Source organism: Paraburkholderia nodosa (genome assembly GCF_001718195.1).
Classification (GTDB): Bacteria; Pseudomonadota; Gammaproteobacteria; order Burkholderiales; family Burkholderiaceae; genus Paraburkholderia; species Paraburkholderia nodosa_A.
In genome coordinates this window covers 115,344-162,149 of sequence record NZ_MCNV01000018.1, presented here as the reverse complement: position 1 = coordinate 162,149, position 46,806 = coordinate 115,344, and the positions used below count along the sequence as shown (strand labels likewise).

36 protein-coding genes, 1 rRNA gene and 2 pseudogenes (1 of these 39 cut by a window edge) are annotated in these 46,806 nt (G+C 61.6%); 20 read left to right on the top strand and 19 right to left on the bottom strand.

All coding sequences use genetic code 11. From position 1 onward, the window contains the following. Positions 1 to 116: 116 nt before the first annotated feature. Positions 117 to 230, top strand: a 5S ribosomal RNA gene (gene rrf / locus BFD71_RS26630). Positions 231 to 320: 90 nt separating this feature from the next. Here rrf and BFD71_RS26625 read toward each other — a convergent pair. Beyond that, positions 321 to 899 (bottom strand): pyridoxamine 5'-phosphate oxidase family protein, encoded by a 579-nt coding sequence (locus BFD71_RS26625; protein ID WP_069267305.1) that lies wholly within the window; start codon positions 897 to 899, stop codon positions 321 to 323. A gap of 10 nt (positions 900 to 909) precedes the next feature. After that, complete coding sequence (locus BFD71_RS26620; RefSeq protein WP_069267304.1) at positions 910 to 1,614, bottom strand: SDR family oxidoreductase; 705 nt, start codon at positions 1,612 to 1,614, stop codon at positions 910 to 912. A 17-nt stretch (positions 1,615 to 1,631) separates the two neighbouring features. Between BFD71_RS26620 and BFD71_RS42880 the strand changes: the two genes are divergently transcribed. Both BFD71_RS42880 and BFD71_RS26610 read left to right on the top strand, forming a co-directional pair. Then, positions 1,632 to 2,207: a LysR substrate-binding domain-containing protein gene (locus BFD71_RS42880; protein ID WP_370684315.1), complete on the top strand. Its 576-nt coding sequence runs from the start codon at positions 1,632 to 1,634 to the stop codon at positions 2,205 to 2,207. 48 nt (positions 2,208 to 2,255) lie between these two features. Further along, positions 2,256 to 7,097 carry an NAD-glutamate dehydrogenase gene (locus BFD71_RS26610; RefSeq protein WP_069267302.1) on the top strand — a complete coding sequence of 1,614 codons (4,842 nt, stop codon included), beginning with the start codon at positions 2,256 to 2,258 and terminating at the stop codon, positions 7,095 to 7,097. A 31-nt stretch (positions 7,098 to 7,128) separates the two neighbouring features. Here the strand turns inward: BFD71_RS26610 and BFD71_RS26605 are convergent, their stop codons facing one another. From BFD71_RS26605 to BFD71_RS26595, 3 genes are all read right to left on the bottom strand, one after another. After that, positions 7,129 to 9,045 carry an AAA family ATPase gene (locus BFD71_RS26605; RefSeq protein ID WP_069267301.1) on the bottom strand — a complete coding sequence of 639 codons (1,917 nt, stop codon included), beginning with the start codon at positions 9,043 to 9,045 and terminating at the stop codon, positions 7,129 to 7,131. Positions 9,046 to 9,368: 323 nt separating this feature from the next. Further along, the gene (locus BFD71_RS26600; protein ID WP_069267300.1) at positions 9,369 to 10,667 is read right to left on the bottom strand and encodes a TAXI family TRAP transporter solute-binding subunit; all 1,299 of its coding nucleotides are present in this window, start codon (positions 10,665 to 10,667) and stop codon (positions 9,369 to 9,371) included. 439 nt (positions 10,668 to 11,106) lie between these two features. Next, positions 11,107 to 11,616, bottom strand: a complete 510-nt coding sequence (locus BFD71_RS26595; protein ID WP_069267299.1) for a MarR family winged helix-turn-helix transcriptional regulator — start codon at positions 11,614 to 11,616, stop codon at positions 11,107 to 11,109. A 61-nt stretch (positions 11,617 to 11,677) separates the two neighbouring features. Here BFD71_RS26595 and BFD71_RS26590 point away from each other — a divergent pair, with 61 nt between their 5' ends. The 7 genes and pseudogenes from BFD71_RS26590 to BFD71_RS26560 all read left to right on the top strand — a co-directional run bounded on the left by BFD71_RS26590 (position 11,678) and on the right by BFD71_RS26560 (position 18,353). Continuing rightward, the gene (locus tag BFD71_RS26590) at positions 11,678 to 12,637 is read left to right on the top strand and encodes an AMP-binding protein (RefSeq protein WP_083245488.1); all 960 of its coding nucleotides are present in this window, start codon (positions 11,678 to 11,680) and stop codon (positions 12,635 to 12,637) included. Between the two features lie 41 nt (positions 12,638 to 12,678). Further along, the gene (locus BFD71_RS42305) at positions 12,679 to 13,281 is read left to right on the top strand and encodes a V4R domain-containing protein (protein ID WP_069267297.1); all 603 of its coding nucleotides are present in this window, start codon (positions 12,679 to 12,681) and stop codon (positions 13,279 to 13,281) included. Then, on the top strand, positions 13,278 to 14,603 hold the full coding sequence (locus BFD71_RS26580) for an aromatic ring-hydroxylating oxygenase subunit alpha (RefSeq protein WP_069267296.1): 1,326 nt from the start codon (positions 13,278 to 13,280) through the stop codon (positions 14,601 to 14,603). The genes BFD71_RS42305 and BFD71_RS26580 overlap by 4 nt, the downstream gene beginning before the upstream one ends. After that, a complete protein-coding gene (locus BFD71_RS26575; RefSeq protein WP_069267295.1) occupies positions 14,600 to 15,583 on the top strand; it encodes a PDR/VanB family oxidoreductase in 984 nt (327 codons plus the stop codon). The genes BFD71_RS26580 and BFD71_RS26575 overlap by 4 nt, the downstream gene beginning before the upstream one ends. Positions 15,584 to 15,600: 17 nt before the next feature. Beyond that, on the top strand, positions 15,601 to 16,938 hold the full coding sequence (locus BFD71_RS26570; protein WP_069267294.1) for an aromatic ring-hydroxylating dioxygenase subunit alpha: 1,338 nt from the start codon (positions 15,601 to 15,603) through the stop codon (positions 16,936 to 16,938). Beyond that, positions 16,935 to 17,395, top strand: a pseudogene (locus BFD71_RS26565) (aromatic-ring-hydroxylating dioxygenase subunit beta). Before BFD71_RS26570 ends, BFD71_RS26565 begins: the two are co-directional and overlap by 4 nt. A gap of 190 nt (positions 17,396 to 17,585) precedes the next feature. Beyond that, the gene (locus tag BFD71_RS26560; protein ID WP_069267293.1) at positions 17,586 to 18,353 is read left to right on the top strand and encodes an MBL fold metallo-hydrolase; all 768 of its coding nucleotides are present in this window, start codon (positions 17,586 to 17,588) and stop codon (positions 18,351 to 18,353) included. Positions 18,354 to 18,392: 39 nt separating this feature from the next. Here BFD71_RS26560 and BFD71_RS26555 read toward each other — a convergent pair whose 3' ends face one another. From BFD71_RS26555 to speB, 3 genes are all read right to left on the bottom strand, one after another. After that, a complete protein-coding gene (locus BFD71_RS26555; RefSeq protein ID WP_069267292.1) occupies positions 18,393 to 19,940 on the bottom strand; it encodes a DUF3138 family protein in 1,548 nt (515 codons plus the stop codon). 205 nt (positions 19,941 to 20,145) lie between these two features. Continuing rightward, positions 20,146 to 21,246, bottom strand: a complete 1,101-nt coding sequence (locus BFD71_RS26550; RefSeq protein WP_069267291.1) for a polyamine ABC transporter substrate-binding protein — start codon at positions 21,244 to 21,246, stop codon at positions 20,146 to 20,148. Between the two features lie 45 nt (positions 21,247 to 21,291). After that, the gene (gene speB / locus BFD71_RS26545; RefSeq protein ID WP_368606089.1) at positions 21,292 to 22,305 is read right to left on the bottom strand and encodes an agmatinase; all 1,014 of its coding nucleotides are present in this window, start codon (positions 22,303 to 22,305) and stop codon (positions 21,292 to 21,294) included. A gap of 5 nt (positions 22,306 to 22,310) precedes the next feature. Between speB and BFD71_RS26540 the strand changes: the two genes are divergently transcribed. The 5 genes from BFD71_RS26540 to BFD71_RS26520 all read left to right on the top strand — a co-directional run bounded on the left by BFD71_RS26540 (position 22,311) and on the right by BFD71_RS26520 (position 28,385). Continuing rightward, positions 22,311 to 23,327: a LysR family transcriptional regulator gene (locus BFD71_RS26540; RefSeq protein WP_141710806.1), complete on the top strand. Its 1,017-nt coding sequence runs from the start codon at positions 22,311 to 22,313 to the stop codon at positions 23,325 to 23,327. 133 nt (positions 23,328 to 23,460) lie between these two features. Then, entirely contained in the window at positions 23,461 to 24,519 is a 1,059-nt protein-coding gene (locus BFD71_RS26535) for a LacI family DNA-binding transcriptional regulator (RefSeq protein WP_069267288.1), read from the top strand. A gap of 90 nt (positions 24,520 to 24,609) precedes the next feature. Then, entirely contained in the window at positions 24,610 to 25,968 is a 1,359-nt protein-coding gene (locus tag BFD71_RS26530; protein ID WP_069267287.1) for a sugar MFS transporter, read from the top strand. Beyond that, positions 25,965 to 27,167: an ADP-ribosylglycohydrolase family protein gene (locus tag BFD71_RS26525; RefSeq protein ID WP_069267286.1), complete on the top strand. Its 1,203-nt coding sequence runs from the start codon at positions 25,965 to 25,967 to the stop codon at positions 27,165 to 27,167. The genes BFD71_RS26530 and BFD71_RS26525 overlap by 4 nt, the downstream gene beginning before the upstream one ends. 75 nt (positions 27,168 to 27,242) lie before the next feature. Further along, positions 27,243 to 28,385 carry a porin gene (locus BFD71_RS26520; RefSeq protein WP_069267321.1) on the top strand — a complete coding sequence of 381 codons (1,143 nt, stop codon included), beginning with the start codon at positions 27,243 to 27,245 and terminating at the stop codon, positions 28,383 to 28,385. A gap of 110 nt (positions 28,386 to 28,495) precedes the next feature. Here the strand turns inward: BFD71_RS26520 and xylB are convergent, their stop codons facing one another. The 7 genes and pseudogenes from xylB to BFD71_RS26485 all read right to left on the bottom strand — a co-directional run bounded on the left by xylB (position 28,496) and on the right by BFD71_RS26485 (position 36,220). Next, complete coding sequence (xylB, locus tag BFD71_RS26515; RefSeq protein ID WP_069267285.1) at positions 28,496 to 29,956, bottom strand: xylulokinase; 1,461 nt, start codon at positions 29,954 to 29,956, stop codon at positions 28,496 to 28,498. A gap of 48 nt (positions 29,957 to 30,004) precedes the next feature. After that, positions 30,005 to 30,900, bottom strand: a pseudogene (locus BFD71_RS26510) (AraC family transcriptional regulator). A 54-nt stretch (positions 30,901 to 30,954) separates the two neighbouring features. Next, on the bottom strand, positions 30,955 to 32,127 hold the full coding sequence (locus BFD71_RS26505; RefSeq protein WP_069267284.1) for an ABC transporter ATP-binding protein: 1,173 nt from the start codon (positions 32,125 to 32,127) through the stop codon (positions 30,955 to 30,957). Between the two features lie 3 nt (positions 32,128 to 32,130). Then, complete coding sequence (locus tag BFD71_RS26500) at positions 32,131 to 33,165, bottom strand: NAD(P)-dependent alcohol dehydrogenase (RefSeq protein WP_069267283.1); 1,035 nt, start codon at positions 33,163 to 33,165, stop codon at positions 32,131 to 32,133. A 10-nt stretch (positions 33,166 to 33,175) separates the two neighbouring features. Continuing rightward, on the bottom strand, positions 33,176 to 33,988 hold the full coding sequence (locus BFD71_RS26495; RefSeq protein WP_069267282.1) for a carbohydrate ABC transporter permease: 813 nt from the start codon (positions 33,986 to 33,988) through the stop codon (positions 33,176 to 33,178). Beyond that, a complete protein-coding gene (locus BFD71_RS26490) occupies positions 33,976 to 34,854 on the bottom strand; it encodes a carbohydrate ABC transporter permease (RefSeq protein ID WP_069267281.1) in 879 nt (292 codons plus the stop codon). The genes BFD71_RS26495 and BFD71_RS26490 overlap by 13 nt, the downstream gene beginning before the upstream one ends. Positions 34,855 to 34,948: 94 nt before the next feature. Beyond that, positions 34,949 to 36,220 carry an ABC transporter substrate-binding protein gene (locus tag BFD71_RS26485; protein ID WP_069267280.1) on the bottom strand — a complete coding sequence of 424 codons (1,272 nt, stop codon included), beginning with the start codon at positions 36,218 to 36,220 and terminating at the stop codon, positions 34,949 to 34,951. Positions 36,221 to 36,895: 675 nt separating this feature from the next. Here BFD71_RS26485 and BFD71_RS26480 point away from each other — a divergent pair. From BFD71_RS26480 to BFD71_RS26455, 5 genes are all read left to right on the top strand, one after another. Next, a complete protein-coding gene (locus BFD71_RS26480; protein WP_069267279.1) occupies positions 36,896 to 37,864 on the top strand; it encodes an ABC transporter substrate-binding protein in 969 nt (322 codons plus the stop codon). A 111-nt stretch (positions 37,865 to 37,975) separates the two neighbouring features. Then, entirely contained in the window at positions 37,976 to 39,490 is a 1,515-nt protein-coding gene (locus tag BFD71_RS26475) for a sugar ABC transporter ATP-binding protein (RefSeq protein WP_069267278.1), read from the top strand. Continuing rightward, a complete protein-coding gene (locus tag BFD71_RS26470) occupies positions 39,487 to 40,527 on the top strand; it encodes an ABC transporter permease (protein WP_069267277.1) in 1,041 nt (346 codons plus the stop codon). Before BFD71_RS26475 ends, BFD71_RS26470 begins: the two co-directional genes overlap by 4 nt. Then, positions 40,524 to 41,603 carry a galactofuranose ABC transporter, permease protein YjfF gene (yjfF, locus tag BFD71_RS26465; protein WP_069267276.1) on the top strand — a complete coding sequence of 360 codons (1,080 nt, stop codon included), beginning with the start codon at positions 40,524 to 40,526 and terminating at the stop codon, positions 41,601 to 41,603. The genes BFD71_RS26470 and yjfF overlap by 4 nt, the downstream gene beginning before the upstream one ends. 1,124 nt (positions 41,604 to 42,727) lie before the next feature. Further along, on the top strand, positions 42,728 to 44,284 hold the full coding sequence (locus BFD71_RS26455; protein ID WP_069267274.1) for a methyl-accepting chemotaxis protein: 1,557 nt from the start codon (positions 42,728 to 42,730) through the stop codon (positions 44,282 to 44,284). 23 nt (positions 44,285 to 44,307) lie between these two features. Here the strand turns inward: BFD71_RS26455 and BFD71_RS26450 are convergent, their stop codons facing one another. The 4 genes from BFD71_RS26450 to BFD71_RS26435 all read right to left on the bottom strand — a co-directional run. Then, complete coding sequence (locus tag BFD71_RS26450) at positions 44,308 to 44,712, bottom strand: RidA family protein (RefSeq protein ID WP_069267273.1); 405 nt, start codon at positions 44,710 to 44,712, stop codon at positions 44,308 to 44,310. Continuing rightward, positions 44,702 to 45,838: a DSD1 family PLP-dependent enzyme gene (locus tag BFD71_RS26445; protein ID WP_069267272.1), complete on the bottom strand. Its 1,137-nt coding sequence runs from the start codon at positions 45,836 to 45,838 to the stop codon at positions 44,702 to 44,704. Before BFD71_RS26445 ends, BFD71_RS26450 begins: the two co-directional genes overlap by 11 nt. Then, positions 45,835 to 46,521, bottom strand: a complete 687-nt coding sequence (locus tag BFD71_RS26440; RefSeq protein ID WP_141710805.1) for an HAD-IA family hydrolase — start codon at positions 46,519 to 46,521, stop codon at positions 45,835 to 45,837. Before BFD71_RS26440 ends, BFD71_RS26445 begins: the two co-directional genes overlap by 4 nt. Before the next feature lie 118 nt (positions 46,522 to 46,639). Further along, positions 46,640 to 46,806, bottom strand: the 3' end of a protein-coding gene (locus BFD71_RS26435; RefSeq protein WP_069267270.1) for a LysR family transcriptional regulator. Its footprint extends 739 nt past the window's final position; only the last 167 of its 906 coding nucleotides appear in the window; its start codon lies off the right edge, out of view; the stop codon is at positions 46,640 to 46,642.

Genomic DNA, 46,806 nt, shown 5'->3' with positions numbered 1-46,806 from the left:
CACACTATGTGTGTTGTGCCTGAAACAACACAACCCCAATTCAGCATCACCCTCTTTACGCTTCTTCCCGATTGGCTGTGGCGCGAACACAAAGCGCGACGCAGCAACCCGTCAAGCCTGATGACCATAGCGAGCTGGTCCCACCCCTTCCCATCCCGAACAGGACCGTGAAACAGCTCCACGCCGATGATAGTGCGGATTGCCCGTGTGAAAGTAGGTAATCGTCAGGCTCCTTATGCTGTAACGTCCAGAACCCCGGTGTCTCCGAAAGAGAACCGGGGTTCTGGCGTTTGGGCGCATTAAAATCGCAGCTCGTCAATTCAAGGCGCCAGCCAGGTTCCGCGCCATTCCCCTTCTTCAAACACCAGACTGGCGCGCCTATGCCCTGCGGGATTCAGATCGAGGTAGTCAATGCTCGATACGGTCACATCAATCAGACAGAAGTTTTCGAATCCCGCCGATGAGTTGGGATCCTCGGCGAGCGTCGTTGCATGCGCTTCGGCGGGAGACGCAACCGGTGTCGCGGGCGCAAGCGGCGTGCGATAGACGATCAACGTCCGAGGTCTGCTCGAGTCCCAGACAGCTCTCGTATCCGAGGGCGTCTCGACGATTCTCGCAACGCCGTGCAGCCTTATCTGGATGCCGCCGTCGAGATCGCAGCCGACGAGCGATACGCGCCGGTCGCGCCGCAATTCAGACACCTTTGTAGACCGCACGTCGGTATGAAACATGACTGAGCGCCGCTCGCGAGAGACACGGCGCAACACGACCGTCCGCACGGCAGGCGCACCGTCCAGCGCAATCGTCGCGACCTGCAGCATCGTGAAGGGCGAGCGCTCATTGCCCGCGTTTGCGCCCGCGTTCAGGCGTGCCCAGACCTCGTCGACGATCTGATCCATATCTGCCGCGCTACAGAGCACGCACGATGCCGCCGTCGACACGGATGTTTTGCCCCGTGATGTACCCCGCGGCATCCGACAACAGGAACGCGACCGTTTGTGCGATCTCCTGTGTCTTCCCGAATCGGCCAACCGGAATGCGGGCAACAATCTCGGGCGTTTCGGGCCAGCTGTCGATAAACCCCGGCAGCACGGAGTTGATTCGAATATTGTCCTTCGCGTAGCGGTCGGCATAAAGGCGCGTGAACGAACTCAACGCGGCGCGCAGCGCGGAAGAAACGGGCATGGCCTGCTCGGGCGCATCGGCGGCGAAGCTCGAGATATTCACCACCGCGCCGCCGCGTTGCTCGAGAAACGCAGGGGTCACGCGACGCAACACGCGAACGACGTTGAGCAGGATGAGATCGAGCCCGAGGTGCCACTGTTCGTCTGCAACAGAAAGCAGATCCCCCTTCGGCGGATGCCCCGTGTTGTTCACCACAGCGTCGATGCGGCCATATTTTTCGAGCGTTTCGCGGACGAACCGGTCGATACAGTCCGGCTCGGTCACCGAGCCGGTAAAGCCGAATCCGCCAAGCTCTCTCGCCAGTTCGGCCGCACTGCCGGAGGGTGACATCAAGGCCAGACGGTAGCCGCTGGCTGCCAGTTCGCGCGCGATCGCCGCGCCCATACCCTTGCCGGCCGCCGTGACGAGTGCGACTTTTTCTACTGCCATCGTGCTCTCTCCTTGAATTGGATTCAGCGCGTCAGAACTGCGCCGTATGGGAAATCGTCCAGAAACTGTATGGCGTTATGATTGGATTGTCGAATGATGTTTCTTATAGTCTGACAATAAAATTCTTCAGGTCCGATGGCGTGGATATCGCGGTGCGGCTCGGCAAGCCGCCGTTCGCGAAAGGCCTCGTCAGCGACCCGCTATTTCCGCTGCAGGTATTCGGCGTAGCCAGCCCGCAACTGCTCAAGCCCGATCACCCGGTGCACACGATCTCGGACCTGCAAAACTATGTGCTGCTCCACGACTGTCATGATCTGTGGCCGGAATATTTCAACGCCCTCGGTTGCACAAATGATGTGGGCGAGCTGAAAGGGCCGCACTTCAGTCAATCGTCGCTCGCCATCGATGTCACCATTGCGGGGCAGGGCATTGCACTCACGAGCGAACATCTCGTCGAGCGCGATATAAGCGCGTTGAACCGGGCATTCGCAGTCAGCAAGTTCTGCGCCACCGTCCGCATTGCAGTGCAGCGCCTCGCCGTGAGACAGCGCGTGCGCACGCATTCATCGTTCGATCACCTTGCCGGTGCATAATGACTGAACCGCCGATGCAGTCGATGACTATCCGCCAAGGAGTTCGTCATGCTAGCGAGGAACGAAGAATTCGTCGCCCATCTGCTCTCCGACGTCATGGAATTTGCGCGGGCGCGCTTGCCCGAGCCGACGTTCCAGACCGTCGAGCCTTTCCTGCGGCACTACTACGATTTCGCCGACGCGGAGGATCTGCGCAGCCGCAGCATCGCCGACCTCTACGGCGCCGCCATGGCGCACTGGCGAACCGCGCAGCGCTTTGTACCGGGCAGCGAGCGCATGCAGGTCTACAACCCGATCCTCGAACAGCACGGTTGGCATTCGGACCATACGGTCATCGAAATCGTGAACGACGACATGCCATTTCTCGTCGATTCGGTTTCCATGGCCGTCAACCGTCTGGGGCTCGCGCTGCATTCCGCGCTGCACCCCGTATTCCGGATCTGGCGCGGCAAGGACGGGACGATCGAGCGAGTAGACGAAGGCGGTGCTAGCGCCGGCGACGGGCAATCACAACTCGCCTCGTTCATCCATTTCGAAGTAGACCGCTGCGGCGATGCAGCAAAGCTCGACGAACTGCGCAGCGACATCGCCAAGGTGCTTGGCGACGTGCGGGCGTCGGTAGAAGATTGGCCGAACCTGCTCGAGGCCGCGCGCACCACCATCAAGACGATGAAAGCGCGCGAAACGAGCGCAGAGGACATCGAAGCGCGCGCGTTTCTCGATTGGATGGTGGCCGACCATTTCACTTTCCTCGGCCAGCGCGATTACGCGCTGGTCGCGCATGACGGCGGCTACGCCCTGCGTGGCGTGGAAGGCTCGGGCCTCGGCATTCTGCGCGAATCGCTGCGCGCGCCGGGCACGCCGGACATCACGCCGTTGCCGCCCGCGGCCGTCGACATCATCAGCGGCGCATGGCCCATTTTCCTGACGAAAGCGAACTCGCGCGCCACCGTACACCGGCCAGGCTATCTGGACTACGTTGGGGTGAAGCTAGTCGGCGCGGATGGCAAGGTGTGCGGCGAGCGCCGCTTCGTCGGCCTCTACACCTCGACCGCCTATATGGTCTCCACCGCCGAAATCCCGATCGTGCGGCGCAAATGCGCGAATATCGTGCAGCGCGCGGGCTTTCTGCCGAAAGGCCATCTGGGCAAATCGCTGGTGACGGTGCTGGAAACCTATCCGCGGGATGAACTGCTGCAGGCGAGCGAAGACGAGCTTTTCGACATCGCGCTCGGTGTGCTGCGCTTGCAGGAACACCAGCGCACGCGGCTATTCGTGCGGCGCGACCGCTTCAACCGCTTCGTTTCCTGCCTCGTATACGTCTCGCGCGACAAGTACAACACCGATCTGCGGCGGCGGATTGCAAACCTGCTCGTGGACGCCTTCAACGGCGTTTCCGTGGAGTTCACGCCGCTGCTTTCGGAGTCGGCAATCGCACGGATTCATTTCGTCGTGCACGCCGAACCCGGCTCGATGCCCGAAGTCGACACGCACGAACTCGAAGCGCGGCTCGTGCAGGTCACGCGCCGCTGGCAGGACGATCTGGCCGATGCGTTGCTCGACGCATTCGGCGAAGAGCAGGGCACGAGTCTCTTGCATCGCTACGCCGATTCGTTCCCGCCGGGCTATCGCGACGATTATCCGGCGCGCACGGCGGTACGCGATATCGAGCTGATCGAGCGCGTGCAGGGAACGCAGCGCATCGCGATGAATCTGTACCGGCCTATCGAGGCGGGCCCACGTACGTTCCGCTTCAAGGTTTATTGCACGGGCGAAGCGATCGCGCTCTCGCGCAGCCTGCCGATGCTGGAACACCTCGGCGTGCGTGTGGATGAAGAGCGGCCCTATGTGATCGAGGCGCCTTCTTGCGCGCCTGCTTGGGTCCACGATTTCGGCCTCGAACTCGCGGACGACGCCGAATTTGACATCGAGCGCGTGAAGGGCCTGTTCGAAGACGCATTCGAAAGCGTCTGGAACGCACGCATCGAAAATGACGATTTCAACCGGCTCGTGCTGCGCGCCTATCTGAGCGCGCGCGAAGTGACGATCCTGCGTGCCTATGCGAAGTACCTTCGCCAGGTGGGTTCGACATTCAGCGACGCCTATATCGAGCGTGCGCTAACCGGCAATCCGGCGATCGCCCGGCAGTTCGTCGAACTGTTCGTACTCCGGTTCGATCCGCGCGATTCACAGGCACGGGAAGAGCGCACGGCACTCATGCTCAAGGCCATTGATAGCGCGCTCGACCAGGTGCCCAATCTCGACGAAGACCGCATCCTGCGGCAGTTCCTCGGCGTGATCAATGCGACGGTGCGCACCAACTATTTCCGCCGCGAAGCCAATGGCGCAGAGCGGCCCTCGCTCTCGTTCAAATTCGACCCTTCGAAAGTGCCTGGCCTGCCCGAACCCAAGCCCATGTTCGAGATCTGGGTTTATTCGCCGCGCGTGGAGGGTGTGCACTTGCGCGGCGGGCGTGTCGCTCGTGGCGGCCTGCGCTGGTCGGATCGCCGCGAAGACTTCCGCACCGAAGTGCTGGGCCTCATGAAAGCCCAGATGGTGAAGAACGTCGTGATCGTGCCGGTGGGATCGAAGGGCGGCTTTGTCGTGAAGAACCCGCCGCCGGCGAGCGACCGCGAAGCATGGATGCGCGAGGGCGTGGCGTGCTATCAGACCTTCCTGCGCGGCCTGCTCGATCTTACCGACAATCTCGTGAACAACGCGATCGTGCCGCCGCCCGATGTCGTGCGCCACGATCCCGACGACCCCTACCTCGTCGTGGCCGCCGACAAGGGCACCGCCACGTTCTCCGACTACGCGAACGCGATATCCGCCGAATACGGATTCTGGCTCGACGATGCATTTGCCTCGGGCGGGTCCGTGGGCTACGACCACAAAAAGATGGCGATCACGGCGCGCGGCGCGTGGGAGTCGGTCAAGCGGCATTTCCGCGAAATGGGCGTGGATACGCAGGCCACCGATTTCACCGTGGTCGGCGTTGGCGACATGTCGGGCGACGTGTTCGGCAACGGAATGCTGCTCTCGCCGCATATCAAGCTCGTCGCAGCTTTCGATCACCGCCATATTTTCCTCGACCCGAATCCCGATCCGGCCGTGAGCCTTGCCGAGCGCGCGCGGCTCTTCGCGCTCGAACGCTCGAGCTGGGCCGACTACGACCCGGCTACGATATCGGCGGGCGGCGGCGTGTTCGCGCGCACCATGAAGACGATCCCGCTTTCGGCGGCGGTGCGCACGGCACTCGGCATCGAGGCGGCGGCGCTTTCGCCAACCGAGTTGATTCGCGCGATCCTGCTGGCGAAGGTCGACCTGCTCTATAACGGCGGCATTGGCACTTATGTGAAATCCGCGCGCGAGACCAACGCACAAGTCGGCGACAAAGCCAACGACGCGGTGCGCGTGAACGGCTCGGAACTGCGCTGCAAGGTCGTGGGCGAGGGCGGCAATCTCGGCGTCACGCAGCTCGGGCGCATCGAATTCGCGCAGCATGGCGGCCACATCAACACGGATGCGATCGATAACTCGGCAGGTGTAGATTGTTCGGACCACGAAGTCAACATCAAGATTCTGCTCGGACTCGTGGTAGCCGACGGCGAGATGACGACGAAACAGCGCAACGCGTTGCTCGCGGAGATGACCGACGAAGTCGGACTGCTGGTGCTGAGCGACAACTACTACCAGACTCAGGCGCTTTCGATCGCGGGCCGCTACGCCGTGGAGCTGCTCGATGCCGAATCGCGCCTCATGCGCTGGCTCGAACGCGCAGGACGTCTAAATCGCCATATCGAATTCCTGCCGACCGACGATGAAATCGCCGAACGCCAGGCCGCGAAACTCGGGCTCACGTCGCCGGAGCGCGCCGTGCTGCTCGCCTACAGCAAGATGTGGCTCTACGACGCGCTGCTCGATTCATCGGTGCCGGAAGACCCGCTCGTCGCGGACTTGCTGATCGACTACTTCCCGCAGCCACTGCAGCAGCGCTTTAGCGAACCCATGCATCGGCATCCGCTGCGGCGTGAAATTCTGGCGACGCATTTGACGAACGCGCTCGTGAACCGCGTGGGCTGCGCATTCGTGCACCGTTTGATGGAGGAAACCGACGCGCAGCCCGGCGAAATCGTGCGCGCGTGCATCATGGCGCGCGACGTATTTGGTCTGAACGATATCTGGCGCGCCATCGACGCGCTCGACAACCGCGTGCCCGACGACGTGCAGGCGCGCATGTTCGTCGACATCGCACGGCTGCTCGAACGCGCGGCGCTATGGTTCCTGCGGCATCTGCAGGCAGGCTCGGTGGACAACGATGGTGTGAGCACGCTGCTGGCACGCTGCCGCGACGCCGCTCAGCGCCTCGCGCCGCAATTGCCGACGCTGCTGCCCGACCCGGATCTCGAAGCGCTTTCGGCACGCCAGGGAGAACTCGTGAAGGCGGGCGTCGAAAATGCGCTCGCGCTGCGCGTGGCGAGTGGAGATATTTCGGTAGCACTGCTGGACATCGCGGATGTAGCGGCGGCGTGCGACCGTCCTCTTGAGCGCGTTGCGGCGGCGTACTTCGCTTTGGGTACGCGGCTCAATTACAGCTGGATTGGCGAGCGTGCGGCGACGCTGCCTACGCCGACGCATTGGGACACCATGGCGCGCGCGGCTGCGCTCGCCGAGGTGGCGCACCTCAAGCGCGCGCTCACCACGAGCGTGCTTGCACAAGGCTCCGAAACCGCGGACGCACAAACGCTCGTCGACGCATGGTGCGCTCAGCACGAGGCGGCGCTCGAGCGTTATGGGCAGTTGCTTACGGAACTGCGTGCTTCGAGCGGCGTGAGTCTTTCTGTGCTGCTCGTGATCGTGAGGGCGATGGCGGCGCTCGAAAGGACTTGAAGACTCGAACGATGACGGCGGTGCAAGCGGCTTACGCGGCGGCCGCTTCGGTCACCGCCTGCGTGCTCGCCACGGCCGCCGCATGCTCGCGAATCAGACGATAGACCGTCTCGCCGGGCACCGTCTCCGCCTCGAGCAACTGGTCGGCGATCGCGCGCAGCACCGGCTCGTTCGCACGCAGCAACGCGAAGCACGCGTCGTTGAGTTCGTGCAGCAGTGCGTTCGCGTGCTCGATCGCGCTCTTCAACTGCAAGCCCGCGACCTGCTGCGGCAGCGCCGCGAGGCTGAACAGATTGCCATCCGCATTGAAGCCGTGCTTCGACACCATGTCGAGGCTGATGCGCGAGGCCTCCTGCAAATCCTGCGCCGCGCCGCTCGACGCTTCGCCGAACATGAGCAGTTCCGCGTTGCGCCCGCCCAGCAGCACCTGGATTTCGTTACGCATTTCCGTTTCGCGATACAGGTACTTGTCCTGCATTTTCGTGATCAGCGCCACGCCCAACGCGCCGCCACGCGGCAAAATCGTCACTTCTTCGAGCACGCCGGTGCCGAGGAGGGCGGCGACGAGTCCATGTCCTGCTTCATGGATCGCAATGCGTGTGCGTTCGTCGTCCGAAAGCGCGCGCTCCGCGCCGTTGACGTCGCCAATGCGTGCAATCTTGATGGCCTCGAGAAAATGCACCGCGGCCACTTGCCGCTTGCCGGCCTTGCGCGCGACGAGACCCGCTTGATTCACGATCATCGAGAGCGTGGCCGGGGAAAGGCCCGTGGTCAGCCGTGCGAGCTGGTTGAAATCGAGGTCGTTGGCTTTCGACTTCAGATTGGCGGCGTAGAAGCGCAGAATTTCTGCGCGATCCTCCAGGTCGGGCAAACGCACCTGCACCGTGCGGTCGAAGCGGCCAGGGCGGCGCAGCGCTTCGTCGAGATTGTCCGGGTGATTGGTCGCGGCGACGATGATCACGCCTTCGTTCGACTCGAACCCGTCCATCTCCGCGAGCAGCTGGTTGATGATGCGGTTGCTTTCCGCTTCGACCGGGCCGCCGCCCGTATCGGTGCGCTTGCCCAGGCCGTCCGCCTCGTCGATGAAGATGACCGTCGGCGCGTTCTTGCGCGCGAGCTCAAACAGGCGCTTGACCTTCTGAATGCCCACACCGTAATACTTCGCGCTGAAATAGCTGCCCGTGATGGCGATGAAATTCGCGCCGCATTCGCCTGCAAGCGCCTGCGCGAGACGCGTCTTGCCGACGCCCGGGCCGCCTGTCATGAGCACGCCGCATGGCGCGCGCACGCCCATGCCCGTGAACTGCGCGGGCTCGGTGAGCCACGCGCGCACGTCGGCGAGCGCGGCTTTCGCCTCGCCTGCGCCGATCACGTCGTCGAAGCGCAAAGTCGGCGATTCGCCGAGCAATTGCGCGCCGCCGCCCATTTCGCGGCGCATGAACCACAGCAGGCCGCCTAGCATCAGCACGGGGAGTAGCAGACTGAACGCGTCGCGCACACGGTCGAGGGCTTCTGTCCAGCGCTCGGCGCCGATGCGCACATCGGCGTGCGGCAGCCAGACGAGTTGCCAGGGCGGCGTCGCGCCCGGTTTCAGATCGCCGAGCAGCAGGGCGTTCGCGAACGCGCCATTGTGATCGGCCACATAATACTTTTCGCCCTTGATCGTCGAGACGAGAATTGCTTCGCGGCTCACGCCAATTGCGGCGACATCGCGGTCGCGAATATCGCGCAGCAATTCCGAGGCATCCTTCTCGCGCTTCGTCCATGGCGATGCGTCATGCCGCATCGCGCTGGCGACACCCGTAAGCGCAGCCGGCTGGGACTGCGCAAGATTCGCTTGATGGCGCCAGTAGAAAAAGCCAGACGCCGCCGCGAGCGCCGCCGCGCATACACCCAACGCCGCGTATCGGCCAAAGCGTGACCACCGCGAATTCCTTGCCGGTTTCATGAATCCTTTCCTGCCTGGCGCCGCCGTGACGACGCCAGATAATCTATCGTGGGACTGGAGGCGCTCGAACGTCTCGCCTTGCGTAGTCCATGGATAGTCAGGAATACGAAAACGACCCTTTTAATCGCGCTGCTCCAATAGGATTATGCCTGCGTTAGGCGGCCCGCGAAAAAGGGGATTGACGGATAAATACCTTTTAATCCGGTGATTTAGCCTGGCTGCGTGGTTTCTTAGGGGGCGCGAACGGCGATGTACGCCTGTGTGGCGTGCTTCGCCATGCGGTCGGACCGCGGGCAGAATAAAGATAAATGGGGCGAGCGTCGCTATTCGTTCGCTCGCTGCGCAACGTGGGCTATCCGGTCCCGCACAACACCGATCGCCTGCTTGAGCGCGTAGACGTCCTGAAAATAGCGGTACGGAATGCGTATCCGGCTCGCGTTTGCGTCGATGTTTTCGATTTCTTCGCTCCATTGCGCGATCTGCGAGGGGCTCGGCTCGCTGTTGCTCCACACTTCGTCTTCGAGTGCCTTGATTTCGCGGTACCAGACGACGAGCCGTTTTTTCATCCGTGCTTCGAGCAACCGCGGCAATGCCTGAAGCAAGCCAATCAGGAGCGCCGCGAACGGCACGAGGATCAACAGCCGTCGTTCGATCACGCTCGCGAGCCAGAACGGCAGATAGCGGTACAGGAACGGCTGGCCGGATTTGAAGTAGCGGACGCTTTCGTCGGAGAGCGGGAATTCTTCCGTCTTCAGGTTAGGGAAGGTGCCGAGCGGCGTGAAGTAATCTTCGCCACCGTGAACGGAGTGAGCCGCGTCGAGCAGCAGATAGACGAGCGCCGGATGCAGCGTGTCTTTCGAGACCAGCAGCGCCGTTGCCGCGAGCAGCGTGACGTCGGTGCGCGGCAGATCATCGGCGACACTCGTCGACGCGCGGGGCAAGACGATCTTCGAAAGCGATGGGAACTTCTGAACCAGCGCGTCTGCCTGGGCGAAACTCATCAGTTTGAGATCGCTGTTCAGCAGGATCTTCTGCATCTCGGCGTCGGGCCGGCCGATGAAGAAAGCCGCGTCGATCTGACCGCTTTCGAGCCCTTGATACGCTGCCGGCGCATCCATTTGCAGCAGGGTGGAGTTCTGGCTCGTGATGCCGCTGTAGCCGAGCAATACCTGCGCGACATTGAGCAGGCCACTGCCGGGCACGCCCGTCGAAATCTTCTTGCCACGAAGCTGCGACAGCCGGTCGACCGTCGTGTCGCCGCGATAGAACACCCAGATCGGTTCGTACGACACGGCAGCGATCGTCTGCAGACCGTCGGTCTCCTTCGGGTTGGTGGTACCCGACTGGATGAAACCGACTTCATAGGCGCTGTTCGGGTCTCTCAACCGCTCATAATTCTCCACCGCGCCGGAGGAACTGCGGATATCGAGCTTGATGCCCGCACGCTTCAGGATGGGCGCATAGCGATCCGCAAAGCCACGATAGATGCCGTTGTCAGCGCCGCTGGTCATGACGATGGTGCGTTGGAACGCGGGTGCGGCCACGATCGCCACCACCCAGCCAAACGCAGCCAACAAAATGATTACGCCGACGATCAGGAAGCGCCGCCTCGCCCTGGTCATGGGTGCTGTCTGGCTGCGATGCAGTGCCGGATTGTGTCGGGGCATCGTTATGTACGCCTCCAGGATGCAACGCAGCAAGGATCGCGGTGCGTCGTGGCTCGCTCTGATCGTTATGCTGAGCTTATTGCCGTTGCCGCTCGGGGTGAGTATGCCACGGCGAGGGAATCTACCTTCGCATCGAGGACGCAGCGTTTGCGGGCAGGCTTGCCGGTGTACCCTTCCTGTCTGGTGATCGGTAATCGCGGATCAAAGATATAGGTCGTAGTGCAAATTAATATTGGAAGCGATGGATTCGCCTTTTTACTTGACATACCTTCATGGCGTTTACTTGGCTCCGTCACATCGACCCACCGAGCCAAAGCGCGACGCCAAAGGCTGACCGGATCGATTCGCACTGAAATTTCCCGGGCGGCGCCTGAGCTGGCATCCCCTTCGCCGATCAGTCGCCGCTGTCGCTCGAAGCGTCGATCGCGTTCAGCAAATGACGCAGTGCATGGCCTGCAGCGACGGACTCTTCCGGATCGAGCATCGCCGTCAGCGCGTTCAGCCGGCCGACCCGCTCGTCCAGTGCACGATCGATGCACGCCAGGCCTTCTTCCGTCAGTTCCACTTCGAGCCGCCGGCGGTCATTCGGATCGGGCAGACGGCGCACCAGGCCCTTGTCTTCCAGCCGGTCCAGCAGCACGGTCATCGTGCCGGTCGTAAGGATGGCGATGCGGCTCAGGTCCGACGGGGATGCCGTTTTGGGGTAGCGCCGACGCAGCGCCGCCAGCACCTGGAACTGGCCCGAGGTGATGCCGTGCGCCTGGGAAAGCTTGATCAGCTCTCGCTCCAGCACGCCGCCCAGACGGATCACTCTGATCAGCATGTCGGCGTGTTGCAGATCCAGGTCAGGGCGCGCCGTACGCCATTCGGCGAGAAATTGGTCCACATAGTCAAGGGTAGTCATACGCGAATTTTACTTGGCTCCAAATAACTTCGCAATTGATTGCTTGACATCAAGATACTCGATGACTAGTATTCGCTCATGGTCTGACCGGGGACAACAACCGGCCGACATCAGAAAGACAATGAAATGGGCGAGACACGACATGGCTTTTGATTCCTCGTGCGGGTTTCCTGCGCAACCGGGCGATAGCGCCGCAATCTCTGGCGGCTCGGTTCGAGCGGCCTTTGACGCAACGTCGGACCGCTATCCGGCGCATCCTTTTCTCCACATTCCCGCGCAAGCAACGGCGGGGTACGGGGGGCAAGCGGTGGACTGGGAATACGGCGAAGCAGCCGTTCGCGTGCAGGCGCTGGAGGCCGATTTCCGCGAAGCTGGCCTGACGCGCGGCCATCGCGTCGCCGTGATGCTCGACAACCGCGCCGAGTTCTTCCTGTGCTGGCTGGCGCTCAACGGCATCGGCGTGTCGATCGTGCCGCTCAACGCAGAGCACAGCGCTGCGGAGATGGCGCATGTGCTGCGCGACAGCGCGGCCGTGATGGTGGTCACGCTGGAAAGACGAAGGGCGGCACTGGAACCCGCACTGCACCTCGCACTGGCCGGCACCGACAGGGCATTGCCGCCGGTTTGCTGCCTCGGCGACGACGCGCCCCGGGTGCCGGTGCTGCCCGGCACGTTCGCAGCCAGCACGGACGAGTGTGCGTTGGTCTATACCTCGGGCAGCACCGGTTTGCCGAAGGGCTGCATGCTCTCGAATGCCTACATGCTGTCGTTCGGCCGCTGGTACCTGTCGCTCGGCGGCCTGTGCACGATCGAGCCCGGTGCCGAACGCCTGATCACACCGTTGCCGCTGGTGCATATGAACGCGCTGGCCTGCTCATCGATGGCGATGATCCTGAGCGGCGGTTGCATCATTCAGCTTGACCGTTTCCACCCCGGCACCTGGGCGCAGACCGTCGCTCAGAGCGGCGCCAGGCACTCGAATGGTACGACTTCTTTCTATATGGCACGGCCGCGGCGCTGATCTTCGGCAAGCTGTTCTTCCCGATCGGCACGGACCCGCTGGTGGGCACGCTGGCGGCCTTCGGCGGCTTCGCGGTGGGGTTCGTCGCGCGCCCGCTCGGCGGCGTGATCTGCGGTCACGTGGGCGACCGCTACGGCCGCAAGCTGGTTCTGGTGCTGACGCTGGTCGTGATGGGGCTTGCCACCGCCCTGATGGGCCTCATGGGCATGCTGCAGTTGCTGGATGACACCGCGCGGGCGCAAGCGCTGTGCGCCTTCGCCGACTCTACGGCCCGGCACGGCAAGCGCAGCATTCTCGCCTATCTCGACGGCCTGCCCGGCCGCGGGGCGGGCGACGGCAATGCGCTGCTCGATCTGATCTGCGAAACGTCGCCCGCGCTTGGCTGGGGGCGGTGGGACTTCGAGCGCAGCGGCGATGGTCTGGTTCTCAATGTTTTCAACAGCCCCTTTGCCGCGGGCTACGGGTCGGCGGCCCAGCCGGTCTGCGCGCCGATCGCAGGCATGTTCCGCACCGTCGCCGCGATTGTGTTGGGGCAACCGGTGCGGGTGCAGGAAACCGTGTGCGCCGCCGTGCACCCACATGCCACTTGCCGTTTTGTCGCGCGCCCGGCACTGGCGAGCAACGAGGAAGGAGACTTGACATGACCCGCTACCGGGACGATGCCGGCGCCATCCGCGCGCTGGTGCAGGAAGACCGCGTGCACCGCGACGTCTACCTCAGCGAGGAATTGTTCCGCCTCGAGCAGGAACGCTTGTTCCAGCGCAGCTGGAATTACGTCGGCCACGAAAGCCAGGTGCCCGAACCGGGCGACTACTACACCACGGAGATCGCCGGCCAGCCTCTGATCCTGGTGCGCCAGCCGGACCGCAGCCTGCGGGTGCTGATGAACCGCTGTGCCCACAAAGGTGCGCGACTCGTTTGCCAGGTGCAAGGCAACACCGGCAAATTCTTTCGTTGTCCATACCACGCGTGGGCCTACAAGACCGATGGCGCCTTGCTGGCCGTGCCGCTGAAGACTGGCTATGAACACACCCGCATGCACGCCTGCGAGTCCGGAGCTGGCCTGGTGGCGCCACGCATGGCGGTGCATCGCGGTTTCGTCTTCACTTGTTTGTCGGCGGACGGCCCGGAGTTTTTGGATTACCTCGGTCCCGTGCTGACGGTGCTCGACAGCCTCGCCGACCGCTCCCCCATGGGCGAACTGCAAATTGCCGGCGGCTGCCTGCGCAGCGTGATGCGGTGCAACTGGAAGATGTACCTCGAGAACGTCAATGATTCGGTGCACCCGGTTTCCACGCACGAGTCGGTCTCGGCGACGGCCAGGTCCGTGCAGGACACTCAGCCGGCCGATGCGCCGGAGTCGATAGCCCTGCAGCAACTGCTGCCATTCGGCTCGGGCTATGACTTCTTCACGAGAACTGGCGCGCGTATCTATCCGAACGGGCACAGCGTGCTGGGGATCCACGCCAGCATCCATTCGGGATATGACATGCCGGAGGATTACCGGCAGGCGCTGGAGGCGGCCCATGGCGCGCAGCGAACAGCTGAAATTCTCGGCTTCGCGCCGCAGAACGTGGTCCTGTTTCCGTCACTCGCGCTCAAGGGATCGCCGCAGACGCTGCGTGTGATCAAGCCGCTGGGCGTGGACCGTACGCTGGTCGAGGTCTGGGCGCTGGCACCCAAAGGAGCGCCGCAGGTGCTACTGGAGCGCACGCTGACCTACAACCGGCTGACGTTCTCGCCGATGTCGGTGGTGGCACATGACGACATCCATATTTTCGAGGGCGTCCAGAGATCGCTAGCCGCCCAGGGCAATCCATGGATCAGCCTGCACCGTGAGTACCGCGACGGCGAACAGCTGGAGCCGGAGCAGGAGGTGAGCGGCACTAACGAACTGCTGATGCGCAACCAGTTCCGCGCGTGGGCGACGCTGATGACGGCGGATGCGAAAGGAGCATCGGCATGACTGGCTCCGACGCAACGATCGAACTGGTGGTCGACGAAGTGATTCCGCTGACCGGCACCATCACCGAGTTCCGTCTGCGGGATCCGGCGGGCAGGGCGCTGCCGGGGTACACCGCGGGCGCCCATCTGCGCGTGCGGGTCGCGCCTGGCGGCACCGCGGACTGGCGGCATTACTCGTTGATCAACGGCACGGTGGGCGCCACGCTGGCGCCTGAGGTCTACCGCATCGCCGTGCGGCGCGAAGACAATGGTCTGGGCGGCTCTCGCTGGATGCACACCATGCTGAAGCCTGGCAGCCGGTTGCTGACCAGCCAGCCGCGCAACGCCTTTGTGCTCGACGTGGATGCCGAAGACGCCGTGCTGATTGCCGGTGGCATCGGGGTCACGCCCATTGTGTCGATGGCGGCCGCGTTGGCGGGCGCCGGGCGGCGCTACCGCGTGCACTACAGCGCCCGCGACACCCGCCAGCTGGCATTTGCGCAGGAACTGCGCGGCATCGCCGGCGCGCACCTATCGCTTTACGCCGACGAGGGCGTACTGCCGGTGCTGGATATCGCGGCACTGTTGCAAGGCTTGCGTCCCGGCCAGCCCCTCTACGTCTGTGGCCCGGCGGGGATGATCGACGCGGTGCTGGCCCAGGCGTACGCGCGCGGGTGGGCTCGTGAGGACATTCACTTCGAGCGGTTTGCCGCGCCGCCTGCCGCGGCGTCCGACACCGGCTTTGAAGTCGAGCTGCGCCAGTCGGGTCGCACGCTCACGGTGGCGGCCGGGGAATCGATTCTTGACGCCATGCTGGAGGCGGGCCTCGACCCGCTTTACGACTGCAAGCGCGGTGAATGCGGGCTGTGCCGGACGACGGTGCTGGAAGGGGCACTCGATCACCGCGACTATTGCCTCAGTGAGTCGGAACGGCAGGCAGGCAATGTGATGCAAATCTGCGTGTCGCGCGCCGGCTGCGGGCGGCTGGTGCTCGATGCATGAAGGGGAGCGGGAACATCATGGGTCAATACCGGGACAATCCGGAAGCCCTGCGCCGGCTGGTGCAGGACGAGCAGGTCCATCGGGACGTCTATCTCGATGAGGAGGTCTTCGCGCTGGAAATGGAGCGGCTCTGGTCACGGGCGTGGGTGTACGTCGGTCACGACAGCCAGGTGCCGCAAGCCGGCGACTTCATCACGGCGGACATCGCGGGGCAGCCCGTCATCATGGTGCGGCAGCCCGATGGCACGGTGAAAGTCCTGCGCAACCGGTGCGCACACAAGGGCGCCCGGCTAGTTTCGCAGGCCAGCGGGAATGTCGGTCGCTTCTTCCGTTGCCCGTATCACGCGTGGACGTACAAGACGGATGGCGCGCTGCTGTCGATACCGCTGCGGCAAGGCTACGAGGGCACCAGCCTGGATGCCTGCCCCGCGAGCCAGGGCATGGGGGCGTTGCGGCACGTGGCGAGCTATCGCGGTTTTGTGTTTGCCCGCCTGGCTGACGACGGTCCGGCGTTCCACGCGTACTTTGGCGAGGCGCTGACGTCCATCGACAACATGGCCGATCGCGCGCCGGAGGGCGAGCTTGAAGTCGCGGGGGGCGTACTGCGCTACACCCACGACTGCAACTGGAAGATGTTCATCGAGAACCTGAACGACACCATGCACCCCATGGTGGCGCACGAGTCGTCTGCGGGCACGGCAAGACAGCTGTGGGCCGGCAAGCCGCACGACGAGCCCCTGCCGATGGCGATCGAACAGCTGGTGCCCTTCACATCGGGCTATGCGTTCTCCGACGAGATGGGCGTGAGGGTGTTCGCCAACGGGCACAGTTACACGGGAGTCGGCACGGTGTCATTGCATGCCAATTATGTCCGCATGCCCGAATACGAGGAGCGCATGGCCGAGGTCTATGGTGTGACACGTGCCGCGGAGATCCTCGCAACGGTGCGGCACAACACCGTCTTCTATCCGAGCCTGACCATCAAGGGCGCCATTCAGGCGATCCGCGTAGTGCGGCCGGTGGCGCCCGGCAAGACGATCGTGGAATCGTGGACTTTCCGCCCCAAGGGTGCGCCGGAGGACCTGTTGCGCCGTACGCTGATGTACACGCGACTGATCAACTCGCCGATGTCCGTAGTCGGCCACGACGACCTGCACGCCTACCGCGCGATGCAGGAAGGGTTGCGTGCGGGCGGCAATGAGTGGGTGAGCCTGCACCGCAACTTCGATGCCTCCGAAGTCGGGCAGGAGGACACCACCGCCAACGGCACGAGCGAAATCTCCATGCGCAATCAGTTCCGCGCATGGGCCCGATACATGTCACCGGAAATCCAGTCAGGAGATAAAACAAAATGAGCCAGCCCCAACTCACGACGCTGCCCGCACGGGATGACCTGATCGCCTTCGTCTATGAAGAAGCACGGCTGATCGACGACAAACGCTTCGACGATTGGCTCGCGCTCTTCGCGGACGACGGCCGCTACTGGATTCCGCTCGTGCCGGGCCAGCAGGATGGCATTAACCACGCGTCGCTGATGTACGAAGACCGCCTGCTGCTTCAACTGCGCATCGAGCGCATGCGCAGCCCGCGTGCTTTCTCCCTGCAGCCGGAAAGCCGTTGCCTGCACGTGCTGCAGAGTCCGGAAGTGGTGGTGCAGGACCACGAGAGCGGTACGTACCTCACGCGCACCCGCTACATCTACGTGCCGAGCACACCCTTGTGCTGCGCGACGGCATGCTGAAGGTGCGGCAGAAACGGGTCAACCTGCTGAACTGCGACGCCGCATTGCCCTCGGTCCAGCTTTTTATGTAGAGCTACCGGCGGCGCGCGGCGCGCCGCTGAATACCCAGTCTGCTTCTGTCGCGGTAAGCGCAAGAGTCGGTTAGTTCAAATACGATACGTATTCCTTCTTCAGCCAGTTAAATCATGGCGGAATCGATATTGTGTCACCCGTTGCCTCGTGCGAGAATTATGTAATCCAGATTAATTTCGATCGACCGTGATGCTAAAAATCGCTGCCAAATGGTTCGAGTGCAAGCAGTTAGACGACGACGTCTATCTGTTCTGGGAGCCACATGTGATTCCCTTGTTCCGGTGCAACATCTGGTACGTGCGTGGCCGTGATCGCGATCTGATTATCGATTCTGGAATGGGCTTTTCGAGCCTCAAGGAGGCCGGCAAGCACCTGTTTGGCAAACGCACGGCAGCGATCGCGACGCACGCGCATCTCGATCACGTGGGCAATCTTCACGAGTTCGACGAATGCATGGTCCATCGGCTCGAGGCGCCGGGGCTGCGTAATCCGCAATGGTCATATACGCTCGCGGACGACCGCTTCAATCCCGAGTACTTCAAGAGTGCATTTGCCGATTTCCCTTACGAGGGCTCCGTGGTGGATGCGTTGCCGCACGCGGGATATGAACTCGCGAGCTGGCACATCAAGCCAGCTCATGTGACACGCGAACTCGTCGACGGCGACATCATCGATACGGGCGACCGGCATTTCGAGGTGCTGCATCTGCCGGGGCATTCACCGGGCAGCATCGGCCTTTGGGAAGCGCGTACACAAACGCTATTTTCGGGGGATGCGATCTATGATGGCCCGTTGATCGACGACCTTCATCACTCGTCGGTGCCCGATTACGTGAAGACCATGCAGCGTCTCGCGCGTTTGCCAGTCAAGGTCGTCCACGGCGGCCATGACGCGAGCTTCAGCAGGGAGCGGCTCCTCGAACTCGTTGGTACGTATCTCAAGCGCGTCGGTGCGTGAGTGGGGGGCGCCGCATGCCGGCGCTCGCTTCGATGCCGCTCAGAAGGCGTAAATGAACTGCATGGCGAACAAGTCATTCGCCTTGGCATACGATCCATCATTGCGGAGGAAGACCCGGTTGTTTGCCCAATCGTGCCGATACTCGACCTTCACCGTAATCTGCTGCGTCGGATAGAAGAGCAGATTCAGCGCAACGTCCTGACGAACCGCCCCCTTGCATTCGAATCCGAGGCCGCCGTTTGCCTTCGAGTTTGCCAGGCAGTCCGCGCCAATGCCAAAGCCGTTGTAAGGGTCCATGCCGTTGCCGTTCAGGAATATGCCCCCACCCCCACCACCGTTCTGGCTATTGACGAGGAAGTCGTAGCGCGCGGTGGCGCCCATGCGGCCAACGACCGGCATCGAGAACTTGCGGTGTGCCAGCAATGACAAGCCATACCACTGTGCATTGCCGCCATTGAACGCGGCGCGTTGCTGCGTGCCATAGTCGGCCTCGGCATTGAACTGCGCATCGGCAAGCGTGTAAGTGGCGTCGAGCTCGCCGAATATGAAGTATCCGCCCGAACTCGATGCCTGGCCGCCCGCTCCATAAACGGTGCGGCCTGTCACCGGATCGTGGGCGCTCGGCAACGTCTGCCGGCCGATGGTGAACGAGCCACCGGTGTCGAGCGCCGTGGACCACGTATAGTCCGCTCGCGCGGCGAAGCTCGGCACGCGGTTGCTTGTCGTGACAGGGTCGCCAAGCGCATTCTGTCCTGTCTGCGTGACGGCGCCGTAGGTCCGGGCCTGTTCATTGCCGAGCATGAACTTCCAGGACCAGTTACTGGCTTGGGGCGTGTAATTGAGGCCGACGCCGACGTAGGCTGCCGGGTCCGAGAAGTCATAGAGCAGGTTATGGGTCAGAGTCAGCGTTTGCGTGGACAGCTGATATTCATATCCGCCGAACGCGCTCATCAGTCCGGCAAGGAAGGTCGTCGTGCCCGACAACGGCACGGTGACGAATGCCGTGTTGAGAATGTTGTTGCCAATGTTGCCATGCTCGTTTGCCAGCAGCGAAATGCCATTGCCCCGATTGGGCATCAGCGAGAATTCGGCCGATGGCGCCATGGGGCCGACACCGAACGTCTTCTTGATGTTGAGGTAGACGTCGCCGATCGTGCCGTTGAAGTACGTATAGGATGACTCGTGATTCGCGAAGAGAAACGACGAGGTCCTGGCGGCCCGGTTATAGACGTACGCGGGATCGATATATCCGGTCACCGAAAGTCCGGCGAGCGGTCCCGAGGTGGCGGCATCGGAGAGCGAGTCGACTTTCAGCTGCTGGCTCGCGAGCTGCTGCTTCATGTCGGCGACGTCGTCGTTGGTCAGCCTTGCAGGCGCGTTTCCGTAGCCGGATGCCGACGCATCGACGATTTGTGGCGCGTTTGCAGCGGGCGGTTTTGCGGCGAGTTCGGCCTTCAGCGACTCCACCTCCTTCTGCAGCGCCTTGAGTTCTTGCTGCAGTCCTTCGATCCGCGCGGAGATCGGATCGGCTGTCGCGAGACACGGGACGGTGCCGCTCACGAACAGGCAGATCAGTTTCCATCGCATGGGAAGTCTCCTTACTGTGTGGCCTTTTAAAGGGCAAAGCGAGTCCCTATCCGGGCCCAAATCGGTTGGCGTCGGGGGGGAGTGGTGCAGCCGCCCGCCAAGGCTTGCCGGCGAAGCGGCAAGCCATTAGTCAGTTCGCGACGGTGTCGTCGGGGGCTGAAGTGCTGTTATGGCGGCGTGCCGCCGCCGTGTGACAGGCGCGACCTTAGCGGCCGTCCTTCAGTTGCGACCAAAGACGCGTTTCCAGACGCTTGATTGCCGCGGGCAGCGGCTGTTGCATGAACAGCGTTGCAAGGACCTCGGGCTTTGGATAAACCATTGGGTCGTCGAGCAGCTCGGGTTTGACGAACTTCGAAGCGGCGCTGTCGGCGTTGGGGTAGTAAATCGTGTTGGTTATCGCTGCGTGAACTTCAGGCCGCTCGATGTAGTTGATCCACTTGAGCGCCGCGTCCGGATGAGGCGCGTCCTTCGGGATCGCCATCATCTGGAACGAGACCGGTGCACCGCTCTTCGGTATGACGTACGCCAGCACGATATCTTTGTGTGCCTCGCGCACGCGGCTCGCAGCCATCTTGACGTCGCCCGACCAACTCACCCCGAAGCAGATGTCCCCGCCGGCGAGGTCATTGATCCATGAATAAAGGGCGAATTGCGTCACATAAGGGCGAATGCTCTTCAGCAATTCATAGGCGGCCTGATAATCAGCCGGATTGTGACTGTTCGGATCCTTGCCGAGATAGTGCAGGGCGATGGAAAACATGTCGGTCGGCGAGTCGAGCAGCGAGACGCCGCAGCTCTTCAACTTGCTCAGGTATTCCGGCTTGAACAGGACGTCCCAGTTGTCGAGCGCGACGGAGGGTCCGAGTGCCTTGCGCGCCTGGCTGACGTTGTACGCGAGACCGGTCGTGCCCCATGCCCAGGGCACGCCGTATTGATGTCCCGGGTCGGCCGCGTCGGTCAGCTTCAACAGTTGCGGATCCAGGTTGGCAAGGTTCGGCAGCCTGGACTTGTCCAGCTTCAGGTAGATCCCCGCGGCCGCTTGCGCACCGAGGTAGCTCGACGAAGGCACGACGATGTCGTAGCCAGACGAACCGGTAAGCAGCTTCGCCTGCAACGTATCGTCGCTATCGAACACGTCGTAGCGGACGTGGATGCCTGTCTCCTTCTCGAAGTTTGGTACGGTATCCTGAGCGATAAAATCGTCCCAGTTATAGACGTTGAGTGTGTTCTCGTCTGCGAGCGCTGTCGTCGCGAATGCACAACAGGTGAGCAAGGCGAGCGCTATCCGTAAATTCGGTGCTGGCATGATGTCTCCGATAGGGTCTATGGTCGTTATAGTGAGTTGGCGCGTTCAGGGGTGGGGTTGCTTGCGCATGAGGAACAGAATGTCGGCCGCGAGATGCGCGGCCGCGAGCGCGGTGACATCGCTCTGATCGTAGGACGGCGCCACTTCCACGACGTCGGCGCCGACAAGCTGAATCCCGTCCAGCTCGCGCACGATCTCCAGTGCCTGCGCCGAGGAGAGTCCGCCCGCGACGGGCGTGCCGGTGCCCGGGGCGAAGGCAGGATCGAGACAGTCGATATCGAAGGTCAGATACACGGGGGCATCGCCTACCACCTCGAAAATCCGGTCGACCACAGCTGCTGTGCCGTGACGATGCACCCAGGGGGCATCGAGTACGCGTACACCCATGAAGTCGCTGTTCCAGGTCCGGATGCCGACCTGAACCGACCGCGCCGGATCGATCAGGCCTTCGCGGATCGCCTTGTAGAACATCGTGCCGTGATTGAGCGAATCCGCGTGCTCGTCGGGCCATGTATCGCAATGCGCGTCGAAATGAATCAGCCCGAGGGGGCGGCCGAAACGTTCGACGTGTGCGATCAACAGAGGGTATGTGATGTAGTGGTCGCCGCCCAGCGTCAGCATCTTGGCCCCTGAGGCAAGGATAGTGCGGGCGTGGGCCGCAATGGCATCGCGGATCGTCCACGGCCGATGCGCATCGAACCAGCAGTCGCCATAGTCGATCACGTTCAGTGCGTCGAGCGGCGCAAGGCCCCATGGATAAATGCCCAACTCCGCCAGTTGTACCGAGGCCGCACGCACGGCAGCGGGGCCGAGGCGCGCGCCGGGGCGGTAGGTGGTTGCAAGGTCGAGCGGCACACCGGAAATGGCAACGTCGACGCCGATGAGATCACGGCTATAGGGGCGACGCAAGAATGACAGCGGTCCGGCGTAGGTCGGCGAAGCGGGGTCTTGCTGCTGCGGGGAACGATTGGTTGCTTGCGCGGAGTCGGTGGCGAATGGGTCTTTTTGCAAGGCGGAGGTCATGATCTCGGTATGTAAGGTGCCAGTAAATCGATTCATATGACTTGTCGTCTTTTCAGACGGAATTCCATAAACGCTATGATTCGCCGGACACAATTGATATAAAAGCGAAGGATTTTTCTGGAACGATCGATTTCGTTCATACCTCGATGCGAAGACTTCCACCTCTCCAGGCATTGCTGGCCTTCGATTCGGCGGCCCGACTGGGCTCGTTCACACGTGCGGCTCAGGAGCTGTCGCTGACCCAGTCCGCGATTAGCCATCAGATCCTTCAACTCGAGGAATGGACCGGGCAATCTCTCTTTTTGCGTGTGGGCCGGGGCGTCGTGTTGACCGCGGCCGGCAAGCTGTTTGCGCAGACAGTGGCCGGCGCGCTCGCGCTGCTGAGCGACGGCCGCGAGAGGATCGAGCCGTATGGCAACCCCGATTCGGTGCTGCTCTATTGCCCGCCGGAATTTGCCTCGGGCTGGCTGATTCCGCGCATGGACGAACTGACGGCCGCGATGCCGAACGTCGAGATCTGGCTGGTGACCGATATGGAGGTCACCGAGATCGACCGCGTCGACATCGATCTCGTGATATCGGCCAAGCCGATCAAGTCGCCGGATGTCGAATGCCTGCTGCTGATGGAGCAAGAAAAAGTGGCGATCTGCGGACCCGAGACTGCGAGCCGGCTGTATCACGCGCCGTTTCCCGAGGTGCTGGCGCGTGCACCGCTGCTCGTGCACGAACAATCACAGGAATGGGCACCCTGGTTGCCCGAACTGCGGCGCAGCGGTCTGCAAACCCGGCGCGTCATGACGAGTGCCGATCCGCATTTGCTCGTGGCGGCTGCGCAGCGGGAGGCCGGCATTGCCATGGTCTCGCAGCTGTTCGCGAGCGAAGCGCTGGCGCAACAGCGCGTATGCCGACTGCCACAGGTGCCTGGGGTTGCAATGCCGCCTCTGTGGCTCATGAAATCGAAGCTGCCCGCGCGCTCGACGGCGGTCGAGCCCGCCTTCCGATGGATTGCATCGGCATGCGGTGCCTGCGTCGATGATGCGTCCACGCCGATGCAGTGATTTCACAACACATCAAGCACCGCGGCGCGCGAGATCAACAGATCGATGCACGTTTTCCGCGTTCATCTTGACCATCGGAAAATCTGTGGTATCGTTCCCAAATCAAAATCGATAAGCGAACAGGAGACCAGCCATGGAGTCCCTCAACGGACGCAGGCCGACCGTCATCGACGTAGCGAAGCGTGCAGGGGTCTCCAAAAGTACTGCGGCACGGGTGCTGTCGGACGCGCCTAACATTTCCGATTCGGCGAGAGAGCAGGTGCTGCTGGCTGCGAAAGCGCTGGGCTACACACGTAATGAACTGGCGGTCAGCATGCGTTCGGGCCGCAGCGGCATGCTGGGGCTTGTCTTGCCGGACATCGCGAATCCGTTTTGGGGCGAGGTTGCGCGGGGTGCACAGGATCGGGCCGCGGATGCAGGGGTTTCCATCCTGATCTTTTCGTCCAACTGGAGCGCGGAAAAGGAAAGGATGCATTTGAGCACCATGATGCAGGCGCGTGTCGATGGCGCGATCATTAATCCGGTCGCCGACCAACTCGGCGATCTCGAGCGTTTTGGATTGCCTTGCATCATGATTGGATCGAGCGCGGAGCGGTTTCCCGACAGTGCTTCGATTGGCTCGGACATTGCACAAGGCGTGGCTCTGGGCATGGATTACCTGCGTTCCAAAGGCCATCTTCGGCCCGCCCTCATCGTCGGACAGTGCACGCGCCTTGCCCGTGCGCGGTTTTTGCGCGCGGTACACGAACATTGCATCAAGCATGACATCGATCCCGTCACCCTGCCCGTGGAAGACGCCGACTACACGACGGAAGGCGGCGCACTCGCTATGCGACGTTTGCTGGAGCGGCATGAGGGCGGACATCTATGTGTGTTCGCCGCGAACGACCTCATGGCGCTCGGGGCGATGGGCGCCGTTCGAGAAACGGGTTTGCATTGTCCACAAGATGTGTCGATTCTTGGCTTCGACGGCATTCAAGCGGGCGCATTCGCGTGGCCAGGACTCACAACGATAGAAAAGCCCGCTCGTCAGATCGGCGCCGAGGCCGTCGCGCAACTCCTCAAACGCGATGTCGAGGCAGCCCAAGGCTCGCGGATTTATCTGCCATGCACGTTAACTGAACGTGGATCGATCGCCGATCTGCGTCGCAAATCGATGCGCGACTCCGTGGCATCAGGGGAGAGGCGCTGAGTCGCGACGACATCGATATATTTTTTCTGCAGGGTGGGAACGTTCCCATATTCATGACAAAGCCAAAACTTATTGGAGGAGACAGGAACCATGTTGACCGTTCAACCAATCGTCCAACCGCCCGGCAGAACATATCTCCGGCCGATGCTGACCATCGGCATGCTGTACTTCGTGACCGGGGCCTTCAGTTGGCTAAACGGGCCGTTAACCGTCTTCGTCAAATTGGCCTTCAGGCTTGATGACGTTCAGGCGCTCCTGATTACCGTCGTCTTCTATCTACCGTACTTCCTGTTCGCATTGCCGTATGCCGCTGCGCTGAAGCGAATCGGGATGAAAAGAGGGATGGCGGCGGGCCTGGGCGTCATGTCGATCGGTGCGCTGTCCTTCAGCTGGTTCGTTGGTGCGCACAGCTACCCCGGCGTACTTGCAAGCCTTTTGGTGATCGGAACCGGCCTGTCCCTGATGCAGACCGCCTACAACCCGTACGTCAGCATTCTGGGGCCGATCGACAGCGCGGCGCGGCGTGTGGCTACCATGGGAATCTGCAACAAGACCGCGGGTATCCTTGCCCCCTACGTATTCGGCGCATTGGTTATGGGTAGCGTGGGCGAATTCGTCAGCCGGGTCAAAGCGGCGCCGACAGCAGCACATGCCGACGCTCTGCTCAACGCATTTGCCGCCAGACTGCACGGACCGTATCTCACGCTCGCGGCCATTCTCGCGGCGCTCGCCATTTTCATCGCATTTTCGTCTCTCCCCGACATCAAGCCATCGGAAGTCAATGTCGCTGAGCGCAGTAGTCATTCCGCGCGCAGCATCTTTTCATTTCCTCATCTTTGGTTTGGAGTGCTTTGCATCTTCACGTACATAGGCGCTGAAGTGCTGGCCGGTGACGCCATCGGCCTATACGGGCAAAGCCTGAATCTGCCGCTCGACGCAACCAAACACTTCACCTCTTACACGATGTCCGCGATGCTCGTTGGCTACCTGGTCGGGCTCGTTCTCGTGCCGCGCTTTATCTCGCAGCAGCGCTATCTGGTCGTCTCCGCACTCATTGGCGTGCTGCTCAGCGTTTGCGCATATCTCTCTGACGGCTATACGTCGATTGCGTTCATCGCTGCACTGGGTTTCGCGCACGCGATGATGTGGCCGGCGATTTTTCCGCTCGCGATCAAAGGACTGGGACGGTTTACCGAAACCGGATCGGCATTGCTGATTATGGGAATTGTGGGGGGAGCCGTGATGCCCCAACTCTTTGCACACCTGAAGCGAGTGTATGACTTTCAGTTTGTGTACATGGTGCTAACCGTGTCGTGCTACCTGTACATCATGTACTACGGCTTCCATGGCCATATGGTGGGCAGGCGGGAATCGAGCGTAACGAGCAGGTCCCAAACGCAACGGACCCGACACGGCAGCGGCGAAAACAAGGACAAGGAAAACGTATGAGCATTGCCCACCAGTCACTGCAGGACCGTATCCGTGGACTTCTGTACGGGATCGCGTACGGCGACGCGCTCGGCGCCACGGTCGAGAAGCTTTCGGCGTCGCAAATCCGTGAGCGCTTCGGGCGAGTCACTTCGATCAATACCGAATGGCACCGCGCGAAAGATGACGAAGCCGGCCGTAAGGGACGCATACGTGGAGGCGGCATTGTCACCGACGACACCTTCATGGTGCTAGCGCTGATGAGTGTGTACAACGAGGTCGGTCGGCACCTCGACGCGTGGGATATGGCCGATGCAATGGTGCGCCAGATCGCCTGGGTTCCGCGATGGATACCCGAACTGCAGCGCGAGACGGTGCTGATCGAGCGATTGTTTTATCCGGAGAAATGGATCTATTTGCGGCATCAGCTTGCTTCCTGCGATCCGCGTCAAGGAGGAATCGGGAACATGGTCAACTGCGGTGCGGCCATGTACATCGCGCCGATCGGCGCGATCAACGCCGGCGATCCCAAGGGCGCCTATGACGAAGCGATCGCATTTGCCAGCGGGCATCAGGAGAGCTATGGGCTCGAAGCAGCCGGTGTGCTCGCCAGTGCGGTAGCCGCGGCGTTCGTGCCTGGCGTCGCGATCGAAGCGGTTGTCGAGGCAGCGCTCGGCGTCGCAAAGGACGGCACGCGTGCAGCGATTGACGCGATCGCCGATGCCGCAGTGCGACTGCGCGGCAAAGACTACGAGACGGTGGTCACGGAATTTCACCGGATCATCGGACGCTTCTCGCCGATTGGTGACGATGTCGAGCATACCGCGAGAAAAGCCGGTATTGCGTCCGACGCCTATCGGCCCTCGCGGCGTCTTTCGATCGAAGAATTGCCGCTGGCGCTCGGCTTCATCATGACGAACTACGGCGACTTCCATCAGGCGATCGAGGACGGCATCAATTCGGGACGCGACACCGATTCGATTGGCGTGATGATCGGAGCGGTGCTCGGGGCAATGCATGGCAACACCGTGATCGAGGAGCGCATTTGCCGGCAACTTGACGAGGTGAACCGGCTGGATCTGCTGTTCGCGGCCGATTGCTTCGGTCAAACGGTGAAGGCTGTTCACGAGGCGGACCGTGCGTTCGCCGAGAAGAAGTTCAAGGTGCGCGCGGACCTCGCACGGAGGACAGGGAGTCCTGAAGCGTTCGGCACGGAATAGTCAGAACTTATGCCCGGGTGGTCGGTATTCGTATCGATCTCCGTTTTCAAATTGATTAGTACAGCGAGTGATTTAATGAGAGACACTATCCCATTTTCTGCGATTGCAATCGCAATGTTTGCATTGACTGGCATCGCGCATGCACAGTCAAGCGTTACGCTCTATGGGATCGTCGACGATGGCCCCAGTTACACGAGCAATGCGGGTGGCCATGCTGGCTGGCAAATGGTCAGTGGAAGCGCGCAGGGAAGTCGTTGGGGGCTAAAGGGAATTGAAGACCTGGGAGGTGGCCTAACGACGATATTCAGGCTCGAAAACGGCTTCAACATCAATAACGGCACGCTATCGCAGGGCGGACGGGAGTTCGGCCGTCAAGCGTATTTTGGATTGGCCTCGAGCACGCACGGGACGCTGACGCTGGGTCGCCAACTCGACATGATCAATGATTATGTGGCGCCAATGACGGCAAACTCGTCGTGGGGCGGTTATGCCTTCTCGCATCCGTTCGATAACGACAATACGGACGGCTCGTTTCGCATCAACAACGCGATCAAGTACACCAGCGCGAACTATCTGGGCCTAAGTGTCGGGGCGACATACGCGTTCAGCAACACAACGGGTTTCGCGCAAGACCGTGAATACAGCGTGGGGGTTCAGTACACGCACGGTCCTCTGGTAATTGCCGGCGCGTACTCGAACGTCAACGGCCTCGGCACCAGCACGAACGGTGCCGTCACGCCCGACACCGCGCCGTTCGTCGCAGATTCCCAGAAGATAGCTGGCGCGGGAATCAAGTACGCTTTCGGACCTGCGGCAGTCGCCTTCGTTTATACATTTACGGACATCGGCCAGCCCGTAAGGAACAACCTCGTTCGCGCAACACTGAACGGCACCCGCTTGAGATTCAGCAATTATGAAATCAACGGGTCATACCAGGTGACTCCGCAGTTCTCCATGATGGCGATGTACACCTTTACACATGGCGACTACGCCGCGAGCAACGGAACCGTCCGCCCGAACTGGAACGAGATTGGGGTGATGGGCGACTACCTGCTATCAAAGCGCACCGACGTGTATGTCCAGGGCGTGTGGCAGCACGTGAGCGGCGTGGCTGATGACATGGGCGGAATGGGCGGGGCGTTGATACTCGGCAGTGCGGGGCAGTCGAGTACGGCTAGCCAGATGCTCGTGCACGTGGGACTGCGGCACAAATTCTGAGTGCGCTAGCCGGTGGTTTGCCGCAGATCAGTTGGGTGTGGGCGTGGGGCGATGCCGTGCGCCCAGACCGATTCGGGCTCCTGCTGCAACGCCCTTCGGTCCAGAGCCGTTCAGGTACGAAACTCGGATTTCAACGCCTGATAGAGCCGGCTATACCGTTCGAACCGGTCTCTCAGCACGCTCCGAAGTGCTGTCTCAGGCTCGTATCGTTCAAGGACAGCGGGCGCTTTGACCACTGCCGCGAGTTCTTCCCGTGTGCACGCGAGACGAGCGAGGCGACTCGCTCCAAGTGCCGCTCCGAGTTCGCCCCCTTCGTTTCGATTGAGTTCGAAGCCAAGCGCAGAAGCACAGAGTTTTCCCCAGTATGCGCTGCGAGAACCGCCGCCGATCAATGCGGCCGCGGTGAGCGTCGTTCCCGCTTCCCGCAGCGCCGCATATCCATCCGCCATCGCGAACGCGACGCCTTCCATCACGCTGTATGCGAGATGCTGGGGGCCATGCGCCGAACTCATCCCGTAGAAGACACCTTTTGCTGCGGCATCGTTGTGCGGCGTCCGCTCCCCGTTCAAATAGGGAAGGAAAATCGGCGCGATGGCGCTTTGTCCCGAGGGGGCGATTTCGATCAGCTCGGCAACGCTGCTCTTGAGCAAGCCGGACAGCCAGTGCAGGCTTGCCGCTGCGCTGAGGATGACACTCATCTGATGCCAATGCCGCGGCACGCAATGGCAGAAAGCATGGACTGCCTGCGCCGGGTTCGGTGCATAGCTCGGGGTCGCGGCGAAGAGCACGCCCGACGTCCCCAGAGACAGAAACGCATCGCCCGGCCGGGCAACGCCGATGCCAACTGCGCTCGCGGCGTTGTCACCGGCGCCGCCACAAACCGTCACGCTGCCATCGAGGCCCCACTCGCGCTGAAGGTCTCCCCGTAACGGGGCCGCAGGCTCGCTGCCCTCAACCAGCCGGGGCATGTGCTCCCTCGACAACCCGGTCGCGTTGAGCATGCGGTCGGACCAGTCGCGTTTTGCAACGTCGAGCCATAGCGTCCCCGAGGCGTCGGACATGTCGGATGTAAACTCACCCGTCAGACGCCACGCAATGTAATCCTTCGGAAGCAGTACTTTCTGCACTGCACGAAAAACGGCTGGCTCGTACTTCGAAAGCCAGAGCAGCTTGGGCGCCGTGAAGCCCGGCATGGCCTGATTCCCGGTGATGTTGCGCGAGTCGGGCACGAGCGCCTCGAGTTCGACGCACTCCGCGTAGGCGCGCGTGTCATTCCACAGAATCGCCGGACGCAGGACGTTGCCACTGCGATCGAGTAGCGTCGCGCCGTGCATCTGGCCGGAAAGGCCGATCCCGCGCAGCGCCCTGAACGCGCGAGGCTGCTCACTGCGTAGCGCCGCGACGGCGTCGAGCGTAGCGTTCCACCAGTCCTGGGGGCTTTGCTCCGACCACAGGGGGTGAGGGTTATCGACGCGCAGTCGGGCCCGGCTGCTGGCGATGACGTTCGATTCGGCATCGGTGAGCACAACCTTTACCTCGGACGTGCCGAGGTCGATTCCCAGATAACTCAAAGTGTATTCCCGACGGTGAGCGGGCGGCTGCGCCGCCTTGGCGTGGTCTCAGGCCGCTGCCTTGTGAGCGTGTGAGGGGGCGTCGTTGAGCCGGTGCAACGCGCGAAATTTCGAAGGCGGAATCCCTTTTTGCGCGAGAAACTGCCGGTTGAAGTTCGATACGTTATTGAATCCGACGCGGTAACAGATATCGGTCACGCCGAGATCCGAGCACATGAGCAGTTCGCAGGCTTCGTTGAGGCGCAGCCGGTTCTGATACTGCACAAACGTGCAGCCCGTATGCCGCTTGAAGAAGCGCGTAAAGGTGCTGACGCTCATGCTCGACATTTCCGCAACGTCGACTTCACGCAGATTGCCGGCGAGATTCTGCTGGATGTACGACAGCACCTGGTTGATGGTCGACGACATATAGCGCTGCGCACTGACGTTGTATGCCGGACCGGCGAGCAGTTTCCTGCTGGTGCAGGCGATCACAACTGGTCGAGGATCGACATCAGCAGCATCACGCGGCGCGCACCGTGCGCACCTGAAACCTCCTGCATCACAGGGGCAATCGCGAGGCCGAGTGCGTCCGGAAACTGGATACCTCGCGACGCCTGATCGATTAGCGCGATCGCGGGGCTGAGTTCAGCGAATGCCGCGACCATCTTTTCGACTGCATCACGCGAGAACTGCAGCACGAGGTCGCGGGACGGCACGCTCGCGCCGCCGCCGCTGTCTGTCACCCAGTTATGAGGCAGATTCGGGCCCGTCAGCACGATGTTGCCAGGATGGAAGTCCCCGATGTGGTCGCCCACGAAGAACTTGCCCGATGAAGCACGAATGACATGCACTTCGTACTCCGGGTGGAAGTGCCATTTCGCAACCATATGCGGATAGTCGTGCACCCAGGCCCGAAAGGACTCGTCCTGACGGGTATGGACCAATTCGAGATCCGGATTCATTGCTCTCGTCTCCACGGGAATCCTGGCTTCGCGGCCAACACGCGCGCTCGCACGCTAATGTACTCCCACGCCGGGCGCCGCGTGCAGGAGCGGGTCGGGTAGGGGCGCCGCAGCTGCCTCTTCTGCCAGCCCAAGCGACACGTTAGCCCCCGTCGCGACGTCGAAAACATGCAGATCGTGTTCGCGCAACGCGAGTCTGACGTGATCCCCGGTGTGAGGCACGGCATTCGCCGGTACAAGCGCGGTGATACGCTCGCCTGAGCAGTCAACGGTAATGAGCGCTTCTGCGCCCAACACTTCAACCAGCTCCACCGCACCGCTGGGCATGAGTGCATCATCCGCTCTCGCATCATCGGGAATCCATACGAAATTTGGGCGAACCGCCAGCTTGATCGCCTGTCCGTCCTGCAAGCGCTGAAAGCGGTTTGCGCGTAGTTCCCAGTGACCGACGGCAGACGACGCGATGACTCTTTCGCCAGTGCGTTGCACCGAGGCATCGAGAAAATTCATCGCAGGCGTGCCGATAAAGCCCGCACCAAAAATCGTGCGCGGATAGCGGTATAGCTCGGTCGGCGTGCCTTCCTGCTCGATGCGTCCGCCGCGCATCAGAATGACGCGGTCGGCTAGCGTCATCGCCTCGAGCTGGTCGTGCGTCACGTAGACCGTGGTCGTTTTCAGGCGCTGATGCAAGCGTTTGATGTCGGTGCGCAACTGGGCGCGCAACCTGGCGTCGAGGTTCGACAATGGCTCGTCGAACAGGAAGACCGCGGGCGTCTTGATCATCGCCCGGGCGATGGCAGCGCGCTGCTGCTGCCCGCCCGACATGGCGCGCGGCTTGCGCTCGAGCAGCGCATCGAGATTGAGCATGGCGGCCACCTCGCGCACGCGGCGGTCGATCTCGGCCTTGGGCGTTTTGAGGCGCCGCAGGCCAAACGCGATGTTCTCGTACACGCTCATGTGCGGATAGAGCGCGTAGTTCTGAAAGACCATCGCGACATTGCGCTCGCGTGCGGGTACGTCGTTCACGACAGTGCCGCCGATCGAGAGATTGCCTCCCGATATCTCCTCCAGCCCGGCGATCATGCGCAGCATCGTCGACTTGCCGCATCCCGACGGCCCCAGTAGAACGACGAACTCGCCTTCGTCGATGTGCAGGTCGAGTGGATGCAGTACCGGTTGCCCGGCGTCGTACTGCTTCATGAGCCCTTCGCAGACGATAGTCGCCATGATTCAATCCATCTCGATCTGGATCTTCACGTCCTCGGGCCGGCCAGCAGCGGCTTCCTCGAACGCCTTGATGCCGTCTGAAAATGCGAACTTGCGGGAGATGAACGGGTTCACGTCGATCATTCCCGAACTGATGAGGGCCAGCGCCCGCGGAAAAATGTTCGCGTAGCGGAACACGGATTCGAGCCGGATCTCCTTTGCCTGCATCGCTACCACGTCGAGCGCGACCGGGCCTGGCGGCATGCCAACCAGCACCGCGCAGCCGCCCGGACACACGAGGTCCAGCAGCGTCTCGAAGACCTTCGCATTGCCCGAGGCTTCGAACACGACATCGGCGCCCCAGTCTTCGGTCACCTGGCGCACCACGTCCTGGAGCGATTCCACTGCGGCATTCACAGTAGTCACCGCCGGATTGCCCGCGAAATGGCGCAATTTCTCTTTCACGACGTCGGCGAGGATCACGCGCGACGCGCCGCCCGCGAGCGCCGCGAGCGCCGTCATCGCGCCGATGGTGCCTGCACCAATTACGACGGCCACGTCGCCGGGCTTCATCGCGGCCTTCGTGGCTGCTTGCAGGCCGATCGACAAGGGCTCGACGATGGCGCCTTGCGCGAACGAGACGTTGTCCGGAAGTCGGAAAGTGAACGCGGCTGGGTGCACCACGTAGGGAGTCAGGCAGCCATGCACCGGGGGGGTGGCCCAGAACCTCACGGCGGGGTCCAGGTTGTACAGTCCGCGCATGGTGGCACGTGAATCGAACTGCGGCACGCCGGGTTCCATGCAAACGCGGTCGCCAACTTTCAGGTGACCGACTTCGGCCCCCACCTCGACGATCGTGCCCGACGCCTCATGACCGAGCACCATCGGCTGTTCGACCTTGAACGGCCCAATGCGGCCGTGCGTGAAGTAGTGCACGTCACTTCCGCACACGCCAACGGTATGAATGCGAACCTTGACATCCCGTGGCCCGATCGCAAGCGGCAAATCGATGTCCCGCAGGCTCAGGCGTCTAGCTTCTTCCAGTACAAGTGCCTTCACAACATTCTCCTTATTTTCCTTTGACCATTGAGTTCAGGAGGCGAATCAGCACGCCCACGAAGATGATTGGCGGCAGTGCGAGTAGAACTGTCGACGCGTTGATCACGCCCCACGGCACCTCCTGACCGAGCGACGTAAACGCGGATGCGACGACCGGCAGGGTGGCGCTGCGCGAGGACGTCAGCGCAAGTCCCATCATCAGTTCGTTCCAGACCAGCACGAAGCTGAAGATGATGCCGCCCAGCAGTGTGTTGCCACAGGTCGGCAAGGCAATGCGCCAGAACACGGCGTAAGGTCCATAACCGTCGAGCGTGGCGGCTTCCTCGATCTCGCGCGGCATGCGCTGGAACACGGGTATCGAGAGCCATGTGATGGTGGACAAGGTCGTTAGCAGATAGGTGACGATCATCGAGAACCGCGTGTCATACAGCCCGAGGTCCACCCAGATCGCGATGAGCGGAATCGCTACCGCGACCGGCGGCAGGAAACGCAGCGACAGCAGGAAGAACTGGATGTCGCGTTTTGCCGGAACGTGAAAACGCGCGATCACATAGGCTGCTGGCACGCCAAGCACCGTGCCCAGGATGACCGCGGTGCCCACGATGACCGAACTGTTCTCCAGTGCGATCAGCACCTCCGGGCTCGAAATCACCTGCCGGTAATTGTCCAGAGTGGGCGTGAAGATGAAACGCGGCGTGGGTGTGACGATATCGAGCAGGTTCTTCAGTGAATTGAGCACTGCCCAGAGGACGGGGAACACCGCCGCGACGGCGAGCGCTACACCGAGCAGCAGAATCGTACTGCGGGAGATCAGTCTTCCCATTTGTTCACCCGCTTCCAGATAAGCGTGAAAATCAAGGTCGTGGCGACCATCATCAGGACCGCCATGCTCGACGCGTACGACACCTTTCCTGCGAGGCCGATTCCCTGGGAGTACGCGTACATGTCCAGCGTTTCGGTGGATACGCCCGGGCCGCCTTTGGTCATCACGTAGATCAGGTCGAACGAGCGCAGCGATTCCACCATCTTGATGAACACGAGACTCATGATCGGCGCCTTCAGCATTGGCAGCGCGATGTATGCATAAACCTGCCATGTGCTCGCATAGTCGAGCCGTGCGGCTTCGAGCGGCTCGGGCGGCAGCGTCTCGAGCAGCTTCAGCACCACCACGGAAAAGAACAGTCCCCATTGCCAGATATCGACCAGCGCGACCGCATAGAGCGCAAGCGCCGGGTCAGAGAGAAAGGCCGTGTTCGTGATGCCAAAGAGGCCGATCAGCCAGCTGAGAATGCCATTGAGCGGCGAGTACATGAACTTCCAGATAAACGCCGCAGAAACACGTGGCAACAGCACAGGGATGATCAACAGCACACTGATGGCATTGCGCAACCGGCCGTGCACATGCTCGAACAGATAAATGGCAACGACGATTCCGAGCGCGACCGCGCCTAGCACCGTCACGACCTCCCAGATGGCCGAGACCTCGATGGAGTTGATGAAGCGCCGATCGGCAGCAAGGCGCACGAAATTGCGCATCCAGACGAACTCGCTGTCCGGGTAGCGCAACACGCGATTGCGGAGCGCGAGGTTGATCGCCGCGATGGTAGGCACGAATCCCAGGACCGCCATCGCAACGAGAGGCGGCACCAGAAATACGAACGGAAGGCTAGTCTTACCGCGATTGAACATTCAGCTCTCCAGCTTCGAATACGCGGGAGCGCATGCCGCCGCTCCGTTGCACAGAAGGGATTCGCGCGCCTCGCGCGCGTCCCCGCGGTGCCCCTCACTTGCGCGCATGCTCCATGGCATCTTCCGCGTACTGGGTCGAATCGTTGAGCGCGCCCTGAATGTCCTTTTGGGTGCCCGTAAAGATTTCCTCGAGCGCCACGCCAAGGTTGTCACCGATATCCGGCCATTGGGGGCTTGGCCAGAACGTAACCTTCGACACCGGCGTCGTATCCTTCAACCCGGCGAGAATCTGCGGTTTGACATGCTTCTGGAAATAGTCGCTTTCGACTGTGCTCGTGCGGTTGTAGTCGCTGAACACGTTGTCGCGCAGGCGCGCCTGTTCCTGCTCCTTGCTCGTTGCCCACGCAATGAACTTGCCGGCTGCCTGGCGGGCGCATTCGTCCTTTGCGCCGACTGCAGAAATGGCCAGACCATGCCCGTAAGCGGCGGATGGCAGCGGTGAGGGCGGTCTCGCGTAGCCGACCTTGTCGGCGACACTCGACTTGGTGGAGTCTTCCATCCAGTCGGCGAACGGCGTCGACTCGATCATGAACGCCACCTTGCCAGAGCGGAATGCTTCGAGTGCGTTGCTCCAGTCATAGGTGGTGGAGCCCGGCGGCGCATACTTGAAGAGGTCCGTGTAAAGCTGCGTGGCCTTGACGGCAGAGGGTGAATTGAATGCGGGTTGCTGCTGCTTGTCGGTCCATGTGCCGCCTTCGGCGAGCATGAACGGCGCCCAGCGCCAGACGTTCATGCCGGAGCCGCGCTGGCCTCGCGCAACCCAGCCGTACAGGTTCGGCGGCGCGTTGAGTTTCTTGATGTCGGCAACCAGTTCGTCGAGCGTGCGCGGCACCGGCATATGCGCTTTTTCGAGAATATCCCGGCGATAAAACAGGAAGTCGGAACCGCCGATGAGCGGCGCGAAATACGCGACGCCCTTATAGCTCGCGACAGCGCGACGTCCGGGCAGGAAGTCGTTGTAGTCGGCTTCCTTGGGGTAGTACTTCAGCAGGGGCACGATCCAGCCCGCCGTCGCGAACTCGGAGACATTCGCCTCATCCACGTAGTAGACCTGGTATGAGCCGGCGCCGGTCGACGCGTCGAGCCGCGATTTTGCACGGCGGTCGTTCTCTCCAAAATAGCTGATCTCGATCTTCGTTCCGGTCTTTTTCTCGTAGTCCGGCAAGGATTTTTCCATCACGGTAAGGCCGAGACTTTTCTGCGCGAGCACCTTGATGACAGGAACATTGCACGACTGCGCGACCGACACGACAGGCAGGGTCGCGCCCAGCAACGCACACAGTGCGGAATAGTGGAACCTTTTCACTGCCGTCTCCTGGAAGGTTTTAGTTCGAGTGGTTTGTTATCGGCCGGTGGAGTTTGCGTGCCGGTAGATAGCGAGCGTAAGTTAGCACCGGCCTGGCGCGCCAGCCACGCCAAAACGGGGCAGCGGTTCTGTACTTTTTGCTCAGTTTTTGTGTGCAGCGCAAAATTTTGTGTCGAACCGAGAGCGTGGTTATGTGCTCTGGCAGGGCGCGATTTCGGCTCGATGGGTGGTTCGGGGATCGTCGCGCGCACAGCCTTTCGCTTTCTCACGCGACAGATCACCCCGATTCTGATCATAAGTATCCCTATGTAATTATTGTAGTCGCGAGGACAAAATCCACTGGAGATCAGGTTGGCAAGACAATTCGCGAAGGCACAGATAGGTATTTACACCAATGCCAAAACGTGTATCGGAGAAGGCGAATTTTTCATTGGAAGGTTATCGGGCTTCTCCATAGACTGTGCCGAACCCATTGATCGAGCGCTGTCTCGAGGCAAGGGGCCGAGTCGACGACGTTCTTGCCTTAGCCGGCATTGCCCGGAAATTCAAGTCTAACGAGACAGGGGAGCGGAATACTTGCGTTTTGGCTAAAGCATCCATTCGATCGGTGATTCGAACAGCATCAGGCTGTGGCGAAAAATAGTAATTAGAAACTCGTACATCGGAGACAGAATAATGAAGCTGGTCAGAAAGATCGCACTACGTACGATGGTGGGGGCGGCGTTCACGATTGCTGCCGGGACAAGCGCATTCGCACAGGGCAAGCCGATTACGCTTGGGTTCTCCCAGGTTGGCGCCGAAAGTGCATGGCGCACGGCAAACACCGTGTCGGTGAAAGCGGCAGCCAAGGATGCCGGCGTCAACCTGAAGTTCTCGGACGCCCAGCAGAAGCAGGAAAACCAGATCAGGGCGATCCGCTCGTTCATCGCGCAGAAGGTCGACGTTATCGCGTTTTCGCCTGTCGTCGAATCCGGCTGGGAGCCGGTGCTCGAAGAGGCGAAGCGTGCAAAGATTCCGGTCGTCCTCACCGATCGCGCGATCGACGTAAAGGATCCCTCGCTGTACGTGACGATGATCGGCTCCGACTTCATGGAAGAGGGGCGGCGCGCAGGCCACTGGCTCGAGGAGCGTTACAAGAACGAGCCGGGTCCCATCAACATCGCAGAACTGCAAGGGACGGTCGGTTCCGCGCCAGCCAACGATCGTCATGCGGGCCTGATGGAAGTGATCAAGAGCGATCCGAAGTTCAAGGTGATCGCGTCGCAAAGCGGTGACTTCACGCTTGCGGGCGGCAAGCAGGTAATGGAAGCGTTTGCGAAGACGTACGGCAAAAAGATCAACGTGGTCTATGCCCATAACGACGATATGGCGCTCGGAGCAATCCAGGCCATGGAAGAAGCAGGCATCAAACCGGGCAAGGATGTCACGGTCGTTTCCTTCGACGCGACGAAGGGTGGCTTCCAGGCCATGGTGGACGGGAAGATCAACGTGGACGTCGAATGCAGCCCGTTGCTCGGTCCTCAGTTGATGGCCGCGGTGAAGGACATCGTGGCCGGCAAGCAGGTTGCGCGGCGCATCGTCACCGACGAAGGCATCTTCCCGATGAATGTCGCTGCGCAAGTCATGCCGAGCCGAAAGTACTGATCTGCACGTCATATCTAGCCGCTGACGGGCGCGCTCGGGAGCGTCACTCCTGAGCGCGCCGGCTCGTCCCCGACACCACTGCCGAGGCCGTCCGCGGATCTCGCGAACATCATGAAGCCTTTACCCATACTCGAAATGACCGGCATCGACAAGACGTTCCCGGGCGTCAAGGCGTTGCAGCAGGTCGATTTTCGGCTGTTTCCCGGTGAGATTCACACGTTGATGGGCCAGAACGGCGCGGGCAAATCAACGCTCATCAACGTGCTCACGGGCGTATTCGCACACGATCGCGGCGAAATCTGCCTCGCTGGGAAGCCGGTTCGCTTCACCGCGCCGCTGGACGCCGAAGCCGCCGGCATCCAGACGCTCTATCAGGAAGTGAACCTCTGCCCGAACCTTTCAGTGGCGGAGAACATCTTCGCCGGCCGGCACCCCAAGAAGCGCGGAGCAATCGACTGGAAAGCGATCAACGTGCAGGCGCGGGACGCGCTGGCCGCTCTGGATCTTTACATTGATGTCACGCGCTCACTGGATTCCTACCCGATCGCGGTCCAGCAGATGGTGGCAATCGCGCGCGCCGTCTCCGTCGACGCGAGCGTGCTCATTCTCGACGAGCCCACGTCAAGTCTCGATGACGGCGAAGTCGCGCGGCTTTTCGCTGTGCTGCGCCGCTTGAAGGAATCGGGAATGGCGATTCTGTTCGTGACGCATTTTCTTGAGCAGACCTATGCCGTGTCGGATCGCATCACCGTCATGCGTAATGGCGCACGAGAAGGCGAGTACCTGGCAAAGGACTTGCCCGTCGACGTGCTGGTCGCAAAGATGACTGGCCGCGAAGGCATGAATGAGGCAATGAAGGCTGGCGCATCGGACGGACCACACCCGGATGCAGCGGCAACCCCCTTTCTTTCCATGCAGGGTGTGGGTCGGCGTGGATTGATGAGTCCCGTCGATCTCGACGTGTGTCCAGGCCAGATCGTCGGCCTTGCTGGACTGCTCGGTTCTGGCCGCACCGAAACAGCGCGGCTGGTGTTCGGCGCGGAACGCCCGGACACTGGGACGATGTTGATCGACGGACATCGCGCGAAGCTCACTTCGCCGCGTGACGCTGTGCGACATGGCATTGCCTATTGCCCCGAGGATCGAAAAAAAGAAGGAATCGTAGCGGCATTGTCGATCCGGGAAAACATTGTTCTGGCGTTGCAGGCACGACGTGGATGGTGGCGCATGCTGAGTTACGCCCGCCAAAGAAAAATGGCCGATGAATACATCGCGCAACTCGGGATCAAGGCACGCGACGCAGAGCAGCCCATCGGCCTGCTCTCGGGGGGAAACCAGCAAAAGGTGCTGCTCGCCCGCTGGCTCGCGACCGAGCCGAAACTGTTGATTATGGATGAGCCAACGCGCGGTATCGACGTCGCCGCGAAGTTCGAGATCATGGACCGTGTGCGTTCGCTTTGCGCGAAAGGCCTCGCAATTCTCTTTATCTCTTCTGAAATGAGCGAGGTGGTTCGCGTCAGTCACAGGATTGCTGTCCTGCGCGACCGTCGCAAGGTCGCCGAGATCGCGGGCGATCGCCTCTCGGAGGATCAGGTGTATCAACTCATCGCAGGAGGCGAGTCATGAAACCGGTTCGCGCGCTGGTGCGGCATCAACTGGTCTGGCCCGCCATCACACTCGTCTTGCTGATTCTTCTGGACGTGGCGCATCGCGCAAGCTTTCTCTCTGTGACAGTCCTCGACGGTCATCTTTTCGGTGCGCCGATCGACATCCTCAATCGTGCTGCGCCGCTCGTGATGGTCTCCCTCGGCATGACGCTCGTCATCGCGACGCGAGGCATCGACATCTCGGTCGGAGCAACGGTAGCCATTGCGGGCGCGGCCGCCGCGATCATCCTCGAGGCGGATCCGTCGCGCGTTGGCATGGCGCTTGGGGCGGCGATTACCGTCGGACTGTTGGCCGGGATGTGGAACGGTCTGCTTGTCGCGCTCGTCGGGATGCAGCCGATCATCGCCACACTCATATTGATGGTCGCAGGGCGGGGCGTCGCACAGTTGCTGACCGGCGGCCAGATTATTCCCATCGGTGCACCTGGCTACCTCAGGCTGGGAGATGGATATCTGGCGATGGTTCCCTGCTCGGTCTGGATCGCGGTCGTCGTGACGCTCGCGCTCGCGCTTCTGGTGAACCGCACCGCGCTCGGACTCTTTGTCCGCTCCATTGGCGTCAATCCTGTCGCAACGCGGCTGGTCGGGCTGCGTTCCGGCGCGATCGTCTTCGGCGTGTATGTCATCTGTGGGTTGATGGCGGCGCTCGCCGGGATCATCGCCAGCTCGAACGTACGGAGTGCCGATGGAAACAATGCGGGTCTGTTGCTCGAACTCGACGCGATTCTGGCCGTGACGCTCGGCGGGACGTCGTTGCTTGGCGGCCGCTTCAGTCTTGGCGGCACGGTGCTCGGCGCATTGATCATCCAGACGTTGACCTACACGACCTATTCGATCGGTGTGCCGCCGGAAGCAACGCTCGTTGTCAAGGCGATTGTCGTGGTCGCGGTGAGTGTCATTCAGTCGGAGGTTGCGCGTGCGCTGGTTGTCAGGCAGGTGAAACATCTTCTTTCCCCGGCGCGCGAACGCGCATCCACCGGAACGAGTCCATCATGAGAAAGCTGACTGGTCGTCTGGCCGATCCGAGAACCCTGCCCATCGTCGCAACGATCGTGCTGTTCGCCGCGCTGTTCGGGTTTGGTTCTGTCATGTACACCGGCTTCTTTTCGATGCAGGTTTTGACGGGCCTGTTCGTTGACAACGCGTTTCTGCTCGTCGTGGCGATTGGCATGACGTTCGTGATCCTGTCGGGGGGCATCGACCTGTCGGTCGGCGCTGTGGTTGCCCTGACCACGATACTGTGCGCTGTGGGCGCGCAGTGGCTGCATTGGCCCATCTGGGTCGTCGTGCCGATCGTGCTGGTTTTCGGCGCGCTCTACGGTGCCGCGATGGGAGCGCTGATTCACTTCTTCCGCCTGCAGCCGTTCATCATCACGCTCGCGGGCATGTTCCTGGCTCGCGGCGCATGCTTCCTGATTACGACGGAATCGATCACAATCGACGAGCCGACGTTCCATGCTGTCGCGTCTCTGAATATTCCGGTCGGCGGCGGCTCCCTCAATGCCGGATCGCTGGTTGGCATTGCGACGCTCGTGATCGCCATTTTCATCGCGCACTTTACGCGCTTCGGGCGCAACGTTTATGCAATTGGCGGCAATGAGCGCTCTGCGCTCCTTATGGGCTTGCCAGTCGCAAGAACGAAGATCGCAGTGTATGCGTTGAGCGGCTTCTGCTCGGCGCTGGGCGGGGTGATCTTCACGCTGTATGTGCTTTCCGGGTACGGACTGCAGGCACAGGGGATGGAACTCGATGCGATCGCTGCAACGGTGATCGGCGGAACGTTGTTGACCGGCGGGGTCGGCTACGTAATTGGCTCGCTATTCGGCGTCGGCATCCTCGGCACCATCCAGACGCTGATCACCTTCGACGGCACGTTGAGTTCGTGGTGGACGCGCATCGTCATCGGCGCATTGCTCTGCGTGTTCTGTCTGCTGCAGCGGATCATCGAGCGGCACGCGGGTCGACGCCGCAAGGGCGGCACAGATCTCGCGTCGACCTCGGCCGGGCCATCGCACGGTGGGCAGCGGGGGCGGGATAAGCGCGGTCGCGGTGATCTCGTCACGACGACCTGAACGTCTCAGGTTGATATCCAGTCTGGCCGAACGAGAGGGGAGAACATGCTCGAGTTGCGGGAAACGGATTTACGAGAGCCAGGCTTCGGGAAGGCGGCGCAACCTGGAGAGCCAGAGCAGGGCACAGGCGGGAAGGCGTATCGGCAGACGACGCTTTCGAATGCCTATCTGAGGCTCGACGTAGAGGCGGGGCGCCACGGCGGGATTGCGCAACTAGAGTGGAACGACCGGGGCGTGTGGACGCCCGTCTTTCGACAGGCGCAGCGGCGAGGGCATAGAACTGCTCCCCGTCGACTATCGTGTCAACCGTCGATCTGGGTTCAGAACGTGGCGCAGGACATCCGGGCTGCGGCGACGTCGTCAGGATCACAGCCAATCGGCGCAAGTCGGCGGGTTCCGCTGGCCGATGTTGCACTTATGGGCGACTGGAAAATCGACTCGACCGGAGAAAAATGTCTCCGCTTGATAGCCGAAGTCGCAGAGCGCTATAGGGCAGTCCAGACATATGAGCTTGACGGGCCGACACTGGAAATCGCCGTCGAACTCGAGAATACGGGACACACGCCGCTACCGTGCGAAATCGAGGTCAGTCCGGCCCTGGTGCGCGACGCGGATACCCGCATAAGCGCGCCGGCGGGCTGGATCTGGATTGCACGAGAGAACGGAAAGACTCCCAGGCTCGTTCCGGCTCCGTTCGCGTGGCAATTCGGGGTGACATACCCTTTACCGGCGAAGGCCACGCGTTCACTGGCTGGGGAGGGAGGGCGCTGGTCGAATGGCCGGCGCGACAGTTTTCTCTCGCGATCGTGGGAAACACGGACTGCTATCGCCTTTGTGCATATCCGGAAGACGATTCGTTTTCGTTCCAGGTGATGAATGATCAATCGGAACACCGCTACATCCGCGACGGCGATGGCTTGCACGGGCTTTCGGTTCTTGCTGCGGGACAAACGCTCAGCCGTCGGGTCAGCTTCACAGTCGAACGTCTGGCGTCTCTGACGAGGACCGCGCGCTACTCGGCGGAGTAGTGGTTTATTGCAGTTGGAATCTTTTCATACTAATAAAAAGGTCGTCACGGCCCGTGTGGAGAGGTCGATTTGACACATCATGAATCGGGGGGAAACATGCTCAAGGGGCTCGGTATCAAAAGCGGGCTGACCTGCGTAATTTCGGTGTTTGTCGTCATCCTTGCTGTGACGAGCTCTGCGGGCATTCTGGCGCTGAAGCTGAACAACGACGAGCTGCGAGCGATGTATGAAGTGGATACCAGTTCGCTGGTCGCGCTGAAGACCAGTGACGCCTTGCTTCAGCGCGCACGCGTTTCACTCGACAGCTACCTTTCGTTGTATGGTCTGGGTGACCCGGAGCCGGACTTGCTCTCGGGCGCGCGACAGGATCTAAAGGATTCCGAACTAGAATTCTCGAAATATCTTTCACTGCAATCGGGCGCAGACTCCGATGCGGCGAAGCAGCTGGCAGAGCGCCGCCGGTCGGTCCTCGACAAGGCAATCCTGCCCGCGGCTGACGCGCTCGGCCAAATGGATTTCGGCCACTTCAAGGAACTCCAGGGGAAGGCGACACAGGATGCGGTGGCGTCTTATCAGAGCGCGATGAAGGAACGCGAGAACGCGGTCGTCGACCTGCAACGAGAGCGTTTTGCGCAGGCGCAGTCGCGCTTTCATTTGATGGTCGCCATGCTTGCGGCAACGGCGGTGGTCGCACTTGCCGTGGGAATAGGGGCTCGGCGGATCCTCGTTGGAATCGTGGTGAGCCCTATCGCTGAAATCAAGACACATCTCGCGCGCATTGCCTCAGGCAATCTTCAGGGTGATGTGCTCGCCGAATATCGGAACGAGATGGGAATGCTCATGGCGGACGTCAGGACGATGCAGGACGCGCTGGTGCGAACTGTCCGGAGCGTTCGCGGCGGCACGGAAACCATCAACGTCGGCGCACAGGAGATTGCCTCCGGCAGCGCGGATCTTTCGCGGCGAACCGAGCAACAGGCAGCGTCGCTCGAGCTTGCAGCCGCGAACATGGCGCAGCTGACGCGGGCCGTCAAGAAGAACGCGGAGACTGCCGATACCGTGAGTCGACAGGCCTTGGCGGCTTCACAAACGGCATCTGCGGGCGGCGAGGTGGTTCACGAAGTCGTCCGGACGATGCAAGGCATATCGGTGCATTCCAGCAAGGTCGCCGAAATCGTGGGCCTGATAGAGAGCATCGCCTTCCAGACCAACATTCTGGCGCTGAATGCCGCCGTCGAGGCGGCACGGGCTGGAGAACTCGGGCGCGGTTTTGCGGTCGTTGCGAGTGAGGTCCGAAGTCTCGCTCAACGAAGTGCGCAGGCGGCAAAAGAGATCAAGCAGTTGATCGATGCGACGGTCGGGAAGATCGACCAAGGTTCGCTGCTCGCGCAAAGGGCAGGCACGATCATGACCGAGGTCGTGTCGTCAGTCTCAGCGGTAAGCGGGTTGATGGCTGAGTTGCACCGGGCTACGCAGGAACAGAGTCACGACATCGAGCAGGTGAGTGGCGCGGTCGTGCAAATGGACACAACGACTCAGCAAAATGCGGCACTCGTCGAGCAGGCTGCAGCCGCAGCCCAGTCGCTCAAGGAGCAGGCCGCGCTGCTCGACAATGTCGTTTCGGAATTCAAGATCGCATCGGGTACGTCGTGACTCTGCCGCGAGCACAAGCAACCTTATAGCACTGCTGTCGCTTCGATCTCGATCTTGAAGCCGAAGTGGAGCGGTCCCGTCGGCACGATTGTGCGTGCCGGCCGCGCCTCGCTCGCCCAATCCGCGTAGATCTGATTGAAACTCGGCCAATGCTCGATATCGTCGAGATAGACGCGAACCTGGACCAGTTGCGCGATGCTGCTGCCTGCGCCTTCTAGCGCAACCTTGAGATTCGCCAGCACCTGCTCGGCCTGCGCCTCGAACGACGCGTCGGTCAGCTTTTGGCCCTGCGCGTCGATCGGCAACTGACCCGACACGAAGACCAGTCCGTTTGCAATCGCCACGTGACTATAGTGGCCCCCCGGGGGACGCAGGTTCACCGGGTTTTCCGTGCGCGGCAATCGCGTGCCCGATTCGTTACCAGCCATGAAAGCGGCTCCATACGGTTGTTTCGCCATCTGCGGATAGCGCGTGATACTCCGGGAACTGCGTGCCTGTTGCGCAGGCATGATTGGGCAGGATACGCAGCTTCGTTCCGATCGGAAAGCGGGTCGCCAGGTTCGTTGTTTGCTGTGTTTCATGAGCCGGCGACAAAATCCCGTGCTCCTGGTTTGCACCGCTTAAAACCCAGTCGGTCAAAGGCGTGCCATCGAGACTACAGGGCAGACCATATCCGAAATCTTCCGTCTGCCGCGACGTCCCGCGGTCGCGGCTCATCGCCATCCAGCCTGCGTCCACGATCACCCAGTCTTTTTCCGGCTGATGGCCGATAACCGTCGTGAGCACGCTCAAAGCGATGTCATCGGTCGAGCATACGCCGATGTTGCGCATCACGAGATCAAAAAAGACGTAAACACCCGCGCGCACCTCGGATACGCCATCCAGTTTCTCGGCGGACAACGCGGTGGGTGTCGAACCGACGCTCACCGCGTCACAAGGGAGGCCCGCGTCACGCAGCCGTTGCGCTGCGCGAACACAGCCTGCGCGTTCCTGTTCGGCGAGCGCAGACAGCGCATCGGGCGTGTGAAGCTCGTAGCTGGAGCCCGCGTGTGTCATCACGCCGCCGAGCTTGACGCCGCTGTCATGCAGGATGCGCCCGACCTCCAGCAACGCATCCTGCTCCGGCGCGATCCCTGAGCGATGCCCATCTGTATCCACCTCGATCCAGACTTCGAAGGCTTCCTTCTGCCCGGCGCAATACCTCGCGACTTCTACCGCTGCGCGCGTGTTGTCCACCACCAGCTTCAGATCGCAGCCCCGTTGTCGGAGCGCCATCGCTCTTGGCAGCTTCGACGGCACGATACTGACCGCGTAGAGAATATCGGTCACGCCAGCCGCAAAGAACGCTTCCGCTTCCTTCAGCGTCGAAACCGTGATGCCGTTCGCGCCGGCTGCCAGTTGCGCGTGCACCACCTCCCTACATTTGGTCGTTTTCACGTGCGGGCGAAACTTCACGCCGAGCGCGTTCAGGCGCGACTGCATACGCGCAATATTCCTGTTCATCCGCGGGATATCGACCAGGGCTGCAGGGGTATCGAGTTGATCAAGTTTCATGATTTCAGTTGGGCAGCTTGTTGTGCGCCGAAATGTCGGAACCGGCTGCACCAGGGCACAAGTGATTCCAGTGTCGGCGCCTCGATTTCGGGAGGCGGCGCACCTTCTACCAAGGGCAGGGCAACCCTGTTGTGCCAATAAGTCCGCAAGCCGACCGAGGCGGTGCCGAACATGTCGTAGCTCGAGCCGGCGACGAAGACGGCCTCCGAAGGCGTCACGCCGAGCACGTCGAGCGCCAGGCGATAGGGCGTCGGGTCGGGTTTGTATGCGCCGGCTTCTTCGGCGGTGATTACGGCATCCCATTTGACGGGAAAGATTCCTGCCGCCTGGCGGCCAAGTCGTATCGAGCAGTTGGTTACGATGGCGATCTTGCAATGCGGTTGAAGCTGTTGCACTGCCTCGACGGCACCGCTCCACGGTGTCAGTTGAAGCCAGTCTGCCTCAAGCGCGAGTGCGGAGGATTCGGGCAAGCCCACGTGCACCGCGGACTGCTTTACCAGCTGTTCGTAGGCGACGTAGCGCCCGCAACCGTAGGTTAGACGTAGGTACTCGGCGCGCCACGCACGCCCCGCCTGCTCCGAGCCTGCGGAGCGGTTCCAGAGCGTCCACGAGTCGAGCAGCGCGGTGAGAAGATCGAAGAGGACCGCCTTCGGATAGCCGGTCGTTGAAGATGGACTGCTCATGAGCGAGGCCTCCATGCGGTTCGTTCATGGCATCAAGTATAGAGTTCGATCAGGCGCCGGGAATTCAGTCGCACGAAATCAATCATTCAGAAAGATTGAATGTCTTTCGAGGTGTCGGCTAGCTCCGCCACGGCGGCTGTGGGCGAAAATGTGCCTGCAGATACTGCATGAATTGCCGGGTGCGTGCGGGCAATCCGGCGCGATTGTTGGTGAGTGCGATCACATCGGCGTCGGGCGCCTTCCATGCGGGGAGCAGCCGCACGAGGTTTCCCTTCGCGATATCGC

Coding starts and splice junctions, on each gene's coding strand:
- BFD71_RS26625 (WP_069267305.1), bottom strand. CDS start 899: ATGGATCAGATCGTCGACGAGGTCTGGGCACGCCTGAACGCGGGCGCA.
- BFD71_RS26620 (WP_069267304.1), bottom strand. CDS start 1,614: ATGGCAGTAGAAAAAGTCGCACTCGTCACGGCGGCCGGCAAGGGTATG.
- BFD71_RS26610 (WP_069267302.1), top strand. CDS start 2,256: ATGCTAGCGAGGAACGAAGAATTCGTCGCCCATCTGCTCTCCGACGTC.
- BFD71_RS26605 (WP_069267301.1), bottom strand. CDS start 9,045: ATGAAACCGGCAAGGAATTCGCGGTGGTCACGCTTTGGCCGATACGCG.
- BFD71_RS26600 (WP_069267300.1), bottom strand. CDS start 10,667: ATGACCAGGGCGAGGCGGCGCTTCCTGATCGTCGGCGTAATCATTTTG.
- BFD71_RS26595 (WP_069267299.1), bottom strand. CDS start 11,616: ATGACTACCCTTGACTATGTGGACCAATTTCTCGCCGAATGGCGTACG.
- BFD71_RS26590 (WP_083245488.1), top strand. CDS start 11,678: ATGACTAGTATTCGCTCATGGTCTGACCGGGGACAACAACCGGCCGAC.
- BFD71_RS26580 (WP_069267296.1), top strand. CDS start 13,278: ATGACCCGCTACCGGGACGATGCCGGCGCCATCCGCGCGCTGGTGCAG.
- BFD71_RS26575 (WP_069267295.1), top strand. CDS start 14,600: ATGACTGGCTCCGACGCAACGATCGAACTGGTGGTCGACGAAGTGATT.
- BFD71_RS26570 (WP_069267294.1), top strand. CDS start 15,601: ATGGGTCAATACCGGGACAATCCGGAAGCCCTGCGCCGGCTGGTGCAG.
- BFD71_RS26560 (WP_069267293.1), top strand. CDS start 17,586: ATGCTAAAAATCGCTGCCAAATGGTTCGAGTGCAAGCAGTTAGACGAC.
- BFD71_RS26555 (WP_069267292.1), bottom strand. CDS start 19,940: ATGCGATGGAAACTGATCTGCCTGTTCGTGAGCGGCACCGTCCCGTGT.
- BFD71_RS26550 (WP_069267291.1), bottom strand. CDS start 21,246: ATGCCAGCACCGAATTTACGGATAGCGCTCGCCTTGCTCACCTGTTGT.
- speB (WP_368606089.1), bottom strand. CDS start 22,305: ATGAATCGATTTACTGGCACCTTACATACCGAGATCATGACCTCCGCC.
- BFD71_RS26535 (WP_069267288.1), top strand. CDS start 23,461: ATGGAGTCCCTCAACGGACGCAGGCCGACCGTCATCGACGTAGCGAAG.
- BFD71_RS26530 (WP_069267287.1), top strand. CDS start 24,610: ATGTTGACCGTTCAACCAATCGTCCAACCGCCCGGCAGAACATATCTC.
- BFD71_RS26525 (WP_069267286.1), top strand. CDS start 25,965: ATGAGCATTGCCCACCAGTCACTGCAGGACCGTATCCGTGGACTTCTG.
- BFD71_RS26520 (WP_069267321.1), top strand. CDS start 27,243: ATGAGAGACACTATCCCATTTTCTGCGATTGCAATCGCAATGTTTGCA.
- BFD71_RS26505 (WP_069267284.1), bottom strand. CDS start 32,127: ATGGCGACTATCGTCTGCGAAGGGCTCATGAAGCAGTACGACGCCGGG.
- BFD71_RS26495 (WP_069267282.1), bottom strand. CDS start 33,988: ATGGGAAGACTGATCTCCCGCAGTACGATTCTGCTGCTCGGTGTAGCG.
- BFD71_RS26490 (WP_069267281.1), bottom strand. CDS start 34,854: ATGTTCAATCGCGGTAAGACTAGCCTTCCGTTCGTATTTCTGGTGCCG.
- BFD71_RS26480 (WP_069267279.1), top strand. CDS start 36,896: ATGAAGCTGGTCAGAAAGATCGCACTACGTACGATGGTGGGGGCGGCG.
- BFD71_RS26475 (WP_069267278.1), top strand. CDS start 37,976: ATGAAGCCTTTACCCATACTCGAAATGACCGGCATCGACAAGACGTTC.
- BFD71_RS26470 (WP_069267277.1), top strand. CDS start 39,487: ATGAAACCGGTTCGCGCGCTGGTGCGGCATCAACTGGTCTGGCCCGCC.
- yjfF (WP_069267276.1), top strand. CDS start 40,524: ATGAGAAAGCTGACTGGTCGTCTGGCCGATCCGAGAACCCTGCCCATC.
- BFD71_RS26455 (WP_069267274.1), top strand. CDS start 42,728: ATGCTCAAGGGGCTCGGTATCAAAAGCGGGCTGACCTGCGTAATTTCG.
- BFD71_RS26450 (WP_069267273.1), bottom strand. CDS start 44,712: ATGGCTGGTAACGAATCGGGCACGCGATTGCCGCGCACGGAAAACCCG.
- BFD71_RS26445 (WP_069267272.1), bottom strand. CDS start 45,838: ATGAAACTTGATCAACTCGATACCCCTGCAGCCCTGGTCGATATCCCG.
- BFD71_RS26440 (WP_141710805.1), bottom strand. CDS start 46,521: ATGAGCAGTCCATCTTCAACGACCGGCTATCCGAAGGCGGTCCTCTTC.